The following is a 57,671-nucleotide window of genomic DNA, read 5'->3' on the forward strand; positions in this document are numbered from 1 at the left end:
AGGCCTGCCGCCAGCGTTCAATCTGAGCCATGATCAAACTCTTCAATTTAAAAGTTTGATGCTCAAAGAATTAAACTTCGTAATGAATTACGTGTTCACTCTTGAGACTTGGTATTCATTTTTCGTCTTGCGACGTCAAGAATCCGTATCTTCGAGTGCCCACACAGATTGTCTGATAAATTGTTAAAGAGCAGTGCCGCTTCGCTTTTTCTCAGCGGCGCGGGGTGTGCATATTACGCTTTCCCGCTTCAGAGTCAAGCGATTATTTTCGCTTTTCTCCGTGAGGTTCTGGTCTGAACCCCGCTGACCCGGCGGCCTGTGTGCCGTTGTTCCGTGTCAGTGGTGGCGCATTATAGGGAGTTATTTCTGCCTGACAAGAGGAAATTTAAAATAATTTCTCAAGTGCCTGGTATTTACCCAAAACGCCATTAAACCGCCAGTTTTTCGAGCGTTTCAAAGCCATAACGCTGTAAAACGGGTAATAATTGTTCAGCTCCTGGCGTCATTGCCATGCAATAAGCAATATTGGCATCGGTTGATTTCGCATCCGGCGCTTCATGTTCCAACAGCCAGGCTGTACGACGCGCTATCGCCGCGCCGGAATCCACTAACCTCGTCCCTTCAGGCAGGACTTGCAAAAGCTCGTCCCGTAATAGAGGGAAATGCGTACACCCCAGAACGACCGTGTCAGGCGGCTCCGGCATTCGTAGCCATGGGCGTAATATGCGGCGCAGCTCTTCCAGCGATACCGAGTCGCCATGTAGTTTAGCTTCCGCCAGTTCCACCAGTTCTGCCGACCCCAACATCGCTATCTGACATTCATTAGCGAAGCGCGCAATCAGCTCGTGAGTATAAGGACGTTTGACCGTGGCTCTCGTCGCCAGTAGCCCGACGACGCCATTGGCGGTCAGCCGCGCCGCTGGTTTAATCGCAGGCACAACGCCCACCACCGGGAAGGCAAACTTTTCACGTAATGCGGGAAGTGAGACCGTACTGGCGGTATTACAGGCAATCACCGCCAGTGAAAGGGGATAGCGCTGCTGTACCGCAGTCACAATCTCGACAACGCGCTCGACGATAAACGTTTCGCTCTTTTCCCCGTAGGGGAAAGCCACGTTATCGAAAGCATATATATAGTGGAGATCCGGCAGGAGCCGCCGAATCTCATCATAGACCGACAATCCACCGACGCCGGAATCAAATACCAGCACGGTGGGACGTGGTTCAGAAGGTGTAGCTGCCAGACAAGGTGTATTCTCGTCCTGCAGTTTGGTAGCCATAAACTGTCTCGTAATCTTTGTCGAACAGGTTGGCTATTTTACCACGAACTGTCAGATGTGAGGTGACCGGATATGCAACCGTAAGATCCCATAAACTGACGCCGCCCATTTTTACTGTCCGGTATGGGTAAGCGGAGTAATCCGAATCATAGCGGGAACCAAGGTATTGATATGTCACCCCCCAGTCAAAATCGTAAACGTCCCAGTCAAGTTGATATTTTGCCATCTGTTTGGAACGCCGGGGTAATGGCGTATCGGTAATCGCATTACGCGCATCAACGTAATCATAACTGACCGTATGCGTTAACGGTCCGGTATCGAAATTCGCCGTCGCCTCAATACCTTTAATGCGCGCCTTGCCTTCGTTGTAATATTTTTGCAGATGATCGTCATAATCGATCATGTCATTAATATCGTTACGATAACCTGAAATACGCCAGCTGACGCCAGCGGTGAGCCCTTCAAATGCGCCTTCCCACTGTTTACTCTTTTCAGGATTCAGGTTCGGATTACCGTAATACCCATACAGCTGGCCCAAATTAGGCGCTTTGTAGGAGGTTCCGTAGGAGGCAATAAAGCGATAACCTTCTATAAACTCCCATCCCGCGCTGGTTTGCCATGTACCGTGACGACCAAACTGGGAGTTGTCATCACTGCGCGCCGCCGCTTCCAGGGTGAAGTCACCCAACTGTTGTAATCCTGTCAGGTAAACCCCGGTATTACGCTGGTCATATCCCTCGGGCACATAGCCGGTACCTGGCGTGGTAGTCTGTTTCTGCCAGTCTACGCCCGCCCCAACATTACCGTGCCCCACAACCACACTGTTGGTCCATTGAACATTGTACTGTTTCATCTCATCCAGCGTGGCGGAGGTATCATACCGACCATAGTGCGGATCATAGTTGTAATCTTTACTGTGGCTATAGCTTGAAACCAGCTGAGACTGAATACGTTCGCCATTAAAGCGCAGCCCGGCGTCCCAGCTTTGGCTATAAAGTTTGCGTGTATCAATCAGCGGCGAGCCCGGCGAGTAATAGGCGTCGTAATCGGTACGGTTATCATAGCCATAACCACGCACGAATCCGCTCCAGCGATCAGAAAAAGTATGCTCTAACGCGCCATAAAGCGTTTTACTCAAAAAGCCGTCCCGGTCAGGCTGCGCCTGCATCCCGGTACCGCCTTTCGCTACCACGTCAAACCCTTTGGTGTATTCGTAATCGCCGATCAACGTCGCCCGCGTGTTTTCGCCAAGTTGCTGTTGCGTCGAGAGGTCGTAATTCTGGTAGCTATTGCTTCCCCATCCAGCGGTTAATTCTGTGCCTGGGTTATCGCGCGTCGTAATGATATTCACTACGCCGCCGATAGCATCGGAACCATAAATAGCGGAGCGCGGACCGCGAATATATTCAATGCGCTGTACCAGCGACACCGGGAACTGGCTGAGATCGGCGGACCCGCTCACGCCTGCTAAATTCAGACGCACGCCGTCAATCAATACCAGTACATGGCTGGAGTTGGTGCCGCGAATGAAAATGGAGGAGTTTTGTCCGGCGCCGCCGCTCTGCGCAATATCGACGCCAGGCAAACGGCGCAGAACATCATTTACGGAGGTCGATTGCCAGCGTTCAATATCCTGACGCGTCACGATGGTAACGGGCGCCAGAACCGCGCTGCGCGGCTGCTGAAAACGGTTGGCGGTGACAACCAGGGTATCCGGGCTAGTGTCCTGCGCCCAAGCGGAAAAGGCCGTGACGGAGAACGCCGTCAGCAGCGTAGCTTTTTTAATCATTGTAAAGCATCCACAATATAAGAAGGATGCCGCAGGCTTCATCGATAGTACGCGATGATGAAAAACCAGATGCGACGTTAGCCGGCAGGTCTTCGGGCTTGGAGGGTTATCCGTTGGCTGGATAGCAGAAATGATGACTTCCCGCCGGAGGCAGTGTCTGCTTACGCTCTCATCTCACCTTTCCTTACCGCTGCGCGTCAGCTCCAGATTTTCACTGGATTCCCTATTAACTCACAGGACCGGCCCACGGATGCTACCGTCTGTCACAACACCCTGTCCAGACCGCGCATCACAAATCAGAAATCATCAATAGCTGGACATCCACTGAGCAATCCCTACAATCCCCGCGTACTTTTATTATTCAGGATGCGATATGACCCCCGAACATCTTCCGACAGAACAGTATGAGGCGCAGCTGGCCGAAAAAGTGGCGCGCTTGCAGAGTATGATGGCGCCGTTTTCTGGCCTGGTTCCGGAAGTATTTCGCTCGCCGGTCAGTCACTATCGTATGCGTGCGGAATTTCGCCTGTGGCATGACGGCGATGACCTGTACCACATTATGTTTGATCAGCAGACCAAAAGCCGGATTCGCGTTGACACCTTCCCGGCGGCCAGCCAACTGATTAATACCTTAATGAAGGCGATGATTGCCGGCGTGCGCGATAATCATGCACTGCGGCATAAGCTGTTCCAGATGGATTATCTCACGACCTTGAGCAACCAGGCGATAGTGTCGTTGCTGTACCATAAGAAGCTGGACGAAGAGTGGCGTGAAGCCGCCACTGCGTTACGCGATGCTTTACGCGCGCAAGGTCTGAACGTACACCTGATTGGCCGGGCTACTAAAACCAAGATCGAATTGGATCAGGATTATATTGATGAGCGTCTGCCTGTGGCAGGTAAAGAGATGATCTACCGCCAGGTCGAAAACAGCTTTACGCAGCCAAACGCCGCCATGAATATTCAGATGTTAGAGTGGGCGCTGGAGGTGACGAAAGACTCAAAAGGCGATCTGCTTGAGTTGTATTGCGGCAACGGCAATTTTTCTTTAGCGCTGGCGCGCAATTTTAACCGCGTGCTGGCAACCGAAATCGCCAAACCGTCCGTCGCTGCCGCGCAGTACAATATTGCCGCTAATCATATTGATAATGTGCAAATTATTCGCATGGCGGCGGAAGAGTTTACCCAGGCGATGAACGGCGTTCGTGAGTTTAACCGCCTGCAGGGGATCGACCTGAAGCGCTATCAGTGCGAAACCATTTTTGTCGATCCGCCGCGCAGCGGTCTGGACAGCGAAACAGAAAAAATGGTGCAGGCTTATCCACGTATTCTGTACATTTCCTGCAATCCGGAAACGTTGTGCAAAAACCTGGAAACGTTAAGCCAGACGCACACGGTGTCTCGCCTGGCGCTATTCGATCAGTTCCCGTATACGCATCATATGGAATGCGGGGTATTACTCACCGCAAGGTAAAATGTACGTCGGATGGCCGGTTATACCGCCATCCGGCATTCGCACACTATTCCGCGGTGTCCTGCTTGCGGTTACGCAGTTTAAAGCCAATCCAGAATACCAGAATCACCGACAGCACCGCCGGGAAGAAATTAGAGCCAATATCCGGATATTCTGCACGCACGACGGTGCTATACAGTAAAACGCCAAGAATGAAACAAGCGGCGGCCAACCCCGGCAAACCTACCGGCATAGTACGATTTTGGTAGCGCTGATGCAGGCAATATACCGTCAGCACCAGCGAGATAACCGGGAATACGGAGAACGGCACAATAGCGCTAAACAGCGCCGCGAATGTGCCGTTAATCGATAAGCCAGCGATGAGCGCCAGCAACAGCGTACCTTTATCTTGACCTGACTGTTTCATTACTCGTCCTTCACGTTATTCGGAATGATGTGCTATTTTCTCTTGCTCACGGCGATACCAGTAATACGCCCCTTTCGCAATCATGCGCAGTTGCAATACCAGCCGCTCTTCTAATTGCCGACGCTGTTCAGCGCCGATGTCCAACGCCTCTGCGCCCGCGCTAAAGACAATAGTCACCATCGCTTCGGCCTGGGCTTCAGTAAACGCGCGCGGCATATGGTTTTCGAGTTCCAGATAGTCGGCAAGTTCCGCAATAAAATGCTGAATCTCCCGCGCGACGGCGGCACGAAACGCCGCTGAAGTGCCGGAACGCTCGCGCAACAACAGACGGAAGGCGTTGGGGTTGTTGCCGATAAACTCCATAAATGTGGAGACCGACGTGCGAATGACGCTGCCGCCTTTCGCGATGCGCTGTCGCGCCTGACGCATCAACTGACGCAGCATCAGACCGCTTTCATCCACCATCGTCAGACCGAGTTCATCGACATCGCGAAAATGACGGTAAAACGACGTTGGCGCAATGCCCGCTTCACGCGCCACCTCACGCAAACTCAGGCTGGCAAAACTCCGCTCAGCGCTCAGTTGGCTGAATGCGGCTTCCACCAGCGAACGCCGGGTTTTTTCTTTTTGTTGCGCTCTAACACCCATCACAATGTCTGAATCCTTCCATATGCCTTATTCGGCACTATACCAGAGAATAAAAGTAACGGGTTCACACTGGATTGTGAATGATTGTTTACAGACAGTTTGTGCTCCGGCTTCGCAAAAAAGCACAACGATAATTGGGTTAAAGCTGGGCAAATGTTATCATCGTGTTTATTTTATGTATAAAAACAGGTGAGTAATACCATGCCACATTCCTGGGATTATGATGCAGTCGTCATAGGGTCAGGCCCCGGCGGTGAAGGCGCTGCAATGGGTCTGGTTAAGCAAGGAGCACGCGTCGCGGTGATTGAGCGTTATCATAACGTTGGCGGCGGATGTACCCACTGGGGCACCATCCCATCCAAAGCCCTTCGCCACGCCGTCAGCCGCATTATTGAATTTAATCAAAACCCACTCTATAGCGACCACTCCCGTCTCCTTCGTTCTTCTTTCGCCGATATCCTTAATCATGCCGATAACGTGATTAATCAACAAACGCGTATGCGTCAGGGGTTTTATGAGCGTAACCACTGTGAAATCTTGCAGGGCAACGCCCATTTTATTGACGAACATACCCTGGAGCTGGAATGCCATGACGGCACGGTTGAAACCCTGACGGCAGAAAAATTTGTTATTGCCTGTGGTTCACGTCCTTACCATCCCAATGATGTGGATTTCTCGCATCCGCGCATTTATGACAGCGACTCAATCCTGAGTCTCCACCATGAACCGCGCCACGTTATTATTTACGGCGCCGGCGTTATCGGCTGCGAATATGCGTCCATCTTCCGCGGTATGGATGTGAAAGTGGATCTGATCAACACCCGCGATCGCCTGCTGGCCTTTCTCGATCAGGAGATGTCCGACTCTCTCTCTTACCATTTCTGGAATAGCGGCGTGGTTATTCGCCACAATGAAGAGTATGAGAAAATCGAAGGCTGCGATGATGGCGTCATCATGCACCTGAAATCCGGCAAAAAACTGAAGGCTGACTGCCTGCTCTATGCTAATGGCCGTACCGGTAACACCGATTCGCTGGCGCTGGAGAATATTGGTCTGGAAACAGACAGCCGTGGACAGCTCAAAGTCAACAGTATGTACCAGACCGCCCTGCCGCACGTCTATGCGGTGGGCGACGTGATTGGCTATCCCAGTCTGGCCTCCGCCGCTTACGATCAGGGGCGTATTGCAGCGCAGGCGCTGGTGAAAGGCGAAGCGACCGCACATCTTATCGAAGATATCCCCACCGGGATTTATACCATTCCGGAAATCAGTTCTGTCGGCAAAACCGAGCAGCAGTTAACGGCAATGAAAGTGCCTTACGAAGTGGGCCGCGCGCAGTTTAAGCATCTGGCGCGAGCGCAAATCGTCGGCATGAACGTCGGCACGCTAAAAATTCTCTTCCACCGCGAAACCAAAGAAATTCTGGGGATTCACTGCTTTGGCGAACGCGCCGCCGAAATTATTCATATCGGCCAGGCGATCATGGAGCAGAAAGGTGGTGGTAACACCATCGAATACTTCGTTAACACCACCTTTAACTACCCAACCATGGCGGAAGCTTATCGGGTTGCGGCGTTGAACGGCTTAAACCGCCTGTTTTAACGCCTTGTCGAAATGGCCATCCATTGCGCCACGGATGGCCTCTGCCAGTTGCTCATAACGGCTACGCAGCGGCGATCCCGGGCGATAAACCAGCCCCACGGTACGACGCGGCTCCGGCTTAATGCATGGCAGATAAACCACGCCGTCGCGCTTACGCTCCTGCGGTACGGCCAGCGCGGGGAGTAGTGTAATACCACTGCCCGCCGCCACCATGTTACGCAGCGTTTCCAGACTGGTCGCCCGGAAATGGGTATCTTCATCCGCTCCCGCTTCAAAACAGAACCCCATCGCCTGATCGCGCAGACAGTGGCCATCTTCCAGCATCAGCAATTTCTCGCCCGCCAGATCGGACATCGGCACGCGATCGCGATTCGCCCACGGATGATCCTCATAAATAGCCAGCATCATCGGTTCATCAAACAGCGGCACTTCGATAAACGCCTCGCTCTCTTTCACCAGCGCCAGAATAGCGCAGTCAAGCTTGCCGCTATCGAGTTGCGCTAACAACTGATGCGTTTGCGCCTCATGCAGATACATTTCCAGCTTCGGGAAAGTCTGGTGCAACATTGGAATGATAAGCGGCAGCAAATAGGGACCAATCGTTGGGATTAAACCAATATGCAGCGGGCCGGACATCGTCTCGCCTTGTTGGCTTGCCATCTCCTTGAGCACCTTGACCTCACGCAGTACGGTACGCGCCTGATCCACCAGCAGTAAGCCCGCCTGGGTAAACAGCACCTTACGGCTCGTACGCTCCAGCAGCATAACGCCCAGCTCATCTTCCAGCTTGCGTATTTGCCCACTAAGGGTTGGCTGGCTGACGTGACAGGAGTCCGCCGCTCGCCGGAAATGGCGATGTTCGGCTAACGCCACCAGATATTCAAGATCACGAATATTCATTATTCATCCTCCGTCGCCACGATAGTTCATGGCGATAGGTAGCATAGCAACGAACGATTATCCCTATCAACCTTTCTGATTAATAATACATCACAGAACGGAGCGGTTTCTCGTTTAACCCTTGAAGACACCGCCCGTTCAGAGGGTATCTCTCGAACCCGAAATAACTAAAGCCAACGTGAACTTTTGCGGACCTCTGGTCCGCTTTTTTTTCGCGTAAAAAAGCCCGGCGTCGCTGATGCTTGCTCGGCCGGGCAGTATTGCCTGATGGCGCTACGCTTATAAGGCCTACAACGCGAGGCGCGCCTTCGCATCGTTGATCGCCTGTGCCACCTGCAGCGGAGAAACGCCGCCTTTTGCCGCCCGTTTATCCAGACACGACTGCAAAGACAATATCGGATACACATCGTCGCCAATCACGCGGCTGAATTTCTGTAAATCGGCCAGCGGCAACGCTTCCAGCGGCTTACCCTGGCGAATGGCTTCTACCACCGCTTCGCCGACAATATGGTGCGCTTCGCGGAACGGCACGCCTTTCGCGACCAGGTAATCCGCCAGCTCCGTGGCGTTGGCATACCCCTGTTGCGCCGCGTCCTGACAACGTGGGCGTTTCACCTGAATACCGTCCAGCACCAACGCCGCCATATGCAGGCAGTCAAGCCAGGTATCGAGCGCATCGAACAGCCCTTCTTTGTCTTCCTGCATATCTTTGTTATACGCCAGCGGCAGACCTTTTAAAGTCATCATCATGCCGGTTAGCGCCCCTTGTACGCGACCGCACTTACCGCGAATCAGCTCCAGCGCGTCCGGGTTTTTCTTCTGCGGCATTAACGATGAACCGGAAGTCACGCGGTCAGAAAGCTCTACAAAGCCCGCTTCACCAGAATTAAAGAAAATCAGATCTTCCGCGAAGCGTGACAGATGCACCATGCCGATAGCCGCATCAGAAAGCAGTTCCAGTACGTGGTCACGATCGGACACGCTGTCCAGGCTGTTGCGAGTCGCAGACGTAAAGCCCAGCCAGCCTGCCAATTGTTCACGGTCAATTTCATAGGCCGTTCCCGCCAACGCGCCGCAGCCTAGCGGACTCACGTCCAGACGTTTAAGCGTGTCCTGCAGGCGGCTTTCATCGCGCGCCAGCATTTCGACATACGCGAGACACCAGTGGGCGAAAGTCACTGGTTGCGCGCGTTGCAGATGGGTATATCCCGGCATTACCGCGTCCTGGTTCGCCTGCGCGGTTTCCACCAGCGCGCTCTGTAGCTGACGGTTAGCGGTGAGCAGTTCCCTCACCGTCTCTTTGCACCACAGTTTCAGGTCCGTCGCCACCTGATCGTTACGGCTGCGCCCGGTGTGCAGCTTTTTACCCAACTGACCCACTTTGTCGATGAGCTTACCTTCCACCCAGCTATGGATATCTTCCGCATCGCTTTGCAGGATTTGCTGCGGATTCGCGCGAACCTCTTCCAGCAGCACGTTCAGCGCTTCTTCCAACTGTCGTTGCTCATCGGCAGTCAGTACGCCTACCGTGACCAATGCTTTGGACCAGGCCACAGAACCGACAATATCCTGCTCTGCCAGACGGTAATCGAAGCGCAACGAATCATTGAATTGTTTAAACCGCTGGTCTGCCGCCTGTGTAAAACGCCCACCCCAAAGTGCCATAATAGACTTCCTTAAATTCTTCGAATTTCACTGCCGGATGGCGCTACGCTTATCCGGCCTATAATTTCTGTTCACGTAGGCCCGATAAGGCGCAGCCGCCATCGGGCGAACAAATAGTTAAGCCAGAATACGCGTGCCAATCGGCGTACCGTTAAACAGCGCCGGCAGTTGCTCCGCATGACGCCAGGAAGCGATATCCACCGGGCGACCCAGCGCCCGCGCAGCATCGAGAGCCGCATTCACTTTCACAATCATCCCGTCGGTAATAATGCCCTGGTCGATAAGCTGCTCGGCTTTGGACGCCGTCATTTCGGCGATACGCTGGCCTTTGCCGTCCAGAATACCGCTCACGTCAGAAAGCAGGATCAGATCGGCCCCCAGCGTCGCCGCCAGCGCGGTTGCCGCCTGATCGGCGTTGACGTTCATCAGTTGGCCGTCGTCTGTTACGCCAATGGAGCTGACCACCGGCAGAAAGCCGTTTTCCAGCAGCATGTTAATCAGCTTCGGCGACCCCGGTTGCGCCAGCCCGACGTGGCCTAACGCTTCATCGAGTTGGGTCACGTTTACGCTGTCGCCATCGCCCAGAAACAGACCAACAGAGGCGATATGGTGTTTCTTCGCCCAGGCCAGCAGAGTTTTGTTAGCGGTTCCCGCCAGCGCGCCGGTAATGATGCCAATCTGATCGGCAGGCGTCACGCGCAGGCCGTCTTTCTTTTTCACTGGCAAATTAAGCCCTTTCATCAGCTCATCCACCACGCAACCGCCGCCGTGAACAATCACCAGCGGACGCTGATGGGACTCACGATAGTTGACCAGCGCGGTAAAAAGACGTTCCAGAGCCTCTTCGCTATCCAGTAATACGCCACCCAGCTTGATAATTAATGGATTCATCATTTCACCCTTAAATAAGAGACTGCGTTTCAGCGAAGCCAAAACGAATATTAGCGCACTGCACCGCCTGCGCCGCTGCGCCTTTCAACAAGTTGTCTTCGGTTGCCACCACAATCAGATGTTCGCCCTGGACGGCAAAACCAATATCGCAGAACGGCAGCCCGACGACGTTCTTTAACGCCGGAACGCCTTTGTCATACAGGCGCACCAGCGGTTTGTCGCCATAGGCTTTTTGCAACACGTCGGCGACCTGCGCATGGGTTACTCCCGCTTTCAGGCGGCAGGTAATGGTTTCCAGAATCCCGCGCGGGAAATTCCCCAGATGCGGGGTGAAGATGACCTCCGCGCCCAGATGGGCAGCGATTTCCGGCTGATGACGATGCGTAAACACGCCATACGGTTGCAAACTCACTTCACAGAAACTGTTCGATATTGCCGCCTTGCGCCCCGCGCCGCTCACCCCGCTGGTGGCATTAATTACCGGCCACTGCGTCAGATCGAGAAGCCCGCCGTCAATCAGCGGTTTTAGCGACAACTGCGCTGCGGTTGGATAGCAACCAGGAACCGCAATCAGATTCGCCGTGTTCAGTTTATCGGCATTCCACTCCGCCAGACCGTACACCGCCTGCTCCAGCAGCTCAGGATATTGATGAGTAAATCCGTAGTACTTTTCATAGAAGGCGCGATCGTTTACCCGAAACGCGCCGGAAAGATCGAATACGACGCATCCGGCCTGTAAAAATTGCGGCGCCAGATCGTGGCTCACTTCATGCGCTGTCGCCAGGAACACCACATCAACATCTGCACTAAAATCACGTACATCCGACATCGGTTGCAATGGCAGGTCGACAATCCCTTTTAACTGCGGATGTAAATCAGAAATTAACTTTCCTGCATCATTGCTTTGCGCTGAGACGGTCAAAGCGGTTATGGTCATATGTGGGTGGCGATTTACGTAGCTTACAAGCTCTGCGCCCGCATAACCGCTAGCGCCTACAATCAGCGTATTCAACATCGGGTTCCTTTATGCTCAACGTTAATGTATTTTTATTCATAATTAATGCATGAATATTGATACTATCATGACCTGAGGTGTGTCAACAATGAAAAACGTTTTACCGCCATTTATCGAGATTTACCGCGCTTTGATTGCCACACCGTCGATAAGCGCAACCGAAGAATCCCTGGATCAAAGTAATGCGTCTTTAATCACTTTGCTTGCAGGCTGGTTCAGCGATCTTGGTTTCAACGTAGAGGTTCAACCGGTTCCAGGAACGCGAAACAAATTTAATATGCTCGCCAGCACCGGACATGGCGCGGGCGGTTTGCTGCTGACCGGCCATACCGACACGGTTCCCTTTGATGACGGACGCTGGACGCGCGACCCGTTCACGCTGACCGAGCATGACAATAAGCTCTATGGTCTGGGCACTGCGGATATGAAAGGCTTCTTCGCTTTTATTCTGGACGCGCTACGTGACGTTGACGTCACAAAGTTGAAAAAGCCGCTCTACATTCTGGCGACCGCCGATGAAGAGACCAGCATGGCGGGGGCGCGTTATTTTTCCGAAACCACGGCATTACGTCCGGACTGCGCGATCATTGGCGAACCGACGTCGTTGCAACCGATACGCGCGCACAAAGGGCATATCTCTAATGTCGTTCGCGTCCTGGGGCAGTCCGGTCATTCCAGCGACCCGGCGCGTGGGGTTAACGCCATTGAACTGATGCACGATGCGATTGGCCATATCATGCAACTGCGTGACTCGCTGAAAGCGCGGTATCACTACGAGGCGTTTACCGTTCCGTATCCAACGCTGAATCTGGGCCATATCCACGGCGGCGATGCCTCAAACCGTATCTGCGCCTGCTGCGAATTGCATATGGATATTCGTCCACTGCCGGGCATGACGTTAAACGACCTTAATGGACTGCTTAACGACGCGCTGGCCCCGGTAAGCGAACGCTGGCCGGGCCGCCTGACGGTGGCGGAATTACATCCGCCGATTCCAGGTTACGAGTGTCCACCGGACCACCAACTGGTTGAAGTAGTAGAAAAACTGTTGGGAACAAAAACCGACGTGGTGAACTACTGTACTGAAGCGCCGTTTATGCAGACATTATGCCCAACGCTGGTGCTTGGTCCGGGCTCAATTAATCAGGCGCATCAGCCGGATGAATATCTCGAAACGCGTTTTATTAAGCCAACCCGGGAATTGATTACCCAGGTAGTACACCATTTTTGCTGGCATTAATGCATATTGCCCGGTGACGTGATGTTTACCGGGCCTACCCCGTCTTGTAGGCCGGATAAGCGCAGCGCCATCCGGCGTCTCTACGCCACATGTTCATAAGCATTTCTTATTTGGCACGATGCGAATTAACTTTAATAAATTACCGTCATTTCTTCGTTTGCTGAACCGATTTCGCAGTAATTGACGCCACGGGTTTTACGTGGCTTTATAAAAGACGGCTAAAAAGCAAAGTCCGAAAAATTTCACGTCACAGCAAGGCGGCAAACGAGCCCATTCCGCAGAACTGGCATAAGGGCGAGAGCAGCCAACGCCGCTGTGGCGTGAAAGAGGCAGGGCAATTACATTAAAGATGGGGTGTCTGGGGTCATATGAACGAACAATATTCCGCGTTGCGTAGTAATGTCAGTATGCTCGGCAAGGTGCTGGGAGAAACCATCAAGGATGCGCTGGGAGAACACATTCTTGATCGCGTAGAAACAATCCGTAAGCTATCCAAATCTTCACGCGCCGGCAATGAAGCTAATCGCCAGGAGCTGCTCACCACGCTACAAAATTTGTCTAATGACGAGCTGCTGCCAGTTGCGCGCGCGTTTAGTCAGTTCCTGAACCTGGCCAATACTGCCGAGCAATACCACAGCATTTCGCCAAAAGGCGAAGCCGCCAGCAACCCGGAAGTGATTGCCCGCACTCTGCGCAAACTGAAAAACCAACCGGACCTCAACGACGCAACCATCAAAAAAGCGGTAGAGTCGCTGTCTCTGGAGTTGGTGCTAACCGCCCATCCGACAGAAATTACCCGCCGTACGCTTATTCACAAAATGGGTGAAATCAACAACTGTCTGAAACAGCTTGATAATACCGATATCGCCGACTACGAACGCCACCAGGTGATGCGTCGCCTGCGCCAGTTGATTGCCCAATCCTGGCATACGGATGAGATCCGCAAGCAGCGTCCAAGCCCGGTGGATGAAGCCAAATGGGGCTTCGCCGTGGTTGAGAACAGCCTGTGGCAGGGCGTACCTAACTATCTGCGTGAACTGAACGAACAGCTGGAAGAAAATCTCGGCTACAAATTGCCGGTGGATTTTGTGCCGGTACGTTTTACCTCCTGGATGGGCGGCGACCGTGACGGCAACCCGAACGTGACGGCGGATATCACCCGCCACGTACTCTTGTTAAGCCGCTGGAAAGCCACCGATCTGTTCCTGAAAGACATTCATGTTCTGGTATCAGAACTGTCGATGGTCGACGCCACGCCGGAGCTGCTGGCGTTAGTGGGCGAAGAAGGCGCGTCTGAGCCGTATCGCTACCTGATGAAAAAATTGCGCGCCCGTCTGATGGCGACCCAGTCCTGGCTGGAAGCGCGTCTGAAAGGCGAGAAGCTGCCCAAACCGGCTGGCCTGCTGACGCAAAACGAGCAGCTCTGGGAACCTCTGTACGCCTGCTACCAGTCGTTACAGGCCTGCGGCATGGGCATTATCGCCAACGGCGAGTTACTCGACACGCTCCGCCGCGTGAAGTGTTTCGGCGTACCGCTGGTGCGTATTGATATCCGTCAGGAGAGCACCCGCCATACCGAAGCGCTGGGCGAAATTACCCGCTACCTCGGTATTGGCGACTACGAAAGCTGGTCGGAAGCCGACAAGCAGGCCTTCCTGATCCGCGAACTGAACTCCAAACGTCCGCTGCTGCCGCGTAACTGGGAGCCGAGCAACGATACCCGCGAAGTGCTTGAAACCTGCAAGGTTATTGCCGAAGCGCCAAAAGGATCGATCGCCGCCTACGTAATTTCAATGGCGAAAACGCCGTCTGATGTGCTGGCTGTGCATCTGCTGCTGAAAGAGGCAGGTATCGGCTTTGCCATGCCGGTCGCGCCGCTGTTTGAAACCCTCGATGACCTGAACAATGCCGACGACGTGATGACCCAGTTGTTGAATATCGACTGGTATCGCGGACTGATTCAGGGTAAGCAGATGGTCATGATCGGCTACTCCGACTCGGCGAAAGACGCCGGCGTTATGGCCGCGTCATGGGCGCAGTATCAGGCGCAGGACGCCCTGATCAAAACCTGTGAAAAAGCCGGCATCGAGCTCACTCTCTTCCACGGCCGCGGCGGCTCTATTGGCCGTGGCGGCGCGCCAGCCCACGCGGCGCTGCTTTCGCAACCGCCAGGCAGTCTGAAAGGCGGTCTGCGCGTGACCGAGCAGGGCGAGATGATCCGCTTCAAATACGGCCTGCCGGAAGTCACCGTCAGCAGCCTGTCGCTCTACACCAGCGCAATTCTGGAAGCAAACCTGCTGCCGCCGCCGGAACCGAAAGACAGCTGGCGTCATATTATGGATGAGCTTTCCGTCATCTCCTGTGAAACCTACCGCGGCTACGTGCGCGAAAATAAAGACTTTGTACCGTACTTCCGCTCCGCGACGCCGGAGCAAGAGTTGGGCAAATTGCCGCTCGGCTCACGTCCGGCGAAACGTCGTCCAACTGGCGGCGTCGAATCGCTGCGCGCGATTCCGTGGATCTTCGCCTGGACGCAAAACCGCCTGATGCTGCCAGCCTGGCTGGGCGCGGGTACTGCGCTGCAAAAAGTGGTGGAAGACGGTAAACAAAGCGAACTGGAAGCCATGTGCCGCGACTGGCCGTTCTTCTCCACGCGTCTTGGGATGCTGGAAATGGTGTTCTCGAAAGCCGACCTGTGGCTGGCCGACTATTACGATCAGCGTCTGGTGGCGAAAACGCTATGGCCGCTGGGCAAAGAGCTACGAGACCTGCTGGAAGAAGACATTAAAGTGGTGCTGGCGATTGCCAACGATTCGCACCTGATGGCCGACTTACCGTGGATTGCGGAGTCCATTCAGTTAAGAAACGTTTATACCGATCCATTAAACGTGTTGCAGGCCGAGTTGCTGTATCGTTCCCGTCTGACTGAAGAGCAGGGCAAATCGCCCGATCCTCGCGTCGAACAGGCGTTGATGGTCACGATTGCGGGCGTCGCCGCCGGTATGCGCAACACCGGCTAACGCCAAAAGAGAGCCGCTCTCACGCAGTTATGTGGGGGCGGCATGAAATACTGCTGTCATCCTCGTCATTTTTTCAATATATTCCTGTCTGCATTTTATGCATTTGTAAATCTTTCTTAGCAAAACGTGCGGCATAAAGCAGGTTTGCTTCAGATTCTTTTAAGGTTCAGGCGTTACGTTTGGCGCTACGATTAAAGACAGGCTCTCATTATGCAATCCACATTACTCCAGACTAAACCCGCGTTTAGCTGGAAAGCCCTGGGCTGGGCACTGCTCTACTTTTGGTTCTTTTCCACCCTCCTGCAGGCCATTATTTATCTCACCGGATACAGCGGGACAAACGGTCTGCGGGATTCGCTACTGTACAGCTCACTGTGGCTGATCCCGGTCTTTCTGTTTCCAGGCCGCATCCGGGTTATTGCTGCCGTTATTGGCGTCGTACTCTGGGCCGCCTCGCTGGCGGCGCTGAGCTATTACGTAATCTACGGGCAGGAGTTCTCGCAAAGCGTGCTGTTTGTGATGTTTGAAACCAACGCCAATGAAGCCAGCGAATATTTAAGCCAATATTTCAGTCTGAAAATTGTTCTTGTCGCGCTGGCTTATACGGTGGCGGCGATTTTGCTGTGGACACGTCTGCGCCCGGTTTATATTCCATCCCCCTGGCGTTATCTGGTGTCGTTTGCCCTGCTGTACGGGCTGATCCTCCATCCCATCGCGATGAATACCTTTATCAAGCATAAGTCGATGGAGAAAACGCTGGATAGCCTGGCATCACGAATGGAGCCCGCCGCGCCGTGGCAATTTATTACTGGCTACTATCAGTACCGTTTACAGCTCGCCTCGCTGAATAAACTGCTGAATGAAAACGATGCCCTGCCGCCGCTGGCTAACTTCCAGGACCACTCCGGCGATGCGCCGCGCACGCTGGTACTGGTGATTGGCGAATCGACCCAGCGTGGCCGTATGAGTCTGTACGGTTATCCGCGCGAAACCACGCCGGAACTGGACGCGCTGCATAAAACCGACCCCGGGCTGACCGTGTTTAATAATGTGGTAACTTCGCGACCGTACACCATTGAGATCCTGCAACAGGCGCTAACGTTCGCGGACGAAAAGAACCCGGACTGGTATCTGACGAAGCCATCGCTGATGAATATGATGAAACAGGCCGGGTATAAAACCTTCTGGATCACTAACCAGCAGACGATGACGGCGCGTAATACCATGCTGACCGTGTTCTCTAAGCAGACTGATAAGCAGTTCTATATGAACCAGCAGCGCACTCAAAGCGCGCGCGAATATGACAGCAACGTGCTGGCGCCGTTTAAAGCGGTGTTAGCCGACCCGGCGCCGAAAAAATTCATTATTGTGCATCTGCTGGGAACGCACATTAAATACAAGTTCCGCTATCCAGAAAACCAGGGCAAGTTTGATGGTAAAACCGACCATGTTCCGCCGGGATTAAGCAGCGACGAACTGGAGTCGTATAACGATTACGACAACGCGAACCTGTATAACGACTATGTTGTCGCCAGTCTGATTAAGGACTATAAAGCGACCGATCCGAACGGTTTCCTGCTCTACTTCTCCGATCACGGTGAAGAAGTGTATGACACGCCGCCGCATAAGACGCAGGGACGAAACGAAGATTCGCCAACCCGTCATATGTATACGGTGCCGTTCCTACTGTGGACCTCAGAGAAATGGCAGGCAGCGCATCCGCGCGACTTCTCACAGGATGTCGATCGTAAGTACAGCAGTTCCGAGCTTATCCATACCTGGTCTGACTTAGCGGGCCTGACCTATGATGGCTACGACCCGACGCGCTCCATCACCAACCCGCAGTTCAAAGAGACCACGCGCTGGATTGGCAACCCGTATAAGAAAAACGCGCTGATTGATTATGATACGTTGCCGTATGGCGATCAGGTCGGTAATCAATAGCCTGTATGTTGCCCGATAACGCTAACGCTTATCGGGCCTGGCGTGCTTCTCTCCCGTAGTCCGGATAAGGCGCAAAGCGCCGCTATCCGGCAATAATCGCTTGAGGACATCGGTTTTCGACGTTACTGTTTCCTCTGTTTGCGATCGGCAGGGGATTATCATGTATCACGACGTCAGCCACCTTCTCTCCCGTCTCATCAACGGCCCGCTGCCGCTGCGCCAGATTTATTTTGCCAGCGCCAGCGGCCCAGCGCCGGAACTGGCGTACCAGGTGGATTTTCCGCGGCTGGAGATTGTGCTGGAGGGCGAGCTTACTGACATGAGCATTACCGCCCCGCTCATTCCTTGCGATGTTCTCTACGTTCCGGCTGGCGGCTGGAACATCCCGCAATGGCAAACGCCCGTCACCACCCTGAGCATTCTGTTTGGCAAACAGCAGTTAGGTTTCAGCGTGGTCCACTGGGACAGTCAGCAGCATCAAAACCTCACGAAACAGCACGTTGCGCGCCGCGGCCCGCGTATCGGCTCGTTCCTGTTACAAACGCTTAATGAGATGCAGATGCAGCCGCAAGAGCAGCAAACGGCCAGATTGATTGTCGCCAGCCTACTAAGCCATTGCCGCGATCTGCTCGGCAGCCAAATCCAGACTGCCTCCCGCAGCCGCGCGCTTTTTGAAGCCATTCGGGAGTATATTGATGAACGCTACGCCGCGCCGTTGACGCGCGAATCGGTAGCACAAGCGTTTTATATCTCGCCAAATTACCTCTCGCACCTGTTCCAGAAAACGGGGGCCATCGGCTTTAACGAATACCTGAACCATACGCGACTGGAACACGCCAAAACGTTGCTGAAGGGTTATGACCTGAAAGTGAAAGAGGTGGCGCACCGCTGCGGCTTTGTCGACAGTAACTATTTCTGCCGCCTGTTTCGCAAAAATACGGAACGCTCGCCGTCGGAGTATCGCCGCCAGTATCACAGCCAGCTAACGGAAAAGCAGATTACTCCAGGATAAGGTGGGTATGTTGCGGCGCGGAAAGGAGTTTACGCACAGCGCTCATTACCCGCTGTGGCTCCCGCAAAAAAGCGCTGATCCCCGACTGGACATAGCGACTCCGGGTAAATCGCTCCACGCCCGCCAGCTCGATATCGGTAATGAGCAACACGACATCGGCACGGCGGATATCCTCTTCCGTTAAGCGGTTCTCTGTACCGAGTGCCCCCTGGGTTTCAATCTTGATGCTCCACTTCTCCTGCTGGCAAAGTTTTTCCAGCCGTTCAGCAGCCATATAGGTATGCGCTACACCGCTCACGCAGGCGGTCACTGCCACCAGATGCCGTACAGGTACTGCCATATTAACCTCCTGTGGTGACCTGAAATCCTGCTTGCTCCGCCATCTCCCGAAACAGAGCGATCTCTTGCACCGACGGCGCGGGAATATCTTTCATCATCCATGATTTTCCAAGCAGCCGGTATTTCGGCTCGCCGTACTGATGAAACGGTAGCAGGTGAACCTGCTTTATTCCTAATGATCTCAACAATGTTAACGCGCACTGCAGATTCTCTGCGTTAAGCGTAAAGCCAGGAATCAACGGCAAACGAGGGATCACCGTGATTCCCTCGCTAACCAGTAACCGTAAATTCTCCAGTACGCGCGGCAGATTCATGTTGATCACCTCGCGCGCCCGCTCCGCATCCATAATTTTCAGATCAAACAATACCTCATCACACGCCCTTGCCAACGGCAGTAGACGGCTGGCCGACGTATCGCCAGCCGTTTCAATAGCACAAGGAACGCCCCAACGCCGCAATCGCTGTAAGAAGCGCGTGGCGAACGGCGCCTGCATCAGCACTTCGCCGCCAGAAAGCGTCACCCCGCCGCCGGAAGTACGAAAGAAGATGTCGTCTTTCAGCACTTCGCGTTCCAGTTCATCCAGCGTAATATCACGCCCAATACGCTCAAACGCGCCGGAAGGACATTCGTCGGCATCCCGCAGACACGGCGTGCAACGCAGGCATTTATTTTCCCGGCGCACCGTTTCAATGCGCGGCGAGATAGATTCCGGATTAGCGCACCACGGACAGGTATGCGGACAGCCCTTAAAAAAGACCACCGTACGAATCCCCTGCCCGTCATTCAGCGAATAGCGCTGGATATTGAAGATACGCGCGGTCTCCTCATCGCGCGCCCCCACAACCTCACAACTGATGCGCGGTGCGGCGAATAATGTCATCCTGAATCTCCTTCGACAGCTCGACAAAGAAGGCGCTGTAGCCCGCCACGCGCACCACCAGCCCAGCGAAATCCTGAGGCCGTAGCTGCGCTTCGCGCAATGTGTCGGCATTCACCACATTAAACTGGATGTGCTGCAGTTTGAGCTGGGTAAACGCGCGCAGGAAATCCGCCAGCTTGCGCAGTCCCGCCTCTCCTTCCAGAGTCGCAGGAGTAAACTTCACGTTCAGCAACGTACCGTTCGACAGCAGCGTGTTATCCAACTTACTTACTGATTTTAGTACCGCCGTCGGCCCTTGCATATCCTGTCCGAGCATCGGCGACAGGCCGCCATCCGCCAGCTGTTCTCCGGCAAAACGCCCGTCCGGTGTCGCGCCGACCACCGCTCCCAGCGGCACATGCGCGGAAACCGTGTATGAACCCGGCGTAAACTGGCCGCCGCGCGGATTCTGGTATTTTTCCACCTCTTTGCAGTAATACCGCAGCAGTTCGGCGCTGATGTTATCGACATTATCAATGTCGTTGCCATATTTTTCGAAGCGGTTGATAAGCCTGGCGCGGATCTTTTCCCCTTCTGGCGTGGCGAAGTTGTTTTTCAGGATCGACAGCAGCGCATCAAAACTCAGGCGCTGCTGATCGAATACCAGCCCATTGAGCGCATGAAGGGAATCACTCAGGTTGGCGATACCGATGCCCTGTACGCCCGAAAAGTTATAGCGCGCGCCGCCGTCGGTGATGTCTCGCCCTTTCTCCAGGCAGTCGCTGATAAACGAAGAGAGCAGCGGCACCGGCGCCCAGTCACGATGGCCGATATCGCAAATATTGCTGCCTTCTACCATTAGTGTAATGTAGTGACTGATTTTGGCGCGAATATGCGCCAGCAACGCCTCATAAGTAAGAGTGTCGTTGCCCTCATTTTCATACAAGCTGATTTCCATCACTTTCAGCAGATTAAACATGGCGATGTCATGCAGCCCGTAGGTTCTGCCCGGAATCGACAGCTCAACACATCCCACCACCGCATAATCGCGCGCATCCTCCAACGACACGCCACGGTTAAGGAACGCGGGAACCACCACTTCGTCATTGAAAATCTGTGGAATGCCGGTACCGAGGCGAATGGTCTCGGCGGTCTTGAGCAGGAACGGCGTATCAATCAGCGCGTTAGTGCGCACGCCGAGATTCGGCTGCGGCAACTGCACGCTCTGGTAGGCATCCAGGCAGAGAAAAGAGAGCACGTTTACCGCGCTGCGTCCGCTTTCCGTCAATCCGCCCAGCAGCGCGGTGTAACCCGTCGGGAAACCGGCAAAATAGCGCGCGCTACTGGTGGAACGCAGCAGCACGATATCGTTGCATTTCACCCACAGCGACTCGAGCAACTCTTTCAGGAACGCCGGATCGTCGCCCTGAGTGAGCGAAGTCTGATAAAACGGCAGCATGTACTGGTCGAAGCGCCCGAGCGACAGCGAACTGGCGTTGGACTCGTACTGCAAAATAATGTTCATGTACCAGAACAGCTGACATGCTTGCCAGAACGTCTGTGGTTTGTGCTGCGCGTTATGCCGCGAATTGGCGGCAATGGTGAGCAGTTCCTGACGACGACGAGCGTCCGGGCAGCGCTCCGCCTGCTGTTCCGCCAGCACGGCATAACGCAGGATGTGGCGTTGCGATGCCTCAAGTAACAACAGAGCGGCCTGATAAAAGTCGTTTTCCGGCTGTTGCTCGCAGCGCGCGCGCATCTGCGCCGCCAGTTCACCCAGCCCGTTATTGAGCAAGCGTGGATAATCAATAATGATATGCCCCTGCCCTTTATCCGTCTGGTTAATGCTAAAAATCTGGGTGCTGACGGCGGCTTTCACCTCATCGGTCATCTGCCCGTTAATAAAATCTTTCATCGACCGTTTTTCCCAGTACGGGAATAGAACCTCACGATAGAGGCGCTTATCCTCTTCGCTGATATCAAAACGGTCCTGCGGACGCGTCGGGAACCGATCCAGCTCGTTAAGCAGCCAATACGGGTCCATTTCCGGCGACATAATACCCGCGCGCGGCTTAACGGTTCGGTTTCCGGCAATCAGCTCCTCGTCACGAATCGAAATTTCAACATGTTCAAGGATATACGCCGTCGCTTTGGCGCGGCGCAAAATGACCGGTTCGCCCTCCGTCTGCTGATGGCTGGCGGTATAAAGCAGCGCGCGCTCCAGAGAAATTTCACGGTGATTCTGAAACAGAGCGGCTTTGAGGCGTTGAATACGATGGGTCATGAGGAGCTCCTGTGGACACGAGCGCCGGATGGCGGCATAAATCTCTTATCGGGCCTGTGAGCAGGCCCGATAAACTTGCGCCATCGGGCATTTTAACGTTACGCGGTTTGCGAAAGATGGGCGTCAATCTTGTTCATAATGGCGTCGGCGCGTTTTACCGCGTCGCTGATATTGACGCGAACGATAGTTTTACCCGCAAACCGCTCTTCGAACTTGATGCCGATATCTTTAGTCAAAATCACCATATCGGCGCTCGCCACATCCTCTGCCGTCAGTTCATTTTCCAGCCCAATCGAGCCCTGAGTCTCCACTTTCACATCCCAACCTTTCGCTTTGGCTGCGCTTTCCAGCGCTTCAGCCGCCATATAGGTATGCGCAACACCAGAAGGACACGCGGTTACTGCAATAATTTTAGTCATGGCTTATTCCTCGCTTAATTCATCTCAAAATCTAAATCCAGGTCGTCTTCTTTTTCGTCAACTTGCGACACATTCTTACGCGTCAGGCTTTTCAGCACGTTAACGCAGACTGCCGTTACCACCGCGCCCACGGCGACTGCCGCGACATAACCCAGCTTGCCTTCCACGACTGGCAGAACAATTAAACCGCCCCAACCGGCATAACACTGCGCGCCAAACAGCGCGGCCATTACCGCACCGCAAGCGGAGCCCACCATAATGGATGGGATCACGCGCAGCGGATCGGCAGCGGCGAAAGGAATCGCCCCTTCCGTTACGCCCACGCAGCCCATGACCAGCGCGGCTTTACCGGCTTCGCGCTCTTCAACAGAAAAATTCTTGCGGCCAATCAGCGTCGCCAGCCCCAGTCCCAGCGGCGGTACGCAGATGCTCACCGCGGCGATAGCCACCACGGTATATACGCCCTGCGCCACGCAAATCAGCATGAACGCATAAGCGACTTTGTTAACCGGGCCGCCCATATCAAAAGCCAGCATCAGCCCCATGATCACCGCCAGCAGCACGATGCTGCCCTGCTGCATCCCTTGCAGCCATTGGGTCAGGCTGCTTGTCAGCGCACCGATCGGTTCGCCCAGCCCCCACATCATGATGCCCGCGGTGATAAAAGTGCCAACGATGGGAATCACAAAAATAGGCATCACAGAACGCAGCACCTTATGCACCGGGATTTTCTTCAAGTAATGCACCACGATCCCGCCGATAAGTCCGGCGATAAGTGCCCCGAAAAAACCCGCGCCGAAGCTGTTACCCACCCAGGCACCAATCGCGCAAGGAGCCAGCGCGGAGCGTTCGGCAATGGAGTAACCTATGTATGCGGCGAGGAAAGGCACCATCAGCGTCAGCCCGGCGACACCGATATCAAACAGTTTTTTAAGATTCGGATCGGTGGCGGCATCGGGTACGGCGCCCTTGCCATATAGCATGACGGAGACTGCCAGCAAAATTCCGCCAGCCACCACAAAGGGGATCATATGCGAAACACCGGTCATCAGGTGCTGGCGGGTATTTTTCAGGATCTGTACCAACTCTTTCATAAGTCGCTCCCGGGCTGGATAAAGCCCATGTCCATAAAGTTACTGCGGAAAACAATAGGCAATCCATTGCCGCGCAGACAGTGGATAAAAAGGCCATTTACTGGATTTTTGTAATATCAGTATAAAAATGCGATCCGCTTCATAACTTCTGAAAAAGGTAAAACCCGCGCTACCACGCTAAGTTGTGAGACAACTCGCACTTTTTGCGCTACATTACATTTATCCAGCTTTTGACAGATTTGTCACATGGCGTATTCCGGCTACCTCCTTTTATGCTGTAGCGAGAGAATCGTTATGGGAGAGAGGCAATGCCCCTGATTGTGGAATTTACCTGTGAACTGCCGAATGGCGTACATGCGCGCCCGGCAAGCCACGTAGAAACGCTGTGTAATACCTTCACGTCGCAAATTGAGTGGCACAACCTGCGCACCGATCGCAAAGGCAGCGCCAAAAGCGCGCTGGCGCTGATTGGCACCGACACGCTGGCTGGCGACCACTGTCAGCTGGTGATTTCCGGTGCCGATGAACAGGTTGCCTGTCAGCGTCTGAGTCAATGGCTGCGCGATGAATTCCCACTCTGCGACGCGCCGCTGGCGGAGATTAAAAACAGCGAACTGGAGCCGCTTCCGGCGTCGTTGACCCAGCTGAATCCGCAGATTTACCGCGCCCGTAGCGTGTGTAGCGGCAGCGCGGGCGGCGTACTGACGCCACTCTCTTCCCTGGATCTCAATGCGCTCGGCGAACTCCCGACCGCCAACGACACAGAGACGGAACAAGCCGCGCTGGACAATGGCTTAGCGATGTTGATAAAGCATATTGAGTTTCGTCAGCTCGACAGTGACGGTGCCGCCAGCGCGATTCTGGAAGCCCATCGTTCACTGGCAGGCGACGCTTCACTGCGTCAGCATTTACTGGACGGCGTTCTGCGCGGTTTAAGCTGCGCGCAGGCAATCGTGGAAAGCGCGAACCATTTCTGCAATGAGTTCGCTCGCGCCAGCAGCAGCTATTTACAGGAACGCGCGCTGGATGTTCGTGACGTTTGCTTCCAGTTACTGCAACACATTTACGGTGAGCAGCGCTTTCCGGCGCCGGGCCAGTTGACCCGGCCATCTATCTGTATGGCGGAAGAGTTGACGCCAAGCCAGTTCCTCGAACTGGATAAAACCTTTCTCAAAGGTCTGCTGTTAAAAAGCGGCGGCACCACTTCGCACACGGTGATTCTCGCCCGCTCATTCAACATTCCCACCCTGGTTGGCGTGGAGATTGAGGCCTTAACACCGTGGCGTCAGCAGACGGTTTATATTGACGGCAACGCAGGCGCGATTGTCGTTGCGCCTGACGAGCCTGTCACTCGTTACTATCAGCAGGAAGCCCGCGTGCAAGACGCCCTGCGCGAACAGCAGCGCATCTGGCTGACCCAGGAAGCGCGCACCGCTGACGGCATCCGCATGGAGGTCGCCGCCAACATCGCGCACTCCGTCGAGGCGCAAGCGGCCTTTAGTAACGGCGCGGAAGCGGTTGGCCTGTTCCGCACAGAAATGCTGTATATGGACCGCGCCTGCGCGCCGGACGAAAACGAGCTGTACAATATTTTTTGCCAGGCGCTGGAGTCCGCAAAGGGACGCAGCATTATTGTGCGCACAATGGATATAGGCGGCGATAAGCCCGTTGATTATCTGAATATTCCTGCCGAAGCCAACCCATTCCTCGGCTATCGCGCCGTCCGTATTTATGAAGAGTACGCTTCTCTGTTTACCACCCAGCTACGCTCGATCCTCCGCGCGTCCGCCCACGGCAACCTGAAAATCATGATCCCGATGATCTCCTCTATGGAAGAGATTCTGTGGGTCAAAGAGAAGCTGGCGGAAGCCAAACAGCAGCTGCGTAATGAACATATCCCGTTCGATGAGAAGATCCCACTCGGCATTATGCTGGAAGTGCCGTCGGTGATGTTCATCATCGATCAATGCTGTGAAGAGATTGATTTCTTTAGTATTGGTAGTAACGATCTAACACAATACCTGCTGGCGGTAGACCGTGATAACGCCAAAGTCACTCGTCACTACAACAGCCTGAATCCCGCCTTCCTGCGCGCGTTGGATTTCGCGGTGCAGGCGGTACATCGTCAGGGCAAATGGATTGGTCTGTGCGGCGAACTGGGGGCCAAAGGTTCGGTTCTGCCATTGCTGGTAGGTCTGGGGCTGGACGAGATCAGCATGGGCGCGCCGTCGATTCCCGCCGCCAAAGCGCGGATGGCACAACTCGACAGCCGAGCCTGCCGCCAGTTGTTGAATCAGGCGATGGCCTGCCGCACCTCGCTGGAGGTGGAGCATCTGCTGGCGCAGTTCCGCATGTCGCAGCAGGATGCCCCGCTGGTTACCGCCCAATGCATAACGCTTGATAGCGACTGGCGCAGCAAAGAGGAGGTGATTAAAGGCATGACCGACAATCTGCTGCTGGCGGGCCGCTGCCGCTACCCGCGCAAACTGGAAGCCGATCTATGGGCGCGCGAGGCGGTATTCTCCACCGGACTGGGCTTTAGCTTTGCCATTCCGCACAGCAAATCGGAACATATCGAACAGTCCACCATCAGCGTGGCGCGCCTGAACGCGCCGGTACGCTGGGGAGATGACGAGGCGCAGTTCATCATTATGCTGACGCTTAACAAACACGCCGCGGGCGACCAGCATATGCGTATTTTCTCGCGCCTGGCCCGCCGCATCATGCACGAAGAATTCCGCAACACGCTAGTTAACGCCGCTTCCGCCGACGCTATCGCCAGCCTGCTGCAACATGAACTTGAACTGTAAAGGAAAGACTATGGAACTCTATCTGGATACCGCTAACGTGGCGGAAGTTGAACGTCTGGCGCGCATTTTCCCGATTGCCGGCGTCACCACCAATCCAAGCATTGTGGCAGCCAGCAAAGAATCTATCTGGGATGTGCTGCCCAGGCTGCAAAACGCCATCGGCGAAGAAGGCACTTTATTTGCGCAGACCATGAGCCGCGACGCGAAAGGGATGGTGGAAGAAGCCAAACGACTGAATAACGCCATCCCCGGCATTGTGGTTAAAATTCCGGTGACCGCCGAAGGTCTTGCAGCGATTAAATTGCTGAAAAAAGAAGGCATCGTGACGCTGGGCACCGCCGTCTACAGCGCATCGCAGGGCCTGCTGGCGGCGCTGGCGGGCGCAAAATATGTCGCTCCCTACGTCAACCGCGTTGATGCGCAGGGCGGCGATGGCATTCGTATGGTTCAGGAACTGCAAACGCTACTGGAGCATCACGCGCCCGACAGCATGGTACTGGCGGCCAGCTTTAAAACGCCGCGGCAGGCGCTGGATTGCTTACTGGCAGGTTGCCAGGCGATTACCCTTCCTTTAGATGTAGCGCAACAAATGCTCAATACGCCTGCGGTAGAGTCAGCAATAGAGAAGTTTGAGCAAGACTGGAAAAACGCTTTTGGTAATCTGAACCTGTAGGAGAGAAATGTATGGATCGCATTATTCAGTCACCAGGTAAGTATATTCAGGGTGCAAACGTCATCGCGCGTCTTGGCGATTATTTAAAACCAATGGCGAACAACTGGCTGGTTGTGGGCGATAAATTCGTGCTGGGATTTGCCGAAGAGACGCTGCGCAAAAGCCTGACGGATGCCGGTTTGTCAGTAGAAATCGCCCCGTTTGGCGGCGAATGTTCGCAAAATGAGATCGACAGGCTGCGCGCCGTCGCCGAAAAAAGTCAGTGTGGCGCCGTACTGGGTATCGGCGGCGGTAAAACGCTGGATACCGCCAAAGCGCTGGCGCACTTTATGAACGTCCCGGTCGCTATCGCGCCGACCATCGCCTCTACCGACGCACCGTGCAGCGCACTCTCGGTTATTTATACCGATGCCGGTGAGTTTGACCGTTATCTGCTGCTGCCGCATAACCCGAATATGGTTATTGTCGATACGCAGATAGTGGCGGGCGCGCCGGCGCGTCTGCTGGCAGCCGGTATCGGCGATGCACTGGCGACCTGGTTTGAAGCGCGCGCCTGCTCACGCAGCGGCGCCACCACAATGGCGGGCGGCAAGTGTACACAGGCCGCGCTGGCGCTGGCGGAGCTATGCTATAACACGCTGATCGAAGAAGGCGAAAAAGCCATGTTGGCCGCCGAACAGCACGTCGTCACGCCAGCGCTGGAACGCGTCATCGAAGCCAACACCTACCTGAGCGGGGTCGGTTTTGAAAGCGGCGGTCTGGCCGCAGCGCACGCGATTCATAACGGTTTAACGGCGATTCCGGATGCGCACCACTATTATCACGGTGAGAAGGTCGCTTTCGGTACGCTGACGCAACTGGTGCTGGAAAACGCGCCGGTCGAAGAAATCGAAACCGTTGCGGCGCTGTGCCATTCCGTTGGCCTGCCGATTACGCTGGCGCAACTGGATATTAAACAGGATATCCCGGCCAAGATGCGCACCGTCGCGGAAGCCTCCTGCGCAGAAGGTGAAACTATTCATAACATGCCTGGCGGCGCAACGCCGGATGAAGTGTACGCCGCGCTGCTGGTCGCCGACCAGTACGGTCAACGCTTCTTGCAGGAATGGGAATAAGGTCTGAGCAATACTCCTGACGATAGTCAGGAGTATTTCAGCTTGCTGACACAACAGAATTCATTTGCCGAATGTCGACACAGGCACCTTATCTGGCCTTGTTATCCAATCATCCAGGCCAGGTAAGCGAAGCGCCATCATCAGGTATTCCATAGCCTGGAATCAGTCCATTTTGTCCTGAAATAGACTTTTTTATCACGCACCATTCTCTCCGCGGAAAGTCAAATGACGTACTGACACACTTCACGGACGAAGAAGATGAAATTCGCACAGGCGCTTATCGGTATTCTTGCTGCTTTTTTTATTAGCCATATCTCTCATCATTCGCCACGCTCTGATACCAGACCAATAACCGTTCAGGCGCAAACTAATGCTGCAATCGCCCAAAGTGCCGGGACGCAAATAGGTAAGACGCTATTTTATGATGCTGCCTATGTTCGTCTGGATTATCCGAATGGCGATCTTCCGCTGGAGCGTGGGGTATGTGCAGATGTCGTCATCCGCGCGCTACGCAGTCAGCAGGTTGATTTACAGAAACGGGTACATGAAGACATGCAGGCGCATTTCTCTGCCTACCCGAATAACTGGAAGCTGAAACGCCCGGACAGCAATATCGACCATCGCCGCGTTCCGAATCTGGAAACCTGGTTCCAGCGCCACAACAAAGCGTTGCCGGTGACAGATAAATATAGCGATTATCAACCGGGAGATATTGTCTCCTGGCGACTGGATAACGGCCTTGCGCATATTGGCGTGGTATCCCTGAACGTCACGCCTGAAGGGGTGCCGCTGGTTGTGCATAACATAGGCGCGGGAGCACAGGAGGAAGATGTATTATTTAACTGGAAAGTCACGGGGCATTTTCGTTATTTTTCGCATTAAACGCGGAAAACGTCAGCGACTACCGAATAGCAGCCGCTGACGAATTAACCCATCAGATTATTGCAGATCGAAACGGTCCAGGTTCATCACTTTCACCCATGCCGCGACGAAGTCCTTCACAAACTTCTCGTGCGCATCGCTACACGCGTAAACTTCCGCCAGCGCGCGCAGTACGGAGTTGGAACCAAACACCAGATCGGCGCGGGTCGCCGTGTATTTCACCTCGCCAGTCAGACGATCCCGGCCTTCGAACAGCTCATTAGATTCGTCGGTCGGTTTCCACTCGTAACGCATATCCAGCAGATTAGCGAAGAAGTCAGTGCTGAGCACGCCCGGTCTGTCAGTAAAGACACCGTTCTGGCTGCCGTCAAAGTTGGTTCCCAGCACACGCATCCCGCCAACCAGTACCGTCATTTCCGGCGCGGTCAACGTTAACTGCTGCGCTTTATCAATCAACAGCGATTCGGTCGTCGACACATCCAGACGCGCACGATAGTTACGGAATCCATCGGCAATCGGTTCAAGCAGCGAGAACATCTCGATGTCGGTCTGATCCTGACGCGCATCCACCCGGCCCGGCGCAAAAGGTACGCTGATGCTGACACCCGCAGCAGCGGCCGCCTGCTCGATACCGACCACGCCCGCCAGCACAATAATATCGGCCAGCGAAGCTTTATTCGTCGTTTTCTGGATCTCTTCTAATACCGGCAGAACGCGAGCCGCAACGGCGTTGACATCCCAGTCGCGCTGAGGCGCCAATGCCAGACGCGCGCCGTTAGCGCCGCCACGCTTATCGCCGCCGCGGAAAGTAGACGCGGATGCCCAGGCAACCGAAACCATCTCGCTAATAGAAAGCCCGGATGCAGCGATCGCCGCTTTCAGGTTGATAATGTCTTCCTGCGTTGGCTGATAGAGCGATTGCGGCAACGGGTCCTGCCAGATCAGATCTTCTTTCGGCACTTCCGGTCCGATGTAACGCGCTTTTGGTCCCATATCTCTGTGCGTCAGTTTGAACCAGGCACGAGCAAAGGCTTCATTAAAGGCCTGCGGATCGTTAAGGAAACGACGGGAAATCTTCTCGAACTCCGGATCAAAACGCAGCGTCAGGTCGGTGACCAGCATGGTTGGCTTACGTTTTTTCGACGGATCGAACGGGTCCGGGATGATGTCCGGCGCGTCTACCGCTTCAAACTGGATAGCGCCAGCCGGACTACGGGTTTGTACCCACTCATATTTGAACAGGTTCTCGAAGAAATAGTTGCTCCACTGGGTCGGCGTCTGCGTCCAGACCACTTCCAGCCCGGAGGTGATAGCATCCGCGCCAACGCCACTACCATAGCTGCTGGCCCAACCTAAGCCCTGCGCTTCAATCGGCGCGGCTTCCGGATCGGCCCCTACATGGGATGCCGCTGCCGCGCCGTGGGTTTTACCGAGGGTATGCCCGCCAGCGATCAACGCCACGGTCTCTTCGTCGTTCATCCCCATATTGCCAAAGGTAGCGCGAATAGCGGCGGCGGCAGAAAGTGGTTCGCCGCTGTGATCCGGCCCTTCCGGGTTAACGTAGATAAGGCCCATCTCGGTCGCGCCCAGCGGCGCTTTTGCCAGCGCTTCAGGGTGTCGGTGAGTCAACCAGGCTTTTTCATCGCCCCAGTTCACATCCAGATCCGGTTCCCAGACATCTTCACGCCCGGCGCCGAAACCGAAGGTACGGAAGCCGGAGTTTTCCAGCGCCACGTTACCCGCCAGAATAAACAGGTCAGCCCAGGAAATTTTCTGGCCATATTTCTGCTTAATCGGCCACAACAAACGACGCGCCTTATCCAGGCTGACGTTATCCGGCCAGGAGTTAAGCGGCGCAAAACGCTGTTGACCACGACCCGCGCCGCCACGACCATCAATAGAACGGTAGGTGCCAGCGCCATGCCAGGCCATACGAATAAACAAACCGACATAGCTGCCCCAGTCGGCGGGCCACCACGGTTGTGAATCGGTCAGCAGCGCCTTGAGATCCCCTTTCAGGGCGGAGTAGTCTAACTTGCTAAACTCTTTTCGGTAGTCAAAGTCTTCACCCAGCGGGTTAGAACGGTTGGAATGTTGATTCAAAAGATCCACACGAAGCTGGTTCGGCCACCAGTCGCGGCTGGCTGTCCCTGCGCCTGCGCTTCGGTCATGCCCCCCCTGATGGAAAGGACATTTTCCAGTGGATAACGTGTTATGGGTATCGTCGGTCGTGCTCATATCTCAGCTCCCTTTTAAAGTGTTACCGTTACGATATACACCAGGAGCGAATAGATATAGTTGAATTAATCCACAGATTCGATAGCTAATACCTTTTATATTTTTAGTTACAGAGATGTAGATCAATATGAGTTGTAATAAAGCTCCCGGCAGGGAGCTGGAGGTTATAAACCCGGTCTTACGCCCAGCGTGTGGCAAATGGCATAACTCATTTCCGCACGATTCAACGTGTAGAAGTGGAAATCCTTCACTCCTTCGCGACTTAAAATTTTCACCATGTCCATCGCAATGTTAGCGCCCACCAGCTTGCGGGTTTCTGCGTCATCATCCAGCCCCTCAAACATCAGTGACATCCAGGACGGAATGCGGACATTGGTCATATCGGCAAATTTTTTCGCTTGCTTGAAGTTCGATACCGGCAGGATCCCCGGAATGATTTCCACATCAATCCCCGCAGATACGCAGCGGTCACGAAAACGCAGGTAGCTTTCCACATCGAAGAAAAATTGGGTTATCGCGCGGTTAGCGCCAGCATCCACTTTACGCTTCAGATTAAGCAGATCGGCCTGCGCGCTTTTCGCTTCCGGATGTACCTCCGGATAGGCCGCTACTGAAATATCGAAATCGGCCACCTCTTTGAGCAAACCAACCAGATCGGCGGCGTACATCTCCGGCTTACCGCTGCCCGGCGGCAAATCGCCGCGCAAAGCGACAATGTGGCGGATACCGTTATTCCAGTAGTCGCGGGCGATGGTGCGCAGTTCATCGCGGGTGGCGTCAATACAGGTAAGGTGCGGCGCGGCCTCAAGCCCAGTACGCTCTTTAATGCCTTTAATAACGCTATGAGTGCGGTCGCGTTCCCCGGAGTTGGCGCCATACGTTACCGAAACAAACTTCGGTTTCAGACTGCTCAGGCGATCGATGGAGTTCCACAGGGTTTGCTCCATTTCACTGGTGCGCGGCGGGAAAAATTCAAACGAAACGTTAATCTGACCCTGTACTTCCGCCAGGCTCTGATTCAGGGCTTCCCGCTGGTTGGCGTGAAAAAAGCTCATACCTTACCTCATCAATCGCATGTTATTATTTGTTGTGTTGTAAACATCTATCCGTTTAGACGTCCAGATGTAAAAATGACGGAAAAGCAGAAGGACGTCAACTGAAAAATCACGCCAAAGAATGAGGAATATTCAGCAAAGATGAATTTTCTTCATGTCACGCCGCGGCACTGAACGCGCCGCGGCAGGGGAAATTACTTCTTCACATCCGCAACGCGCATTCCTTTGAGCTGCTCATCCGTGATGGTGTTGCCCGCCTTAAAGTAATCAACTATCGCATTCGACACATAGTAGCCGCCGGAGGTATTCCGCGCCTGGCCTTCCGTGAACGCCGCAAAACCATCGCCGCCGTCGGCAAGGAAGCTGTTGGTGGCGATGTGATAAACCGTAGCATCGTCAATCGGCTTGCCATTGAGCGTCAGCACGGTAACCCGCTGGCCGACAGGTTTGCTGCTGTCATACTTCATCTCCAGCCCTTTAGACACCTGCAATACGCCGTTGCTTAAGCCAGCGCCATGCTCCATCAGGCTGCGCAATTGCTTACCGGTTAAATCCATCGTGACCAGTTCATTAGGGAACGGGAAGGTACTGATTACCGCCCCCATCGTCACCGCGCCAGCCGGGATTTCGTTGCGGATACCGCCAGAGTTAGTAAGCGCTAACTGGGTGTCTTTCCCCGCCGTAAAAAGCAGCGCATCCGCCGCCAGATTCCCCAGCGACGACGATTCGCCATACGCGCGGGTCAGCTCAACCGGCGACTGGGCCACCGTTTGCTGCACGACTTTATCGAGCTTTTTGTTCCAGCCGTCGATCACCTGTTTCGTTTGCGGATCGGGCTTCCACTCATCAGCAAAAATGGTCTTCAGCTCGAAGTTCTTCACCGTAAAGTGGTGTGGTTTCTCTTTGTAATCCAGCACCAGTTTACCCACATCAATGCCGCCGCTGTCCGTTGAAAGAATCAGCGTATTACCGACTTTAATCGGTTCTGGCGTACCGACATGCGCGTGGCCGGTAATCAAAATATCCAGCCCTTTTACCTGACTTGCGGTCTGAATATCTTTATCCAGCGCGCGTCGCACATCGGTATTCCCCATGCTGGACTGGCGGGCCGGGGTGCCTTCGTGGATCAGCGCGACGGTCAGATCGACTTTACCTTTAAGTTCATCAATGTAACGTTGCAGCCACTTAATTTCATCGCGTGCCTCAATGCCCACGCGCGTCGCGGCGGATACCGTATCATTAAAAGCAAAGACACCGTGTAAGCCGATTACGCCAATCTTGACGCCATCTTTTTCAACAATGGTGTACGGCTTATCCCAGAAGGATTTACTGCTGTCCTCATAAAAAATATTGCCCTGTACGATAGGGAATTTCGCCCGGCTCAGTTGCAACAATGTATTGTCCCAGCCATGATCGAACTCATGATTACCGATAGTGGCAGCGTCATACTGCATGGTATTCAAAATATCGATAATCGCTTTACCCTTCGTCAGGCTGCTGATATACGGTCCGGTAAAGTAATCTCCGGCATCAAAAAACCACGTCGCCTTATTTTTGGCTTTTTCCTGCTTCACCAGCGTGGTGATATTGGCCCAACCGCCAATATCGCGTTTACCGTCAGCAATCCACGGTACTTTATAAGGCTCCACATGGGCGTGTAGATCGTTGGTGTAAATAATGGTGACATCTTTGGCGCAGGCCCAGAACGGCAGCGTGAACAAAATACCGGCAGCAAGCAGTTTTACTTTCATAAATAAGTCCCTTTCAGTCATATAAAGATTCGCTACGTTACGTTCTGAAAGGTTTTTTTATGTGAGAGTCCTCACACCCGCGTACCGTTTTATGAAGGCAGAATCAACGACCTGCCAAAATCGTTGGTAAAATGTATGCCGCCTCTGTTCACCATTAATGCCTGCAAAAGCGCTGGTTGTCGCAATCTTGGGCTGCCTGACTCGCCGGATTATGTGTGGCCGGACTATCGCCTGGGTTATCCGGCATTGCATTGTCGAGCCTGCGGCAGTTATCCGCCGCTCTTCAACGAGGGGGAATTTCGCCGCTGGGCGTCTGCTTATATCGCGCAATATGCCAAAGAGCATGGTCACTTTTGCCCCGACTGCTATCAAAAAACATGGATTCGTTATGGACGTAATCCCGGCGGAACGCAGCGACTTCAGTGCCAGTACTGTAAGAAAGTCTGGACGCCAAAACAGCACGCGCTGAATGTCGCCGAAACGCCGGAACAGATTTGCAGTATTCCGCTGCTCGTACCGTTTCAGGGAGCGAATGCCTTCCAGCAATTGTACTTTTTATTCAGTTTTGATGCTGTTCGCGGCAATATTCTTCACCTTTCCAGCAATTTCACGTTACTGTCTGCCGGAAAAAGTTTGCATTACCACTGGAAAGGAATTGCGCCGCCCGAGGGCGAGAAGGGCGATATTATTCACCGTATCGCCATTAAAGAACGGCAATTTTTACAGCGCAGTCAGTTCGATGAGATTCAGTATGGCCCGGCGGCGCTTAAACGTAACGCGCAAGGAACAATACTTCGCCCGGTCATTACGGCGCATGGTCATTTTCGGGTGCTGAAAAACCGTTTTCCTGATGTCACGACACACATCATTGCCCATGAGTGTTTTTTGCGCGGCGCGGTCATTACGGCATGGGCGGAGCGGTTTCGCCAGCGTCTCTCCTCGCTGTGGTTCGTTGAGGAAGAGATAAACGATGACGATTGCCGCGCAGAGTGGCAACTGTTAGGCAAAACATGGCAGGGATGGTGGCAAAATCAGTGGCAGCTCTGGGGGCAAGGTCACAACCGCAAAATGGTCTGTTCGTTAACCGGTTCCCACTTAGAACAAGGTGTCGCCGTTAATCTGGCGGCTAGTCGCCGCTTTGTTACCTGGCTATGGCAACAACCTGAATTCCAGCAAAGCGCCCACTATTCCGCCAAACGCGTCACGCAAATTCTGTATTTGCTGACGGAAAAATATAACTCACAATGGAATCACATTTAACCCAATGATGTAATGCCACGCATAAAAAATCACAGATTATCATTCAGAAGGCGCTATAGATTTAATCACCTCACATCCTACTTTTATACGCTGAAAAAGAATAGAACTATTTGATAAAATGGCCCTTCGTTTTAAGTTAAAATTGGCTATAAACGTTATTCACATAATCAATATTTATTATCAATTTAAATAGTTCTATACATTCTTATTTTCTATGGAAAACAAGGGATAAATATGGAAATTACTTTACCGTCAATGTCAGATAAAAAATGGACCTGCGCCGATCTCCTGAGTAGCTATCGATTCTGGGGGATCACTTTTTTCTTTTTGGTGCTCTCTTTTATCAGTTCGCTGGGATCGTCGTATGGTGTTTATTTTTGGAGTAAATCACTGTCTATTCCAGCCGATCGTATTGGTGTTATTCTCGTTTGCGGCCAACTGGGATACCTCCTGGGTATGGTTGCCAGCTGGTTTGTCTGCCGTATAAAAAATTGTTACCCCTTCTACTTTGTTGCGCTCCTGTTAATCATTGGCGTGGTCTGTTCCTTCTGCATAAATGGCCCGTCTGACGTAGTCAGGCTTATCATAGCGCAGTTTTTAATTAATCTGGGTATGGGGATCATAACGCTGTTAGTCCCCATGCTGCTTTTCAGCGCTATCGGCAGTGCTCAGACATTTGTTATTTTATTTAGCCTCTGCTTACTGTTCAAATTTATCATCGCTGGCTATCTGTCTATATTTATATACTCAATTCCTTATATAGGAATAATCGTAATTACTTTAGCGGTTATCGCGCTTTTGCTACTATTACCGCTCAAAAAAGAACTTTTCTATATTGCACCGCCCAAAAGGTTCTCATCAACCCAGCGACCTGAGTGCGCAGAACCCCTTGTCGTCGCATTATTGGCCTTTTTCATTCCATTTTATATTATTTATTGGTTCTTCAGAATTCACCGGGAAATGCAATTTGTGGCGCCTTCGCCCCGACTCATGACCGCATGTGGCGCGGGATGGCTGTCAGCCATTATGCCGTTTGGCACAGCCATATTGTGTCTGACGCTTAGCGACGAAATCCGCGATCTGCTGGCGAATAAAAACGAAGATGGCGGAATACGAACCGGCTGGACACTATTCTGGGCGTTACTGCTACCACCCGTCGGCGCGGCGATTATCCAGGCAAAAATGAACCGTTTTATTACCGCTAATACCGCGGATACTGCTGACAGAGGATAAACATGGAAGGTTTTGAGCTATTTCCAAAAATTAAAGGCGCGATCAAATGGATGGCCGAGCACAGTGACTCGGTAATTCATTTTGGCTGGAATGTTGTTGCCGCCATCATTCTACTTTTCATCGGTAAGTTAATAGCTCGCTTACTATCGAGGGGGCTGGAAAAATTACTTCTCAGGCGGCAAGTGGATGCCACTATTGTCCACTTTTTCTCCGCGCTGGTTCGCTACATCACGATAGCTTTCACGGCAGTAGCCGCTCTTGGCCGTATCGGTATAGAAACCTCCTCAATTATTGCCGTTATCGGCGCGGCGGGTTTAGCCATTGGTCTGGCGTTGCAAGGGTCACTTTCCAACTTTGCCGCAGGCGTACTGCTTGTCTCCCTGCGTCCTTTCCGCGCCGGGGAAATTGTACAAATTGGCCTGGTTATCGGCACAGTAGAAAAGGTCCATATTTTCTCCACTACTCTGCTCACTGCGGATAGCAAAGAAGTTGTCATCCCGAATGGTAAAATTATTGCTGATAATATTATCAACTATTCACGACACCCCTATCGACGTATTGATCTGATTATTGGCGTGGATTACCAAAGCCGTATTGCTGACGTAAAAAGCGTGATACATCGTATTATTGAGCAAGATCAGCGCATTGATAAAACCCGCGATATTACGGTCCGCCTGGGCGAACTTGCGCCCTCTAGCCTGAATTTCTATGTTCGCGTATGGGTGCCCAACGCTCAGTACTGGAGTACTTACTACGATCTTCTGGAAAATATCAAGGAAGCAATGGATGAAAATGGCATCAATATTCCTTACCCCCGGATGGATGTCCGGGTTGAGAATGTAAAAAGCATCACGCCATAATGTTTCGTCAGCAATCGGATGGCGCTTCGTATATCAGTATCTACAGAATGACTGCATAACGTATTGATGAGGGAGCGAAGCGCAACCCGGCGCTTCGCTCACGAACTTGCCTTTATTACAGCAACTGCGCCAGGCGGTTGATATCCGACTGAATCGCCCCGGCGGTCACATCGCGACCCGCGCCCGGCCCACGGATCACCAGCGGGTTATCGCGATACCAGCGGCTTTCAATAGCAAAGACATTATCGCACGGCAGCAGCGCCGCCAGCGGATGTTCCGGACGCACCGCTTCAACGCCGACGCGCGCTTTGCCATTGGCGTCGAAACGCGCCACGTAACGCAACACCAGCCCCAGTTCGCGGGCTGCCTCCAGACGCTGCACCATCTGTTCATTCAGCGCGTCGCCGTTTTCGAAAAAGTGATCGATAGACCCTTCTTCACAATGCGCCGGCACCAACGATTCTACACGCACCTGATCCGGCTCGATGTCGTATCCCGCCTCGCGCGCCAGAATCACCAGCTTACGCATGACATCTTTTCCGGAAAGATCGACGCGCGGATCGGGTTCGGTCAGCCCCTGCTGCCAGGCCTGATCCACCAGATCGGTAAACGGCACCGTACCGTCAAATTGCAGGAACAGCCAGGATAGCGTCCCGGAGAAGATCCCGCTGATCGAGAGAATCGTATCGCCGCTGTCAATCAGATCCCGCACCGTGTGGTTGATCGGCAATCCCGCGCCCACGGTGGCGTTATACAGCCAGTAACGCCCGGTTTTTTCAAACGCGTCATGAATCTGGCGATACTTATCGCTGGCGCTTGCGCCCGCCAGTTTATTGGCGCTAATCACATGAAAACCGTGGCTGGCGAAATCCAGATACTGATCGGCCAGTTGCTCGCTTGCTGTCACATCCAGCACCACTAAATCATCATACGGATGCGCACGCATCCACAGGAATAGCGACTCTTCGTCCTGCTCAACGGCTTCATCATCAAAGAATGCCAGCGCGCGGCTGGCGTCCAGCCCCTCATAATTCAGCAGGCTACGGCGGCTATCCACCACGCCCGCCAGCACAAATTCAAAACCAGTACGCGCGGAAAGCGTGCTTTGTTCACGGGCAAACAGTTCCAGCCAACGGGAGCCGATGTTCCCCTTACCGAACAGCATCAGGCCAATGCGTTTTTCGGCGCGGAAAACAGACTGGTGCAGCCCCTGAATCAGGCTCTCAGTCGGGCCGGTACGCAGCACCGCCACCAGACTGATGCCCTCCTCCGACTGCCAGGTAAACTCCACTGGCTGACCTTTCAACTGCTGCCAGAAGCGATGGCAGTGTAGCGGATTGCGAGTAACGCCCGCACCGACCATCGCCACCAGCGCCAGCCCCTGCCGCAGGCGCAATTCGCCCGGCAGCCCGACATCGTCGAGGAGTTTCAGTACGCTATCCGCTACCTCGGCGGTATAGCAGAACTGCAATAGCTGGCGATCGCGATGCACGCCCACTGCCAGCGGACGCGCCTGCGCCCGTTTTAAAATTTGGTCGAGCTCTTTATGCGCCAGCCTGAAATCCTGGCTGGCTGGCACCTGAAACTCAATCAGACAGATATCATCGTGACTGGTCACGATACGCGCGCCCGTCCCGGAAGCCAGCACTCGTTCAATTCGGGTTGACCCTTGATCCGGCGTGTAGCTACAGCGCAACTGCAAATCGATATCGCTGCCGGACACTGGCTGTAGCGTACGGGCGTGCAGAACAGGCGCCGCCAGACGCGCCAGCTCGCTGGCTTCGTCCAGACGCAGCAACGGCAGCAGGCAGGCATCTTTCACTTTGCGCGGGTCGGCACTATAAACGCCCGCGACATCGCTCCAGATGGTCACGCGGGAAACGCCCGCCAGCGCGCCGATTTGCGTGGCGGAATAGTCGGAACCGTTCCGGCCTAACAGGACCGTTTCGCCGTCGTGATTGCGGCTGATAAAGCCGGTCACGACCAGACGTTTGCCAGGATGCTGCGCCAGTAGCTGTTGCAATAAAGGATAAGATAGCCCTTCATCAACCTGCGGCTGTGCGGCGCGTTCGGCGCGTAAAAATGCGCGCGCGTCCAGCCAGGCGGCATCCAGACCCTGCTGATTCAGGACGGCGGACATCAATCTCGCCGACCAAATTTCGCCGTGTCCGACGATCTCAGCATAGACGGCATCCGTTACGCCGCCGTCGAGCAAGGCGGCAAGACGTTCCAGATCGCTGATAAAAGCGCTGGTTAAGTCATCTGCCGCGTCGGCGGGAAGCAGCCCGCTAATCAGATCGCACTGGTAGCGGCGTAACGTCTGTAATACCTGATGCGCAGAAAGGCGATCGGTCTGGCTTAACTTGAGCCAGCTAATCAACTGGTTGGTGGTACTGCCTGCGGCGGACACTACCATCATATCGTCAGGCTGCGAATACTCCGCCATAATGCCTGCGACACGCAGGTAACACTTCACATCCGCCAGACTACTGCCGCCAAATTTATGCAGTTGACGACCTTTCGCCCCTGCCTGCGCAATCACACTCATGTTTACCCCTTGTTTGCAGCCCGGAAGCCATTTTCCAGGTCGGCAATTAAATCTTCGCCATCTTCAATACCGGTGGAGATACGCAGTAGCGTTTCGGAGATCCCGGCGGCGGCACGCGCCTGCGGCGACATACCGGCATGCGTCATGGTGGCGGCGTGAGAGATCAAACTTTCCACTCCCCCTAAAGATTCCGCCAGCGTAAACAGCGACAGCCCGCCCAGAAAACGACGCAGCGTCTCCTCATCCCCATCCAGTTCAAAACTCAACATTGCGCCAAAGCCTTTTTGCTGGCGCGCGGCAATTTCATGCCCCTGATTTTCCGGCAGCGACGGGTGATACAGTTTTTTCACCAACGGCTGGGTTTGCAGATATTTCACAATCGCCTGCGCGTTGCGCTGCGCCAGCTCCATACGCGGCACCAGAGTTCGCAAACCGCGCAGCAGCAGATAGCTATCAAACGCCCCGCCGGTCACGCCAATATTATTCGCCCACCACGCCAGTTCAGTGACCACTTCCGGATCTTTCGCAATCACCACGCCGGCCACGACATCCGAATGACCGTTGAGATATTTCGTGCATGAATGCAACACCAGATCGGCACCCAACGCCAGCGGATTTTGCAGCGCCGGGCTTAAAAACGTGTTATCAACGACGCTCACTGCGCCCGCCTCGCGCGCCAGCCGACAGATTTTCGCAATATCCACCACGCGTAACAATGGATTACTTGGACTTTCTACCAGTACCAGCTTCGGTTTTTCTTCCAGCGCCGCCTGTAAGGCGCGTTCATCGCCCTTATCGACAAACCGCACACGATAACAGCCGCGTGTCGCCAGACTGTCAAACAGACGATAACTGCCGCCGTAGCAATCATGCGGCGCGACCAGCAGATCGCCCGGCTTGAGGAAAACGGTGGTGACCAGATGAATCGCCGACATGCCGGTATTCGTCAATACCGCGCCCGCGCCGCCTTCCAGTTCCGCTAATGCGCGCTGAACAACATCACGCGTGGGATTACCGCGGCGGGAATAATCATGCGCGCGCGGCTCATTGAAACCGGTAAAGTTATAGGTACTGGAGAGATGGATTGGCGGCACAACGCAGCCGTATTGTTCGTCATCGTTTAATCCGCTACGCACTGCGATAGTGGCCTGTTTACGCGTCATATGAAGATATTCCTGGCTGAGTCGGTGAAAGTCAGGCCACAGATTAACCACTACCACAATAGACGTCAATACATCTGGACATCTAAACTTCTTTGCGTATAGATTGAGCAAACCGCAAATAGCCGTTAAAATTATATGCATTAGCGCACATCTGCGACCGCTAACTTCGTGTCAGGGCCGCGCCACTACGGTAAACTACGCGCGATTATGGTCCGGGCTCAGGTTCAGACCTCAATATTAATGACGAAGAGGATTAAGTATCTCATGGCTGAATGGAGCGGCGAATATATCAGCCCATACGCTGAGCACGGTAAGAAGAGTGAGCAAGTCAAAAAAATTACGGTTTCCATTCCTCTGAAGGTGTTAAAAATCCTCACCGATGAACGTACGCGTCGTCAGGTGAACAACCTGCGCCACGCCACCAACAGCGAGCTGTTGTGTGAAGCATTTCTGCACGCCTTTACCGGGCAACCCTTGCCGGATGATGCCGATCTGCGAAAAGAGCGCAGCGATGAAATCCCGGAAGCGGCAAAAGAGATCATGCGTGAGATGGGGATTGACCCGGAAACGTGGGAATACTGATAGCAAAGCATGCGGTCAGAACGCCTCTGGCCGCGCTTTTTTAACGATTCCCCTGTACACGGCTATCTCCGACATTTTTCTAACCGTTCATCTTCCCGAATAGCCCTCGGTGGATAAATTTGTCAGACATGATAAGTTTCTCTTCGTTATTTTCCTGAAAAAAATTCCCGACATGTCATAACCGATATAATTTTATTATATTTAAACTTCCAATCTTTATTTAAATTTTCACGTAGCAAAGCGTACATGAATAATAATACACCGCCATATATTTACTGAACAAATAGTATAACGATGAGTATTGTTAAAAAGACCATGGACACCTCATATTTGTGACCAACATCATTATTCCCCTCCGCGGATTGTTTTACTTTTTTAAATGTTTTTTCATCTCCGATAAATAAGAAGGTTAATATACATTCATTTTATCGATAATATCGAATGGGGAAATAAATATGTTATTTACAAGGAAAGTCTTACCTGTATTATGCTGCCTGTGTTTGAGCGGCAGCGTTTTGGCCTCAGGCGTTTTAGACCCAAACAGGCCAATGGTCGCATCAGCAGATGTCATTCCAGTCCATGAGGGGCCATTAGGTATGGTCGATGTCGCTCCCTACGGCGGCGTTTTCCCATTAACAGCAATCATTAATAAAGCCAATCATAATGTACAGGACGTGAAGGTTACCGTTTTAGGGAAAGGGGAAAAAGGTATCCCGATCAGTTATGATGTCGGCCCGCAGGCTATAAATACCCATGACGGCATACCTGTATTTGGCTTGTATCCAGATTATGTCAATAAGGTTAAAGTTGACTGGACTGAAGAAGGTAAAAAACAAACTTATACGTGGTCCATTTACGCCGCACCGGTATCATTACCCTCTACTACCGGGCAAACTGCCGTTCTTCCTACGGTAGAACCGGTTAAAGTCGATAGCTCGCTTAAAAATCGCTTATATCTTTTTAACCATATAACGGGGATGCCAAGAGCCGGCCACATTATGCATGTCGCAGGCGGCGCGGCGAACTGGGATTATACCGGTATCAACTGGATTAGCGATACGAATGGCGATGTTCGTGGCTATATGAATATTGATAAATTCCGTAACCAGGATGATATAACGCGTTTTGGTTCCATGATGAGCTTCCATCAGGTTAACGATGGCAATCTTATTTTTGGCCAGGGTCAACGTTACTTTAAATATGATTTCTTAGGCCGCGTTATTTCCGATAAACGACTGCCAAAAGGATTTATTGATTTTTCGCACGCCATTACCGAAACGCCGAAAGGCACCTACCTGCTGCGTGTCGCAAAAGAAAATTATCCATTAAATGGTAAATACACCATCAATACTGTGCGTGATCATATTCTTGAAGTTGACCAGAACGGCGATACCGTCGATTACTGGGATCTGCCAAAAATCCTCGACCCCTATCGTGACGACGTTATTCTGGCGATGGATCAGGGAGCGGTATGTTTGAGCGTCGATGCCGAACATTCCGGTCAGGTCATGACCAAAGAGCAGCTTGCAAAACAACCCTTCGGCGATATCGCGGGCTCCGGCCCGGGCCGCAACTGGGCGCATGTTAACTCCGTCAGCTACGATCCTCGCGACGACAGCATTATCATTAGCTCGCGCCACCAGTCTGCCATCATCAAAATTGGCCGCGATAAAAAAGTGAAATGGATACTTTCCGATCCATCCGGCTGGAAAGGCGAACTGGCGAAAAAAGTGCTGAAACCCGTAGACAGCAACGGTAAACCGCTAACCTGCGAAGCTCACCACTGCGACGGTGGATTTGACTGGACATGGACACAACATACCGGTTGGTTAGTGCCATCCAAAAGCACCGGAGGTAAAACCGTCGTGACCGCCTTTGATAACGGCGATGCGCGCGGCATGGAACAACCGGCCATGCCGTCAATGAAATATTCCCGCGGCGTGGAATATCAGATTGACGAAAAAAATATGACGGTTTCCCAAATGTGGGAATATGGTAAAGAGCGCGGTTTTGACTGGTACAGCGCCATTACTTCCGTCACGGAATATCGCCCGGAAACCAAAACGATGTTCATGTACTCGGCCACAGCGGGAATGAGCGGTACAAAACCGATCGTTTCCGTTCTGGATGAAGTCAAAGACGGTACTCAGGATGTGATGCTGGAGCTAAAAGTACACAGTAACCGTGCCGGTATGCTGGGTTATCGGGCGCTGATTATCGATCCAGAGCAGATGTTTAAAAAATAAAGCGAGATAGTAAAAGTAAAACAGGCGGAAGCTAACTTCCGCCTGAATGGTTAAAACGTATTGTAGTTATGACATTCGCCTTATTGCCCTCGAAGAGGAATGCAAAAATATCAATGAATTACCAATCCGGCACCGACCCGATAAGCGCAGCGTCATTAGACAAACGCCACAACATACCGCGCCTTTGCTGGTGATATGTCATGAAAAATCTCTTTATCGCCTGGTTAAGTTTACTGCTATATGGCTGCACAACCTTTCCACAAGCCGTAAAACCTACGACAGGCGGACAGCCCTCCCCGACGGAAATCTATATCGTCAGTCATGGCTGGCACACGGGAATTATTGCGCCGGCCCATGATGTTAATACCGTTCTGCCACAGCTTAAAAAACGGTTCGCTCAGGAGACGCAGTGGTATGAAATCGGCTGGGGCGATAAGGGCTTTTATCAGTCACAAGAAATAACCACCGCGCTTACGCTCCAGGCCATGTTCTGGTCATCCGGCGCGGTTATGCACATCGTCGCCTTTTCCGGTAAACCAGAACGCTATTTCGCCGGTAGCGAGATAAAATCACTGCTCCTGCACACAAACCAGCGTAACAGTCTGATGCGTTATCTGGGCCGCAGCTTTGCGCGTGACGCAGAGGGTAATCTGATTCCGTTAAAACAAGGAATTTACGGCGATAGCCAGTTTTACGCCGCGAATGGCCGCTACGGCATACTCAATACCTGCAATAAATGGACAGCGAAGGGGCTGGAAAGCGCGGGACTGACTATAAATCCTTCGTTAAAACTCACGGCAGGAAGCGTAATGAAAGCGATTACGGATCACAGAATGTGTCTGAACAAATACTGTTATCCCTAGAAAACAAAAAAAGCGCCCTGCGGCGCTTTTTTTCTGGCGGTAACTTATTTGCTGCCAGGGATGCTGAAGCGCTTGTTGAAGCGCTCAACACGACCACCGGTATCAACAACACGCTGCTTACCAGTGAAGAACGGGTGGCATTTGCCGCACACGTCCAGGTTCAGGTCGTGACCCACGGTAGAGTGGGTTTTGATAACATTACCGCAAGAACAGGTTGCAGTAATTTCTACGTAATTCGGGTGAATACCTTTTTTCATGGGGAACCTCAGTGTAAGGCCGCGTCGCTCTTCCAGCCCTAACGCCAGACACCACGCGAAGTTAATAGTAAAGGGTTTGATGCTCACAACACGCACCAAAGGCGGCGAATCATACAGAATTTGACCACCGTATGCAAACTGATCCGCGCTCCCTTATCGTAATGTGTATACTACCCGACGAAATTTCAAGTCAGGAAGATGCTATGTCCGTCGCGCACGTTGCCTTGCCCGTTCCGCTTCCCCGAACCTTTGATTACCTGCTGCCGGAAGGCGGGGTCGCCAAAGCCGGGTGCCGCGTGCGCGTGCCGTTCGGCAAGCAGCAAGAGCGCGTGGGCATTGTCGTCTCGGTTAGCGACCACAGCGAATTGCCGCTCAATGAATTAAAATCGGTCATTGAAATCCTGGATAACGAGCCAATCTTTTCTCCCTCCATCTGGCGCTTACTCCTCTGGGCGGCGGATTACTACCACCATCCCCTCGGCGACGTTCTGTTTCACGCTCTGCCGGTTTTATTGCGTCAGGGAAAACCAGCCAGCAACGCGCCCCTATGGTATTGGTTCGCCACCGAAGAGGGGCAAGCCGTCGATATCAACAGCCTGAAACGCTCCGCCAAACAACAACAGGCGCTGGCGGCGCTACGGCAAGGAAAGATCTGGCGCTATCAGGTAGCCGAGCTTGATTTTACTGACGCCACGCTGCAAACGCTGCGGCGTAAGGGACTTTGTGAGCTTGCCAGTGAAACGCCCGCGTTTACCGACTGGCGGGAGCGTTATGCCGTCGCAGGAGAGCGCCTGCGGCTGAATACCGAACAGGCGACAGCAGTCGGCGCGATTCACAGCGCGTCGGACGGTTTCTCCGCCTGGTTGCTGGCAGGCGTAACCGGTTCCGGCAAGACCGAAGTGTATCTGAGCGTGCTGGAAAACGTCCTCGCCCAGGGCAAACAGGCGCTGGTGATGGTGCCGGAAATCGGCCTGACGCCGCAAACGATCGCCCGTTTTCGCGAACGTTTTAACGCGCCGGTGGAAGTGCTGCATTCCGGGCTAAACGACAGCGAGCGTCTTTCGGCATGGCTGAAAGCGAAAAACGGCGAAGCGGCGATTGTCATCGGCACGCGTTCCTCGCTGTTTACGCCGTTTAAAAATCTTGGCGTGATTGTCATCGACGAAGAGCACGACAGCTCTTATAAACAGCAGGAAGGGTGGCGCTACCACGCCCGCGATTTGGCAGTGTATCGCGCCCATAGCGAGCAGATCCCGATTATTCTCGGCTCCGCCACCCCAGCCCTGGAAACGCTATGTAACGTGCGGCAGAAAAAATACCGGATGCTGCGTCTGACGCGGCGCGCAGGCAACGCCCGCCCAGCTCTGCAGCATGTGCTGGATTTAAAAGGCCAGCGTCTTCAGGCGGGACTGGCGCCCGCCCTTATCGCCCGTATGCGCCAACATCTCCAGGCCGACAATCAGGTAATTTTATTTCTTAACCGCCGGGGATTCGCGCCCGCGCTGCTTTGCCACGACTGCGGCTGGATTGCAGAGTGCCCGCGTTGCGATCACTACTACACGCTGCACCAGGCGCAGCATCATTTACGCTGTCATCACTGCGACAGCCAGCGTCCGGTACCGCGTCAGTGCCCCTCCTGTGGCTCCACACATATGCTACCGGTTGGGTTAGGGACGGAACAGCTGGAGCAGGTGCTGGCGCCCTTCTTCCCCGGCGTGCCGATCTCACGAATCGACCGCGATACCACCAGTCGTAAAGGCGCGCTGGAGCAGCATCTGGCGGAAGTTCACCGCGGCGGAGCGCGCATTCTGATAGGCACACAAATGCTGGCGAAAGGCCATCACTTCCCGGACGTCACGCTGGTGGCGTTGTTGGACGTCGATGGCGCGCTTTTTTCCGCAGATTTTCGTTCGGCGGAACGCTTCGCCCAGCTCTACACTCAGGTTTCCGGTCGCGCCGGGCGCGCGGGCAAACAGGGCGAAGTGGTGCTCCAAACGCACCATCCTGAGCATCCCCTGCTGCAAACGTTACTGTATAAAGGCTATGATGCGTTTGCGGAGCAGGCGCTGGCGGAACGGCAAACGCTCCAGCTTCCGCCGTGGACCAGCCACGTCATTATTCGCGCAGAGGATCACAACAATCAGCAGGCGCCCGTCTTTCTCCAACAGTTGCGTAATCTGATTCAGGCCAGCCCGCTATCAGACGATAAGCTGTGGATCTTAGGTCCGGTTCCGGCCCTCGCGCCAAAACGCGGCGGCCGCTATCGCTGGCAAATTTTACTTCAGCATCCTTCACGGATTCGCCTGCAACACATCATCAGCGGCACGCTGGCGTTGATCAATACGCTCCCGGAAGCGCGGAAAGTTAAATGGGTTCTGGACGTCGATCCGATTGAAGGATAGTCCTCACGATGCGAGGCGGATCGTAAAATTAAAGATCCATCACACTTTTTATGAAAATTCTGTAACCGCTTCCACGCACTATCTGATAAAAATGTTTTCGATGAGTGTTACCAGGGATAGATCTGCGCCAGCAGTTCCCAGGCGAGGAGAAAGAGTGAAATCGAACAAGCAGGTTACTGCCGCTACGATGAAGGATGTTGCGTTGAAGGCGAAAGTCTCTACGGCAACCGTATCCCGCGCGTTAATGAACCCCGATAAAGTCTCCCAGTCGACCCGTAGCCGGGTTGAACAGGCCGCGCTTGAAGTGGGTTATTTCCCGCAGTCGATGGGGCGAAATGTAAAACGCAATGAATCCCGTACGATTCTGGTGATTGTCCCGGATATTTGCGATCCCTTCTTCAGTGAAATTATCCGCGGTATCGAAGTGACCGCGGCAGAACAGGGGTATCTGGTGCTGATTGGCGATTGCGCCCATCAAAACCAGAAAGAAAAAACCTTTCTTAATCTCATCATCACCAAACAGATCGACGGCATGGTACTTCTCAGTTCCCGACTGCCCTTTGACGCCAGCGTTGAGGAGCAGCGCAATTTGCCTCCGATGGTGATGTCGAATGAGTTTGCGCCGGAGCTTGAACTGCCGACGGTACATATCGATAACCTGACCGCCGCGTTCAATGCCATGAACTACCTGTTGGATTTGGGCCACAAGCGGATTGGTTGTATTGCGGGGCCGGAAGATATGCCGCTCTGTCACTATCGCTTACAAGGTTACGTACAGGCATTAAGACGCAGTGGCATTGTGGTCGATCCGCATTACATCGCCCGTGGCGACTTTACCTTTGAAGCCGGGGCAAACGCATTAAAGCAGTTGCTTGAGCAACCGTTGCCGCCTACCGCCGTCTTTTGTCATAGCGACGTAATGGCGCTGGGCGCCCTCTCCTGGGCCAAGCGCCAGGGTCTGAAAGTGCCTGACGATCTGTCGATTATCGGCTTTGACAATATCGCGCTGGCCGAGTTTTGCGATCCTCCGTTGACAACCGTGGCGCAGCCGCGTTTTGACATTGGTCGCGAGGCGATGCTGCTGTTGCTCGATCAGATGCAGGGGCAAAATGTGAGCAGCGGCTCGCGTTTAATGGATTGCGAGCTGATTATTCGCGGTTCTACACGCGCTTTACCCTAAAGTAAATAGCTTTAAGACTCACCTGTCTGGTCAAAGGCCCGCCGCTTCAGTAACATGACGGGCTGACGAACGAATAAATACAGCGAAACGATAGTGGCACAACGAGATTATGTACGTCGCGGCCAACCGGCTCCTTCGCGGCGCAAAAAGAGCACCTCACGGAACTCACGGAAGAAGCAAAGCAACATGCCTGCCGTCTCGCCGGCAATGGTCGCGATTGCGGCTGCCGTCCTTGTGACCTTTATCGGCGGTCTGTACTTCATTACTCACCATAAGAAAGAAGAGTCCGAAACGCTACAAAACCAGAAAGTCACCGGCAATGGGCTTCCGCCAAAACCGGAAGAGCGCTGGCGTTACATCAAAGAGCTGGAAAGTCGCCAGCCGGGCGTGCGTACGCCAACGGAACCGTCCGCCGGCGGCGAAGTCATGAACCCGAATCAGCTCACCAGCGAGCAGCGTCAACTCCTGGAGCAGATGCAGGCGGATATGCGTCAGCAGCCAACGCAACTTAACGAAGTGCCGTGGAACGAGCAGACGCCAGAACAACGCCAGCAAACGCTACAGCGCCAGCGTCAGGCGCAGCAGCAGTGGGCTCAAACGCAGCCTGTTCAGCAACCACGCACGCAGCCGCGGGTAAACGAACAGCCGCAAACGCGCACGGTACAATCCGCCCCAGCGCAACCTGCGCGCCAAAGTCAGCCGCCGAAGCAGACGGCCTCGCAGCAACCTTATCAGGATTTGCTGCAAACGCCGGCGCATACCAGCGCGGCAGCGCCGAAAGCCGCGCCGATTACGCGCGCGCCTGAAGCGCCGAAGGCGACAGCAGAGAAAAAAGATGAACGTCGCTGGATGGTGCAATGCGGTTCATTCAAAGGCGCCGAGCAGGCAGAAAGCGTCCGCGCTCAGCTGGCGTTTGAAGGCTTTGACTCCAAAATTACCACCAATAACGGCTGGAATCGCGTGGTTATCGGGCCGGTTAAGGGTAAAGAAAATGCCGACAGCACCATTAACCGTCTGAAGATGGCGGGCCATACAAACTGCATTCGACTCGCCACCGGGGGTTGAAACCCTCAAAATCTCCCCCATCTATACTTGCATTATGCCCCGTACGCCGTACGGGGCCGCAATTCAGCATTAGTAACCAAGGGGTCTGCTCGTGACAACAATAGTAAGCGTACGCCGTAACGGCCACGTGGTAATCGCCGGTGATGGTCAGGCCACACTGGGTAACACAGTAATGAAAGGCAACGTGAAGAAAGTCCGCCGCCTCTACAACGACAAGGTCATTGCGGGCTTTGCGGGCGGTACTGCTGATGCATTCACGCTGTTCGAGCTGTTTGAACGTAAACTGGAAATGCATCAGGGGCACCTGGTCAAAGCCGCCGTTGAACTGGCGAAAGACTGGCGTACCGACCGTATGCTACGCAAACTGGAAGCGTTGCTGGCCGTCGCGGATGAAACCGCTTCGCTCATCATCACGGGTAACGGCGATGTCGTGCAACCTGAAAACGATTTAATTGCTATCGGCTCCGGCGGTCCTTATGCCCAGGCTGCCGCTCGCGCTCTGTTGGAAAATACCGAGCTCGGCGCGCGCGAAATTGCTGAAAAGGCGTTGGATATTGCAGGCGATATCTGCATTTACACCAACCATTTCCACACCATTGAAGAATTGACCGCCAAAGCGTAAGGACCCCTCATGTCTGAAATGACCCCACGCGAAATTGTCAGCGAACTGAACAAACACATTATCGGCCAGGATAACGCAAAGCGTTCCGTGGCGATTGCATTGCGTAACCGCTGGCGTCGTATGCAGCTTGATGAAGAGCTGCGCCACGAAGTAACGCCGAAAAATATTCTGATGATTGGCCCGACCGGCGTCGGTAAAACCGAAATCGCCCGTCGTCTGGCAAAACTCGCCAACGCACCGTTCATTAAAGTCGAAGCCACCAAATTCACCGAAGTGGGCTACGTCGGGAAAGAAGTGGACTCTATCATCCGCGATCTGACCGATGCCGCGGTGAAAATGGTTCGCGTACAGGCTATCGAGAAAAACCGCTATCGTGCGGAAGAGTTGGCGGAAGAACGTATTCTCGACGTGCTGATCCCACCCGCAAAAAATAACTGGGGCCAGGCCGAACAGCAGCAGGAGCCTTCTGCCGCCCGTCAAACGTTCCGCAAAAAACTGCGCGAAGGCCAGCTCGACGATAAAGAGATCGAGATTAACCTCGCCGCCGCGCCGATGGGCGTAGAGATTATGGCGCCTCCGGGCATGGAAGAGATGACCAGCCAGTTGCAGTCTATGTTCCAGAACCTGGGCGGTCAGAAACAGAAACCGCGTAAGCTGAAAATTAAAGACGCGATGAAACTGTTGGTTGAAGAAGAAGCGGCTAAGCTGGTCAACCCGGAAGAGCTGAAACAGGACGCTATCGACGCGGTTGAACAGCACGGCATCGTGTTTATCGATGAAATTGACAAAATTTGTAAGCGTGGCGAAACCTCCGGCCCGGATGTTTCACGCGAAGGCGTACAGCGCGACTTACTGCCGCTGGTAGAAGGCTGCACGGTTTCGACCAAACACGGGATGGTCAAAACGGATCATATTCTGTTTATCGCCTCTGGCGCGTTCCAGGTGGCGAAGCCGTCTGATCTGATCCCGGAACTGCAGGGCCGCCTGCCGATTCGCGTTGAGCTTCAGGCGCTGACCACCAGCGATTTCGAACGCATTTTGACCGAGCCAAACGCGTCCGTCACCGTGCAGTATAAAGCGCTGATGGCAACTGAAGGCGTCAATATCGAGTTCACCGATTCCGGTATTAAACGTATTGCCGAAGCCGCCTGGCAGGTTAACGAAACCACCGAAAACATCGGCGCGCGCCGTCTGCATACCGTACTGGAGCGTCTGATGGAAGAGATTTCCTATAACGCCAGCGATCTGCACGGCCAAAACATCACAATTGATGCGGAATATGTGAGCAAACATCTGGATGCGCTGGTCGCAGATGAAGATCTAAGCCGTTTTATCTTATAATCGCGTCCAATGCATTTTCATCACTGTTGATGGGGCTGAAAAGCCCCATTTTTATTGGCGCTAAATATGACTGAACAACAACAAATTAGCCGCACCCAGGCCTGGCTGGAAAGCTTACGACCCAAAACCTTACCCCTCGCCTTCGCGGCGATTATCGTCGGTACGGCCCTGGCATGGTGGCAAGGCTATTTCGATCCTCTGGTCGCACTGCTGGCCCTTATCACCGCCGGGCTGTTGCAAATTTTATCCAACCTCGCCAACGATTATGGCGACGCTGTCAAAGGCAGCGATAAACCGGATCGCATCGGGCCGCTGCGGGGGATGCAAAAAGGCGTCATCACCCGACAGGAGATGAAGCGGGCGTTAATCATTACCGTCGTGCTGATCTGTATCTCCGGACTGGCGCTGGTGGCGGTCGCGTGCCATACGTTAACCGATTTTGTCGGCTTCCTGATTTTGGGCGGGCTGTCGATTATCGCCGCCATCACCTACACCGTGGGTAATCGGCCCTACGGCTATATCGGGCTGGGTGATATCTCTGTCCTGGTATTCTTTGGCTGGCTAAGTGTCATGGGGAGCTGGTATCTCCAGGCGCATACGCTGATTCCGGCGCTGATTCTCCCGGCCACCGCCTGCGGTTTACTGGCGACGGCGGTGCTGAATATTAATAACCTGCGCGATATTAATAGCGACAGAGAGAACGGCAAAAACACCCTTGTAGTACGACTGGGCGATGTCAACGCGCGTCGTTATCACGCCTGCCTGTTGCTAGGCGCGCTGCTCTGTCTGGCGCTGTTTAATCTGCTCTCGCTACACAGTCCGTGGGGATGGTTGTTTATTCTGGCCGCGCCCTTGCTCATTAAACAAGCGCGCTACGTAATGCGCGAAAGGGAGCCTGCGGCAATGCGCCCGATGCTTGAACGTACCGTTAAAGGCGCGTTGTTAACCAACCTGTTATTTGTGATTGGGATACTCTTAAGTCAGTGGGCCGTTTAACTGACAAATATCAATTAACAATTGATGATTTTGCCAACAGTATACTTAGCGCGATATACTAAAAATTCTCGCAGCAACTGAACGTTAAGCCTATGAAATACGATACTTCCGAGCTTTGTGACATCTATCAGGAAGATGTCAACGTCGTGGAACCGCTGTTCTCTAATTTTGGAGGGCGGTCGTCGTTTGGCGGACAAATCATCACGGTAAAATGTTTCGAGGACAACGGGTTGCTGTACGATCTGCTCGAACAAAATGGCCGTGGTCGGGTTCTGCTGGTCGATGGCGGCGGTTCTGTCCGCCGTGCATTAGTCGATGCGGAGCTGGCGCGTCTGGCCACGCAAAATGAATGGGAAGGGCTGGTTATCTATGGCGCGGTGCGTCAGGTGGACGATCTGGAAGAGCTGGATATCGGCATTCAGGCGATCGCCGCCATTCCGGTTGGCGCCGCAGGTGAAGGCATTGGGGAAAGCGATGTGCGCGTCAATTTCGGCGGCGTGACGTTCTTCTCCGGCGATCATCTCTATGCCGACAACACCGGGATTATCCTTTCCGAAGACCCGCTTGATATCGAGTGATCAAAAAAGGCGCCGTAAGGCGCCTTTTTTATGCGTTGTCGCTGATTGCCGGATGGCAGCTTACGCCTTATCCGGCCCACCGGTGTCCGCATTCTAAATCCTCTATAGATTTCGCGTCAGGGCAAGGCGGCAAGTAAGTGAATCCCCAGGAGCATAGGCCACTATGTGACTGGGGTGAACGCACGCAGCCAACGCAGCCATAACGTGAAATATGACGAGGATTAGACTTCTTCCATACGACCAAGCAGCGCCTGCAAACGTTCCTGCCAGCCGCTCTGCTGTTCCTTCAGAGAATTATTTTCACGCTCGAGTTCTTCACGCTGATGCTGTGCAGACTGCACTTCCTGCGTCAGGCTGTTGTTCTTTTCTTTCAGCTCTTCAATTTCCATCTGTAACAGGGTGATGGTGTCAATCGCCTGCTGTACTTTTGCTTCCAGTTTCTCAAACACTTCTAAAGACATGATCTTACCTCTCCTGAATTGCAAGGCGACGCTTCACGTAAACGCGCACAATATATAGTGTCGATTGTATGAAGCCCCGCTCTCGCTGTCCAGCGACATACCGCGTAGATCGCGGTTTGCAGCAATTTTCATCCATCTCCTGGTAACATTCATTCAATAACTTAAAAATGTTAACATATTGGTTAATGAAATGATTCAATTCACTCTCTTCTGCTGTCTCAAAATGCGCTTCATGGCGCGATAACGCTCATTTTATTGACGCAGTACACACATTTTGATTTCGATATTTCTCGTTTTTGCTCGTTAACGATAAATTAACAGTGTGCCTACAGGGCATCGTGGATGTCCATGACCTCCTCGCATACCAATAATCATTACATACTCTTCAGGATCCGATTATGAGTCAAACATCAACCTTAAAAGGCCAGTGCATTGCTGAATTCCTCGGTACCGGGTTGTTGATTTTTTTCGGTGTGGGTTGTGTCGCTGCGCTTAAAGTTGCCGGAGCTACTTTTGGACAGTGGGAAATCAGCGTCATCTGGGGTCTGGGGGTAGCGATGGCTATCTACCTGACGGCAGGTGTTTCTGGCGCACACCTGAACCCGGCAGTGACCATCGCACTCTGGCTATTTGCCTGTTTCGACAAACGTAAAGTTGTTCCTTTTATTATTTCTCAAGTTGCCGGCGCCTTTTGCGCAGCGGCGTTAGTTTACGGGCTTTATTACAATCTTTTTGTGGACTTCGAACAAACCCACCATATCGTCCGTGGCAGCGTTGAAAGTCTCGATCTCGCAGGCATTTTCTCAACTTACCCGAATCCTCATATCAATTTTGTGCAGGCCTTCGCGGTTGAAATGGTGATTACCGCTATTCTGATGGGGCTGATTCTGGCGCTGACCGACGACGGAAACGGCGTACCTCGCGGTCCGCTTGCGCCACTGCTCATTGGTTTACTGATCGCCGTTATCGGTGCCTCTATGGGGCCGTTGACCGGGTTTGCGATGAATCCGGCGCGTGACTTTGGCCCCAAAATGTTCGCCGGGCTTGCCGGCTGGGGTGAAATTGCGTTTACCGGCGGTAGAGACATTCCTTACTTCCTGGTGCCGCTGTTTGGCCCCATCGTCGGCGCCATTCTGGGCGCGTTTGCTTATCGCAAATTTATTGGCCGTCATTTGCCGTGCGATACCTGCGTCGTGGAAGAGAAGGACTCCACCGCGACCACACAACAAAATGCTTCGCTGTAATCTGATTACGGGACAAAATTATGACTGAAAAAAAATATATCGTTGCGCTCGACCAGGGTACCACCAGCTCCCGCGCGGTCGTTATGGATCATGACGCGAATATCGTCAGCGTATCACAGCGTGAATTTGAGCAAATTTATCCTAAGCCAGGCTGGGTAGAACACGACCCGATGGAAATTTGGGCGTCCCAAAGCTCAACGCTGGTAGAAGTGCTGGCTAAGGCCGATATCAGTTCCGATCAGATTGCCGCTATCGGTATCACCAACCAACGTGAAACCGCGATCGTCTGGGAACGTGAAACCGGCAAACCGATATACAACGCTATTGTCTGGCAGTGCCGTCGTACCGCCGATATTTGCGAACAGCTTAAACGCGACGGCCTGGAAGATTACATCCGCGACAATACCGGTCTGGTCGTCGACCCGTACTTCTCTGGCACTAAAGTGAAATGGATCCTTGACCATGTGGAAGGTTCGCGCGAACGCGCGAAGCGTGGCGAGCTGCTGTTCGGTACGGTGGATACCTGGCTTATCTGGAAGATGACGCAGGGCCGCGTCCACGTTACGGATTATACCAACGCCTCACGAACCATGCTGTTCAACATCCATGATTTGGACTGGGACGATAAGATGCTGGACGTGCTGGATATCCCACGCGCGATGCTGCCCCAGGTACGTAAGTCCTCCGAAGTCTACGGCCAGACCAATATTGGCGGTAAAGGCGGTACACGTATTCCTATCGCCGGGATTGCCGGGGATCAGCAGGCCGCGTTATTCGGTCAACTGTGCGTAAAGGAAGGAATGGCAAAGAATACCTACGGCACCGGCTGCTTTATGCTGATGAACACCGGCGAGAAAGCGGTAAAATCGGAAAACGGCCTGCTGACCACCATCGCCTGCGGCCCAAGCGGCGAAGTCAACTATGCGCTGGAAGGCGCGGTGTTTATGGCGGGAGCGTCCATTCAATGGCTGCGTGATGAAATGAAGCTCATCAGCGACGCGTTCGACTCCGAATATTTCGCCACGAAAGTGAAAGATACCAACGGTGTCTACGTGGTTCCGGCCTTCACCGGTCTGGGCGCGCCGTACTGGGACCCGTATGCCCGCGGCGCCATTTTTGGCCTGACCCGCGGCGTGAACTCTAATCACATTATCCGCGCGACGCTCGAATCCATCGCTTACCAGACCCGCGACGTACTGGAAGCAATGCAGGCCGACTCCGGTATCCGCCTGCACGCTCTGCGTGTGGACGGCGGCGCAGTGGCCAACAACTTCCTGATGCAGTTCCAGTCAGATATTCTCGGCACGCGGGTGGAACGCCCGGAAGTGCGCGAAGTGACCGCCCTGGGCGCCGCCTATCTGGCTGGCCTGGCCGTCGGTTACTGGCAGAACCTGGACGAGCTGCAGGAAAAAGCCGTCATTGAGCGAGAATTCCGCCCCGGCATTGAAACCACCGAGCGTAACTACCGTTACAGCGGCTGGAAGAAAGCGGTTAAACGCGCAATGGCGTGGGAAGAGCACGACAAGTAAGGTCGCCATCCGGCAAAATCTTTGTGCGGAGGCAACTCCGCACACACATCAATTATTCCCTCCTTCCCCTGTGCTACACTGCGCGCCACTCCTTTTTGCTACGAGTTTGTTATGAGACGAGAACTTGCCATCGAATTTTCCCGTGTGACCGAAGCGGCGGCGCTGGCTGGCTACAAATGGCTGGGACGCGGCGATAAAAATACCGCGGACGGCGCGGCGGTCAACGCCATGCGTATCATGCTCAACCAGGTCAACATTGACGGCACCATCGTGATTGGCGAAGGCGAAATCGACGAAGCCCCGATGCTCTATATCGGCGAAAAAGTCGGTACCGGCCACGGCGATGCGGTAGATATCGCCGTCGATCCGATTGAGGGCACGCGCATGACGGCGATGGGTCAGGCGAACGCGCTGGCGGTGCTGGCGGTCGGCGATAAAGGCTGTTTCCTGAATGCGCCCGATATGTATATGGAAAAACTGATTGTCGGTCCGGGCGCCAAAGGGGCGATCGATCTCAATCTGCCGCTGGCGGATAATTTGCACAACATCGCGGATGCGCTGGGTAAACCGCTTGGCGATCTGACCGTGACCATTCTGGCAAAACCGCGTCATGACGAGGTCATCGCAGAGATGGCCAAACTGGGCGTACGCGTGTTTGCCATTCCTGACGGCGACGTCGCGGCCTCAATTCTGACCTGTATGCCGGATAGCGAAGTCGACGTGCTGTACGGGATTGGCGGCGCGCCAGAAGGCGTGGTATCCGCAGCGGTGATCCGCGCGCTGGACGGCGATATGCAGGGACGTCTGCTGGCGCGCCATGACGTGAAAGGCGACA

46 protein-coding genes and 1 riboswitch (1 of these 47 running past the window's edge) are annotated in these 57,671 nt (G+C 53.7%); of the genes, 26 read left to right on the forward strand and 20 right to left on the reverse strand.

What is annotated here, in order from left to right:
- Positions 1-428: 428 nt before the first annotated feature.
- Together murI and btuB are read right to left on the reverse strand one after the other, a co-directional pair.
- Positions 429-1,280, reverse strand: coding sequence for a glutamate racemase (gene murI, locus J4613_RS20015; RefSeq protein ID WP_000201804.1), 852 nt, complete (start codon positions 1,278-1,280; stop codon positions 429-431).
- A complete protein-coding gene (gene btuB / locus J4613_RS20020; protein WP_000591411.1) occupies positions 1,225-3,069 on the reverse strand; it encodes a TonB-dependent vitamin B12 receptor BtuB in 1,845 nt (614 codons plus the stop codon). Before btuB ends, murI begins: the two co-directional genes overlap by 56 nt.
- 65 nt (positions 3,070-3,134) lie before the next feature.
- A riboswitch (cobalamin riboswitch) is annotated at positions 3,135-3,328 on the reverse strand.
- 114 nt (positions 3,329-3,442) lie between these two features.
- Between btuB and trmA the strand changes: the two genes are divergently transcribed.
- Positions 3,443-4,543 (forward strand): tRNA (uridine(54)-C5)-methyltransferase TrmA, encoded by a 1,101-nt coding sequence (gene trmA / locus J4613_RS20025; RefSeq protein WP_111742522.1) that lies wholly within the window; start codon positions 3,443-3,445, stop codon positions 4,541-4,543.
- Positions 4,544-4,589: 46 nt separating this feature from the next.
- Here the strand turns inward: trmA and J4613_RS20030 are convergent, their stop codons facing one another.
- Positions 4,590-4,949 (reverse strand): YijD family membrane protein, encoded by a 360-nt coding sequence (locus J4613_RS20030; RefSeq protein WP_000813838.1) that lies wholly within the window; start codon positions 4,947-4,949, stop codon positions 4,590-4,592.
- A gap of 15 nt (positions 4,950-4,964) precedes the next feature.
- Entirely contained in the window at positions 4,965-5,600 is a 636-nt protein-coding gene (gene fabR, locus J4613_RS20035; RefSeq protein ID WP_000971958.1) for an HTH-type transcriptional repressor FabR, read from the reverse strand.
- Positions 5,601-5,798: 198 nt separating this feature from the next.
- Between fabR and sthA the strand changes: the two genes are divergently transcribed.
- A complete protein-coding gene (sthA, locus tag J4613_RS20040) occupies positions 5,799-7,199 on the forward strand; it encodes a Si-specific NAD(P)(+) transhydrogenase (protein ID WP_023245392.1) in 1,401 nt (466 codons plus the stop codon).
- Here sthA and oxyR read toward each other — a convergent pair.
- The 4 genes from oxyR to argC form a co-directional block, all read right to left on the reverse strand.
- Positions 7,182-8,099, reverse strand: a complete 918-nt coding sequence (gene oxyR, locus J4613_RS20045; protein ID WP_001025919.1) for a DNA-binding transcriptional regulator OxyR — start codon at positions 8,097-8,099, stop codon at positions 7,182-7,184. The two genes, sthA and oxyR, sit on opposite strands and share 18 nt — an antisense overlap.
- A gap of 288 nt (positions 8,100-8,387) precedes the next feature.
- Entirely contained in the window at positions 8,388-9,764 is a 1,377-nt protein-coding gene (argH, locus tag J4613_RS20050; RefSeq protein WP_001230051.1) for an argininosuccinate lyase, read from the reverse strand.
- Positions 9,765-9,881: 117 nt separating this feature from the next.
- Positions 9,882-10,658, reverse strand: a complete 777-nt coding sequence (gene argB, locus J4613_RS20055; RefSeq protein WP_001575262.1) for an acetylglutamate kinase — start codon at positions 10,656-10,658, stop codon at positions 9,882-9,884.
- Between the two features lie 7 nt (positions 10,659-10,665).
- The gene (argC, locus tag J4613_RS20060) at positions 10,666-11,670 is read right to left on the reverse strand and encodes an N-acetyl-gamma-glutamyl-phosphate reductase (RefSeq protein ID WP_000935332.1); all 1,005 of its coding nucleotides are present in this window, start codon (positions 11,668-11,670) and stop codon (positions 10,666-10,668) included.
- Between the two features lie 88 nt (positions 11,671-11,758).
- On the opposite strand from argC, the gene argE reads away from it, so the two are divergent.
- From argE to J4613_RS20080, 4 genes are all read left to right on the forward strand, one after another.
- Complete coding sequence (gene argE, locus J4613_RS20065) at positions 11,759-12,910, forward strand: acetylornithine deacetylase (protein WP_000800208.1); 1,152 nt, start codon at positions 11,759-11,761, stop codon at positions 12,908-12,910.
- Between the two features lie 368 nt (positions 12,911-13,278).
- On the forward strand, positions 13,279-15,930 hold the full coding sequence (gene ppc, locus J4613_RS20070) for a phosphoenolpyruvate carboxylase (RefSeq protein ID WP_001005548.1): 2,652 nt from the start codon (positions 13,279-13,281) through the stop codon (positions 15,928-15,930).
- A gap of 210 nt (positions 15,931-16,140) precedes the next feature.
- On the forward strand, positions 16,141-17,874 hold the full coding sequence (locus tag J4613_RS20075; protein ID WP_001192092.1) for a phosphoethanolamine transferase CptA: 1,734 nt from the start codon (positions 16,141-16,143) through the stop codon (positions 17,872-17,874).
- Positions 17,875-18,034: 160 nt separating this feature from the next.
- Complete coding sequence (locus J4613_RS20080) at positions 18,035-18,886, forward strand: AraC family transcriptional regulator (RefSeq protein ID WP_000274599.1); 852 nt, start codon at positions 18,035-18,037, stop codon at positions 18,884-18,886.
- Here the strand turns inward: J4613_RS20080 and J4613_RS20085 are convergent.
- The 5 genes from J4613_RS20085 to J4613_RS20105 all read right to left on the reverse strand — a co-directional run bounded on the left by J4613_RS20085 (position 18,873) and on the right by J4613_RS20105 (position 23,882).
- A complete protein-coding gene (locus J4613_RS20085) occupies positions 18,873-19,226 on the reverse strand; it encodes a PTS fructose-like transporter subunit IIB (RefSeq protein ID WP_000290522.1) in 354 nt (117 codons plus the stop codon). The two genes, J4613_RS20080 and J4613_RS20085, sit on opposite strands and share 14 nt — an antisense overlap.
- 1 nt (position 19,227) lies before the next feature.
- Positions 19,228-20,106: a [formate-C-acetyltransferase]-activating enzyme gene (locus J4613_RS20090; RefSeq protein ID WP_000171724.1), complete on the reverse strand. Its 879-nt coding sequence runs from the start codon at positions 20,104-20,106 to the stop codon at positions 19,228-19,230.
- Positions 20,072-22,369 (reverse strand): formate C-acetyltransferase, encoded by a 2,298-nt coding sequence (locus J4613_RS20095; protein ID WP_000149714.1) that lies wholly within the window; start codon positions 22,367-22,369, stop codon positions 20,072-20,074. The genes J4613_RS20090 and J4613_RS20095 overlap by 35 nt, the downstream gene beginning before the upstream one ends.
- Before the next feature lie 98 nt (positions 22,370-22,467).
- Positions 22,468-22,788 (reverse strand): PTS fructose-like transporter subunit IIB, encoded by a 321-nt coding sequence (locus J4613_RS20100; RefSeq protein WP_000161258.1) that lies wholly within the window; start codon positions 22,786-22,788, stop codon positions 22,468-22,470.
- Positions 22,789-22,802: 14 nt separating this feature from the next.
- A complete protein-coding gene (locus tag J4613_RS20105) occupies positions 22,803-23,882 on the reverse strand; it encodes a PTS fructose transporter subunit EIIC (protein WP_000661597.1) in 1,080 nt (359 codons plus the stop codon).
- A gap of 308 nt (positions 23,883-24,190) precedes the next feature.
- Between J4613_RS20105 and ptsP the strand changes: the two genes are divergently transcribed.
- The 4 genes from ptsP to J4613_RS20125 all read left to right on the forward strand — a co-directional run bounded on the left by ptsP (position 24,191) and on the right by J4613_RS20125 (position 29,362).
- Positions 24,191-26,692 carry a phosphoenolpyruvate--protein phosphotransferase gene (gene ptsP / locus J4613_RS20110; protein WP_001128491.1) on the forward strand — a complete coding sequence of 834 codons (2,502 nt, stop codon included), beginning with the start codon at positions 24,191-24,193 and terminating at the stop codon, positions 26,690-26,692.
- Positions 26,693-26,702: 10 nt separating this feature from the next.
- Positions 26,703-27,365 carry a fructose-6-phosphate aldolase gene (gene fsa / locus J4613_RS20115; RefSeq protein ID WP_000424866.1) on the forward strand — a complete coding sequence of 221 codons (663 nt, stop codon included), beginning with the start codon at positions 26,703-26,705 and terminating at the stop codon, positions 27,363-27,365.
- Between the two features lie 11 nt (positions 27,366-27,376).
- A complete protein-coding gene (locus J4613_RS20120; RefSeq protein WP_000374031.1) occupies positions 27,377-28,480 on the forward strand; it encodes a glycerol dehydrogenase in 1,104 nt (367 codons plus the stop codon).
- Positions 28,481-28,738: 258 nt separating this feature from the next.
- The gene (locus J4613_RS20125; protein WP_000666688.1) at positions 28,739-29,362 is read left to right on the forward strand and encodes a DUF1287 domain-containing protein; all 624 of its coding nucleotides are present in this window, start codon (positions 28,739-28,741) and stop codon (positions 29,360-29,362) included.
- A gap of 57 nt (positions 29,363-29,419) precedes the next feature.
- Here the strand turns inward: J4613_RS20125 and katG are convergent, their stop codons facing one another.
- The 3 genes from katG to J4613_RS20140 form a co-directional block, all read right to left on the reverse strand.
- Complete coding sequence (gene katG, locus J4613_RS20130; RefSeq protein ID WP_021294463.1) at positions 29,420-31,600, reverse strand: catalase/peroxidase HPI; 2,181 nt, start codon at positions 31,598-31,600, stop codon at positions 29,420-29,422.
- A 164-nt stretch (positions 31,601-31,764) separates the two neighbouring features.
- Complete coding sequence (gene metF / locus J4613_RS20135) at positions 31,765-32,655, reverse strand: methylenetetrahydrofolate reductase (protein ID WP_000007507.1); 891 nt, start codon at positions 32,653-32,655, stop codon at positions 31,765-31,767.
- Positions 32,656-32,849: 194 nt separating this feature from the next.
- Complete coding sequence (locus J4613_RS20140; protein ID WP_000865252.1) at positions 32,850-34,406, reverse strand: bifunctional UDP-sugar hydrolase/5'-nucleotidase; 1,557 nt, start codon at positions 34,404-34,406, stop codon at positions 32,850-32,852.
- A gap of 135 nt (positions 34,407-34,541) precedes the next feature.
- Here J4613_RS20140 and J4613_RS20145 point away from each other — a divergent pair, with 135 nt between their 5' ends.
- The 3 genes from J4613_RS20145 to mscS all read left to right on the forward strand — a co-directional run bounded on the left by J4613_RS20145 (position 34,542) and on the right by mscS (position 37,759).
- Entirely contained in the window at positions 34,542-35,666 is a 1,125-nt protein-coding gene (locus J4613_RS20145; RefSeq protein WP_001134811.1) for a hypothetical protein, read from the forward strand.
- A 234-nt stretch (positions 35,667-35,900) separates the two neighbouring features.
- Positions 35,901-36,899, forward strand: coding sequence for a hypothetical protein (locus J4613_RS20150; RefSeq protein WP_023237256.1), 999 nt, complete (start codon positions 35,901-35,903; stop codon positions 36,897-36,899).
- 2 nt (positions 36,900-36,901) lie between these two features.
- On the forward strand, positions 36,902-37,759 hold the full coding sequence (gene mscS, locus J4613_RS20155) for a small-conductance mechanosensitive channel MscS (RefSeq protein ID WP_000398245.1): 858 nt from the start codon (positions 36,902-36,904) through the stop codon (positions 37,757-37,759).
- 115 nt (positions 37,760-37,874) lie between these two features.
- On the opposite strand, the gene metL is transcribed toward mscS, so the two are convergent.
- Complete coding sequence (gene metL, locus J4613_RS20160; RefSeq protein ID WP_000110811.1) at positions 37,875-40,307, reverse strand: bifunctional aspartate kinase/homoserine dehydrogenase II; 2,433 nt, start codon at positions 40,305-40,307, stop codon at positions 37,875-37,877.
- A 2-nt stretch (positions 40,308-40,309) separates the two neighbouring features.
- Positions 40,310-41,470 (reverse strand): cystathionine gamma-synthase, encoded by a 1,161-nt coding sequence (gene metB, locus J4613_RS20165; protein ID WP_111742523.1) that lies wholly within the window; start codon positions 41,468-41,470, stop codon positions 40,310-40,312.
- Between the two features lie 264 nt (positions 41,471-41,734).
- Here metB and metJ point away from each other — a divergent pair, with 264 nt between their 5' ends.
- The 3 genes from metJ (at position 41,735) to J4613_RS20180 (ending at position 45,161) form a co-directional block, all read left to right on the forward strand.
- Complete coding sequence (gene metJ, locus J4613_RS20170) at positions 41,735-42,052, forward strand: met regulon transcriptional regulator MetJ (RefSeq protein ID WP_000852811.1); 318 nt, start codon at positions 41,735-41,737, stop codon at positions 42,050-42,052.
- 455 nt (positions 42,053-42,507) lie between these two features.
- Positions 42,508-44,298, forward strand: a complete 1,791-nt coding sequence (locus tag J4613_RS20175; RefSeq protein WP_000899639.1) for an aryl-sulfate sulfotransferase — start codon at positions 42,508-42,510, stop codon at positions 44,296-44,298.
- 200 nt (positions 44,299-44,498) lie between these two features.
- The gene (locus tag J4613_RS20180) at positions 44,499-45,161 is read left to right on the forward strand and encodes a TIGR02117 family protein (protein ID WP_000792795.1); all 663 of its coding nucleotides are present in this window, start codon (positions 44,499-44,501) and stop codon (positions 45,159-45,161) included.
- Between the two features lie 44 nt (positions 45,162-45,205).
- On the opposite strand, the gene rpmE is transcribed toward J4613_RS20180, so the two are convergent.
- The gene (gene rpmE, locus J4613_RS20185) at positions 45,206-45,418 is read right to left on the reverse strand and encodes a 50S ribosomal protein L31 (RefSeq protein WP_000715284.1); all 213 of its coding nucleotides are present in this window, start codon (positions 45,416-45,418) and stop codon (positions 45,206-45,208) included.
- A 203-nt stretch (positions 45,419-45,621) separates the two neighbouring features.
- On the opposite strand from rpmE, the gene priA reads away from it, so the two are divergent.
- From priA to rraA, 7 genes are all read left to right on the forward strand, one after another.
- On the forward strand, positions 45,622-47,820 hold the full coding sequence (gene priA, locus J4613_RS20190; protein ID WP_020437544.1) for a primosomal protein N': 2,199 nt from the start codon (positions 45,622-45,624) through the stop codon (positions 47,818-47,820).
- Positions 47,821-47,974: 154 nt separating this feature from the next.
- On the forward strand, positions 47,975-49,000 hold the full coding sequence (gene cytR, locus J4613_RS20195; protein WP_000841337.1) for a DNA-binding transcriptional regulator CytR: 1,026 nt from the start codon (positions 47,975-47,977) through the stop codon (positions 48,998-49,000).
- Positions 49,001-49,093: 93 nt separating this feature from the next.
- The gene (gene ftsN / locus J4613_RS20200) at positions 49,094-50,065 is read left to right on the forward strand and encodes a cell division protein FtsN (protein ID WP_000068814.1); all 972 of its coding nucleotides are present in this window, start codon (positions 49,094-49,096) and stop codon (positions 50,063-50,065) included.
- Positions 50,066-50,156: 91 nt separating this feature from the next.
- Positions 50,157-50,687, forward strand: coding sequence for an ATP-dependent protease subunit HslV (hslV, locus tag J4613_RS20205; protein WP_000208240.1), 531 nt, complete (start codon positions 50,157-50,159; stop codon positions 50,685-50,687).
- Positions 50,688-50,696: 9 nt separating this feature from the next.
- The gene (gene hslU / locus J4613_RS20210; RefSeq protein ID WP_001293360.1) at positions 50,697-52,028 is read left to right on the forward strand and encodes an HslU--HslV peptidase ATPase subunit; all 1,332 of its coding nucleotides are present in this window, start codon (positions 50,697-50,699) and stop codon (positions 52,026-52,028) included.
- Positions 52,029-52,094: 66 nt separating this feature from the next.
- Positions 52,095-53,024, forward strand: a complete 930-nt coding sequence (gene menA, locus J4613_RS20215) for a 1,4-dihydroxy-2-naphthoate polyprenyltransferase (RefSeq protein ID WP_000139639.1) — start codon at positions 52,095-52,097, stop codon at positions 53,022-53,024.
- Positions 53,025-53,116: 92 nt separating this feature from the next.
- The gene (gene rraA / locus J4613_RS20220; RefSeq protein ID WP_000872918.1) at positions 53,117-53,602 is read left to right on the forward strand and encodes a ribonuclease E activity regulator RraA; all 486 of its coding nucleotides are present in this window, start codon (positions 53,117-53,119) and stop codon (positions 53,600-53,602) included.
- Between the two features lie 221 nt (positions 53,603-53,823).
- On the opposite strand, the gene zapB is transcribed toward rraA, so the two are convergent.
- A complete protein-coding gene (gene zapB / locus J4613_RS20225) occupies positions 53,824-54,063 on the reverse strand; it encodes a septal ring assembly protein ZapB (protein WP_000051370.1) in 240 nt (79 codons plus the stop codon).
- A gap of 398 nt (positions 54,064-54,461) precedes the next feature.
- On the opposite strand from zapB, the gene J4613_RS20230 reads away from it, so the two are divergent.
- The 3 genes from J4613_RS20230 to glpX all read left to right on the forward strand — a co-directional run.
- Positions 54,462-55,307, forward strand: coding sequence for an MIP/aquaporin family protein (locus J4613_RS20230; protein ID WP_000084285.1), 846 nt, complete (start codon positions 54,462-54,464; stop codon positions 55,305-55,307).
- Between the two features lie 20 nt (positions 55,308-55,327).
- On the forward strand, positions 55,328-56,836 hold the full coding sequence (gene glpK, locus J4613_RS20235; RefSeq protein WP_000136809.1) for a glycerol kinase GlpK: 1,509 nt from the start codon (positions 55,328-55,330) through the stop codon (positions 56,834-56,836).
- A gap of 111 nt (positions 56,837-56,947) precedes the next feature.
- Positions 56,948-57,671, forward strand: partial view of a class II fructose-bisphosphatase gene (gene glpX / locus J4613_RS20240; protein WP_001250617.1) — the 5' portion only. It continues 287 nt past the right edge of the window; 724 of the gene's 1,011 nt are visible here — the first part of the coding sequence; it begins with the start codon at positions 56,948-56,950; its stop codon lies beyond the right edge, outside the window.

The organism is Salmonella sp. 32020114201800008SM (genome assembly GCF_017572025.1).
In the GTDB taxonomy this organism is placed as follows: Bacteria; Pseudomonadota; Gammaproteobacteria; order Enterobacterales; family Enterobacteriaceae; genus Salmonella; species Salmonella enterica.

Bases quoted from the DNA above. Each gene is read 5' to 3' on its own strand.
- murI (WP_000201804.1), bottom strand. From the start codon at position 1,280: ATGGCTACCAAACTGCAGGACGAGAATACACCTTGTCTGGCAGCTACA.
- btuB (WP_000591411.1), bottom strand. From the start codon at position 3,069: ATGATTAAAAAAGCTACGCTGCTGACGGCGTTCTCCGTCACGGCCTTT.
- trmA (WP_111742522.1), top strand. From the start codon at position 3,443: ATGACCCCCGAACATCTTCCGACAGAACAGTATGAGGCGCAGCTGGCC.
- J4613_RS20030 (WP_000813838.1), bottom strand. From the start codon at position 4,949: ATGAAACAGTCAGGTCAAGATAAAGGTACGCTGTTGCTGGCGCTCATC.
- sthA (WP_023245392.1), top strand. From the start codon at position 5,799: ATGCCACATTCCTGGGATTATGATGCAGTCGTCATAGGGTCAGGCCCC.
- oxyR (WP_001025919.1), bottom strand. From the start codon at position 8,099: ATGAATATTCGTGATCTTGAATATCTGGTGGCGTTAGCCGAACATCGC.
- argH (WP_001230051.1), bottom strand. From the start codon at position 9,764: ATGGCACTTTGGGGTGGGCGTTTTACACAGGCGGCAGACCAGCGGTTT.
- argB (WP_001575262.1), bottom strand. From the start codon at position 10,658: ATGATGAATCCATTAATTATCAAGCTGGGTGGCGTATTACTGGATAGC.
- argC (WP_000935332.1), bottom strand. From the start codon at position 11,670: ATGTTGAATACGCTGATTGTAGGCGCTAGCGGTTATGCGGGCGCAGAG.
- argE (WP_000800208.1), top strand. From the start codon at position 11,759: ATGAAAAACGTTTTACCGCCATTTATCGAGATTTACCGCGCTTTGATT.
- ppc (WP_001005548.1), top strand. From the start codon at position 13,279: ATGAACGAACAATATTCCGCGTTGCGTAGTAATGTCAGTATGCTCGGC.
- J4613_RS20075 (WP_001192092.1), top strand. From the start codon at position 16,141: ATGCAATCCACATTACTCCAGACTAAACCCGCGTTTAGCTGGAAAGCC.
- J4613_RS20080 (WP_000274599.1), top strand. From the start codon at position 18,035: ATGTATCACGACGTCAGCCACCTTCTCTCCCGTCTCATCAACGGCCCG.
- J4613_RS20085 (WP_000290522.1), bottom strand. From the start codon at position 19,226: ATGGCAGTACCTGTACGGCATCTGGTGGCAGTGACCGCCTGCGTGAGC.
- J4613_RS20090 (WP_000171724.1), bottom strand. From the start codon at position 20,106: ATGACATTATTCGCCGCACCGCGCATCAGTTGTGAGGTTGTGGGGGCG.
- J4613_RS20095 (WP_000149714.1), bottom strand. From the start codon at position 22,369: ATGACCCATCGTATTCAACGCCTCAAAGCCGCTCTGTTTCAGAATCAC.
- J4613_RS20100 (WP_000161258.1), bottom strand. From the start codon at position 22,788: ATGACTAAAATTATTGCAGTAACCGCGTGTCCTTCTGGTGTTGCGCAT.
- J4613_RS20105 (WP_000661597.1), bottom strand. From the start codon at position 23,882: ATGAAAGAGTTGGTACAGATCCTGAAAAATACCCGCCAGCACCTGATG.
- ptsP (WP_001128491.1), top strand. From the start codon at position 24,191: ATGCCCCTGATTGTGGAATTTACCTGTGAACTGCCGAATGGCGTACAT.
- fsa (WP_000424866.1), top strand. From the start codon at position 26,703: ATGGAACTCTATCTGGATACCGCTAACGTGGCGGAAGTTGAACGTCTG.
- J4613_RS20120 (WP_000374031.1), top strand. From the start codon at position 27,377: ATGGATCGCATTATTCAGTCACCAGGTAAGTATATTCAGGGTGCAAAC.
- J4613_RS20125 (WP_000666688.1), top strand. From the start codon at position 28,739: ATGAAATTCGCACAGGCGCTTATCGGTATTCTTGCTGCTTTTTTTATT.
- katG (WP_021294463.1), bottom strand. From the start codon at position 31,600: ATGAGCACGACCGACGATACCCATAACACGTTATCCACTGGAAAATGT.
- metF (WP_000007507.1), bottom strand. From the start codon at position 32,655: ATGAGCTTTTTTCACGCCAACCAGCGGGAAGCCCTGAATCAGAGCCTG.
- J4613_RS20140 (WP_000865252.1), bottom strand. From the start codon at position 34,406: ATGAAAGTAAAACTGCTTGCTGCCGGTATTTTGTTCACGCTGCCGTTC.
- J4613_RS20145 (WP_001134811.1), top strand. From the start codon at position 34,542: ATGCCGCCTCTGTTCACCATTAATGCCTGCAAAAGCGCTGGTTGTCGC.
- J4613_RS20150 (WP_023237256.1), top strand. From the start codon at position 35,901: ATGGAAATTACTTTACCGTCAATGTCAGATAAAAAATGGACCTGCGCC.
- mscS (WP_000398245.1), top strand. From the start codon at position 36,902: ATGGAAGGTTTTGAGCTATTTCCAAAAATTAAAGGCGCGATCAAATGG.
- metL (WP_000110811.1), bottom strand. From the start codon at position 40,307: ATGAGTGTGATTGCGCAGGCAGGGGCGAAAGGTCGTCAACTGCATAAA.
- metB (WP_111742523.1), bottom strand. From the start codon at position 41,470: ATGACGCGTAAACAGGCCACTATCGCAGTGCGTAGCGGATTAAACGAT.
- metJ (WP_000852811.1), top strand. From the start codon at position 41,735: ATGGCTGAATGGAGCGGCGAATATATCAGCCCATACGCTGAGCACGGT.
- J4613_RS20175 (WP_000899639.1), top strand. From the start codon at position 42,508: ATGTTATTTACAAGGAAAGTCTTACCTGTATTATGCTGCCTGTGTTTG.
- J4613_RS20180 (WP_000792795.1), top strand. From the start codon at position 44,499: ATGAAAAATCTCTTTATCGCCTGGTTAAGTTTACTGCTATATGGCTGC.
- rpmE (WP_000715284.1), bottom strand. From the start codon at position 45,418: ATGAAAAAAGGTATTCACCCGAATTACGTAGAAATTACTGCAACCTGT.
- priA (WP_020437544.1), top strand. From the start codon at position 45,622: ATGTCCGTCGCGCACGTTGCCTTGCCCGTTCCGCTTCCCCGAACCTTT.
- hslU (WP_001293360.1), top strand. From the start codon at position 50,697: ATGTCTGAAATGACCCCACGCGAAATTGTCAGCGAACTGAACAAACAC.
- menA (WP_000139639.1), top strand. From the start codon at position 52,095: ATGACTGAACAACAACAAATTAGCCGCACCCAGGCCTGGCTGGAAAGC.
- rraA (WP_000872918.1), top strand. From the start codon at position 53,117: ATGAAATACGATACTTCCGAGCTTTGTGACATCTATCAGGAAGATGTC.
- zapB (WP_000051370.1), bottom strand. From the start codon at position 54,063: ATGTCTTTAGAAGTGTTTGAGAAACTGGAAGCAAAAGTACAGCAGGCG.
- J4613_RS20230 (WP_000084285.1), top strand. From the start codon at position 54,462: ATGAGTCAAACATCAACCTTAAAAGGCCAGTGCATTGCTGAATTCCTC.
- glpK (WP_000136809.1), top strand. From the start codon at position 55,328: ATGACTGAAAAAAAATATATCGTTGCGCTCGACCAGGGTACCACCAGC.